Raw genomic sequence first — 56002 nt, forward strand, 5'->3', positions numbered from 1 at the left:
CCCCTGAGTGCGGCGCAGAATCCCGATCAGCCAGGGTCCGAAAATGAACCCCACCAGCAGCGCCGTGAAGAACGCCGCCCCCGCACGGAAGGTGATGTAGCGGAACAGGTTGAAGACGCCCCCGCCATCGGAGAAGTCGGTCAGCCAATACAACATTAGTCTTTTCCCTTATGGGCCTCGGCCGCTCCGGGCTGGCCGAGTTTTCTCAATACGCTCACGACGAGGCTCACCTTGGAGCCCTTCGAGCCTTTGACCAGCACCACGTCGCCGGGGTCGATCAGGTGGCGGGCACGCTCTGCCAGCTTGTCCGCCGTTTCATACCATTCTCCCCGCTTGGTGCGCGGCAGGGCTTCGCGAAGCGCCGCCATGCGCGGTCCCGCGAGATGCACGAGGTCGACCTTCGCCATGGCCGGGTGATCGGCGATGGCCGCGTGCAGCGCCGTTTCGTCCTCGCCCAGCTCCAGCATGTCGCCAAGGATCGCGATGCGCCGCCCTTTCGCGGTGCGCCCAACACCGTCGCGTGGCTTGGCGCCTGCCAGAACTTCGAGCGCTGCGGCCATCGAGGCGGGGTTCGCGTTGAACGCGTCGTCGAAGAGGTCGAAGCTCTCGGCCTCGTCCACCACATCCATATAGACCCGCTCGCGCTGACCGCGCCCGGCGGGGGGCTGCCAGTTGCCCAAATCCATCGCGGCAATGGTCGGATCGCAACCCGCGGCTTCGGCCAAGGCCAGCACGCCGAGCGCGTTGGCCGCGAAATGCCGCCCCGGGGTCATCACCTTGAACAGGATCGACGTGCCATGGTGGTCCGCCTGAACAACGGTTGCGTCGCCCGAGATGCGGGCCTCGACAAGACGGTAGTCCGAGCCCGGCTCGGGGCCGAAGGTGACCATTGTTCCTGCCTGCTGGGCGGCCTCGCGCAGGATGTCGGAGGTCTCCAGCCCGGTCGGCACGATCGCAGTGCCGCCCTCGACGAGGCCTTGGAAGATCGACGCCTTCTCATGCGCGATGCCTTCGATACTCTCGAAGGCCGCGAGATGCGCGGGCGCGACGGTCGTTATCATCGCGGCATGGGGCTGCGCCAGTTTCGCCAGCGGCGCGATCTCGCCCGGATTGCTCATCCCGATCTCGATCACGGCGAAATCGGCGTCCTGCGGCAGGCGCGCCAGCGTGATCGGGACGCCCCAGTGATTGTTGAAGCTCGCCTCGGCCGCGTGAACCTTGCCTTGAGCGGAGAGGACAGCGCGCAGCATCTCTTTGCTCGACGTCTTGCCGACCGAGCCGGTGACGGCGAGCACACGGGCCCGCGCCCTTGCGCGCCCCGCCCGCCCCAAAGCTTCTAGGCCCGCGAGGACGTCATCGACGATCAGCAGCGGGTCGTCTTTCGAGCAGCCCTCGGGAATGCGACTGACCATCGCCGCCGCCGCGCCTTTGTCGAGCGCCTGTCGCACGAAGTCATGGCCGTCTCGCACATCTTTGAGCGCGACGAAAAGATCGCCCGGATGAATGGTCCGGGTGTCGATGGAAATTCCGGTCGCGGCGAAAGCCTGCGTGGCCTCACCATCGGTGGCGGCAGCCGCGTCGCTCGAGGTCCAGAGAACGGCCATCAGATTTTCCCGTCCAGCGCGGCAACAGCGACCGAGGCCTGCTCGGCGTCGTCGAACGGGTAGGTGTCCGAGCCGATGATCTGTCCGCTCTCATGGCCCTTGCCCATTACCAGCAGCGCATCGCCGGGCTGCAGCAGATCGACGCCGCGCAGGATCGCCTCGGCCCGGTCGCCCACTTCGAGCGCCTTTGGCGCGCCTTCCAGCACGGCAGCGCGGATCGTTGCGGGATCTTCCGAGCGCGGATTGTCGTCGGTCACGATGACAATGTCGGCATTCTCGGCGGCGGCCTTGCCCATCAGCGGGCGCTTCGTCGCGTCCCGATCCCCGCCTGCGCCGACGATGGCGATCAGGCGGCCCATCACATGCGGGCGCAGCGCCTTCAGCGCGGTCTGCACCGCATCCGGCGTGTGGGCGTAATCGACGAAGACCGTCGCGCCGTTGTCGCGGGTGGCAGCCAGTTGCATCCGCCCGCGCACGGTGGAGAGCTTCGGCAGTGTCGCGAAGACCTCCTCGGGGTCGGCGCCGCACGCGATGGCGAGCGCCGCACCGGTAAGCACATTCATCGCCTGGAACCCGCCGATCAGCGGCAGGCGAGTCATCTGGGTCCAGCCTTCCCAGGCGAAGCGCACATCCTGACCGGTTGCATCGAACCGCTGCCCGAGAATCTGCATCTCGCAGCGTTCGGTATGGCCGATCCCGATCAGCTCCTGACCGCGCGCAGTGATATAGCGCGCGAGTTCCTCCCCCTTGGGATCGTCGAGATTGATCACCGCCGCTCCGTCTTCGGGCAGGACCCGGGTGAAGAGCCCAGCTTTGGCCGCGAAATACTCGTCGAAGCTCGCGTGGTAATCGAGGTGATCTTGCGAGAAGTTGGTGAAAGCGGCCGCCGAGAGCGTCACACCATCCAACCGACGCTGCGCGAGCCCGTGCGACGAGGCCTCCATCGCGGCATGGGTCACGCCGACGGCAGCAATATCCGAGAGCAAGCGATGCAGGGTGATCGGCTCGGGCGTCGTATGCGGCGAAGGTGCGGCATAGCTGCCCTCGACGCCTGTCGTGCCGATATTCGCGGCCTCGAATCCCAGCAACTGCCAAATCTGGCGGGTAAAGGTCGCGACCGAAGTCTTGCCGTTGGTGCCGGTCACCGCGATCATCGTCTCGGGCTGGCGCTCGAACCACAGCGCTGCCGCGAAAGCGAGCGCCTGACGCGGATCTTGCGTGACGACTATGGCCGTATCGGTGCCCGCGAGCGCCTCGCGCGCGGTTTGCTCGCCCGCGCGATCGGTCAGCACTGCGGCTGCGCCCATGCGCAACGCGTAAGGAATGAACTCGGCCCCGTGGATCTGCGTGCCCGGCAACGCCGCAAAAAGATGGCCCGGTTTGACCTGCCGACTGTCGACCGACAGTCCCGAGATCGCGCAGTCTGCGCCCTGCAGCGGCGTCAGCCCCAATTCGCTCAGCATTTTGGTGCCCGCAGCCATCGTATCCGTCCTTTATTCAGCTCGCCGCACTTATCCGGCGACACGTCTGCGAGGTCAAGGCGACAGGCCCTGCCCCCTGTCTCTATGCGCGGGTTCATGCACGTGGCGTGACACCCGCGTACCGACCCCGAAAACGTCAGTCTTTCTTGACCAGACTGATGCCGTCGAGCGTGTCGGGTGTCGTCGGTTCGGGGCGCAGACCCAGAAGCGGCGCGACACGGCGGATCGTCTCGGCCGCAACCGGCACGGCGGTCCAGCCTGCGGTGCGGCGCGGAGTGTCGCCGGAGGTATCCGTCGGCTCGTCCAGCGTCAGAACCAGCACATATTCGGGATTGGTCACCGGGAAGACGCCCGCGAAGGTCGAGATCACCTTCTTGTCGTAATAGCCGCCCTGCGGATCGGGCTTGTCGGCGGTGCCGGTCTTCCCCGCGACCTGATAGCCCTCGACATTGCCGTAGCTTGCGGTGCCGCGCGTCACAACGGCGCGCATCATCGCGAGCGCCTTATGGGCAACCTCCGGGGACACGACCTGCGCGCCTTCCGGGGCGCCGAATTCCTGCTTGTGCGGCTTGCGCGGGCCGCCATTGGCGATCAGCGTCGGCAGCACGCGCCGCCCGTCATTGGCGATCGTCGCATAGGCCGTCGCAAGCTGCAGCGGGCTGTCGGAGAGACCGTGCCCGTAGCCGATTGTCATCGCGGACAGCTCCGACCAGTTCTTCGGCAGGATCGGACGGCCCGTCGGCGCCTCGATCAGTTCCACCGGCGAAGGCTCCAGAAGGCCCAGCTTGCCGAGGAACTCGCGCTGCTTCTCGGGGCCGATCTTCTGGACGATCCGCGCGGTGCCGATATTCGAGCTGTGCACGATCACGTCGGTGACCGACAACTGCTTGCCGTAATTGTGAAAATCGTGGATGCGGAACTTGCCCCAGCGCAGCGGACCCTTGGTGTCGATCATCGTCTCGGGCGTGACCAGACCATCCTGCATCGCCTGCGACACCGCGAAAATCTTGAAGGTGGAGCCGAGCTCGTACATCCCCTGAACCGCGCGGTTGAACAGCGGGCTGTCGGAGGGGTCGCCCTTCAGAAGCGGCGCGGGGCGGTCGTTCGGGTCGAAATCGGGCAGGCTCGCCATCGCGACGATCTCGCCGGTGTGGACCTTCATCAGTACCGCGGTCGCGCCCTTGGCGTTCATCAGCTTCATGCCGCCCGACAGCACATCCTCTAGCGCCGATTGCACGGTCAGATCGAGCGAGAGCTTGAGCGGCTGCCCGCCATTGGCCGGATCGCGCAGCCAGCTGTCATATTCCTTCTCGATCCCTGCCACGCCGAGAATCTCGGCGGAGTTCACGCCTTCTGTGCCGTAGCGCGCGCCGCCAAGAATATGCGAGGCGAGATGGCCGTTGGGATAAAGCCGCATCTCCCGCGGGCCGAACAGAAGGCCGGGATCGCCGATATCGTGAACAGCCTGCATCTGCTCCGGGCTGATGCGGCGCTTGATCCAGACGAACTTGCGATGGCCGGTGAAGTCCTTCTTCAGCCGGTCGCGGTCGAGATCGGGGAAAATCTTCACCAGCTTGTCCACCGTGCCCAGCGGGTCGATCATCATCGGCGGCTGCGCGTAGAGCGAGTGGGTCAGCAGGTTCGTCGCGAGCACCCTGCCCTTGCGGTCGACGATATCGGCGCGTTGGGCGTGAATCTGCTCGGTCGTGGAATCGGTCTGCGGCTCTTCGGGGCGCGCGGCGGCGAAAGAGCCCATGCGCAGTCCCACCGTCAGGAAGGCCGCAAGGAAGATCACCGACATCACCAGCAGACGGCCTTCGGCGCTTTGACGCGCCTTGTCACGGGTGGCCTCGCCGCGCAGACGGCGGTTCTCGCGTTCGATCGCGTCGGGGTTCTCGCCTTTTTCGCGGGCGTCGAGGATACGGGCGAGCGGGCGAAGGGGCGTACGCATCAGTTCCCTCCCTCGGGATCAGCCTTGACCTCGACAGGATCGGAAAGGCCGGCCAAATCGGTGCCGGACGCACCAGTATCATCGGCCTGCGGTGTCGGGTAGGCAATCTGGGCGACGGTTCCGAATTGCTCTGGCGTCATCGGCAGAAGATGCAACGAGGTGAAGTTGAGATTGACCAGTTCGCGCAGGCGCTGCGGGCGGTTGAGATAAGCCCATTCGGCGTTGAGCACGGTCAGACCCTCGTTCAGCGAGGCGATTTCCCGATTGAGGTCGCGCAGCTCGTCGATCCGGTCCTGGGTGTCGTAATTGACGTGATAGGCCCAGAAGGCGAGCGCGAGCACACAGGCAGAGGCGGCAAGATAGGCAAGCAATCTCAACGGCGTTTCCCCTTCTTTTCCCCGGTGACAAGCTTCGGAAGCCCCAGTTGCGTGCGATCGGCCTTGCCGGCGGGCGCATCCGTGCGCCGCCCCACCCGCAACCGAGCCGAGCGTGCACGCGGGTTTTCCGCCAGTTCCTCTTCGTCGGGCCCGTCGCCTTTCACGGTAATTTCAAACGCGGGATCAAGGGCTTGCTGAACCGGCGCGTGGCGCGAACCGCCCCCGCCCGTCGACGAGCGCGCAGCGAAGAAGCGCTTCACCACCCGGTCTTCGAGCGAGTGGAAGCTGACCACCGCCAGCAGCCCGCCGGGTTTCAGCGCACGTTCCGCGGCCTCGAGCCCCTCGATCAACTGGCCGAATTCGTCGTTCACCGCGATGCGCAGGCCCTGAAAGCTGCGCGTTGCGGGATGGCTTTGCCCCGGTTTCGGGCGCGGCAGGCAGCGCTCGATCACCTTGACGAGCTGTTGCGTGGTCTCGAATGGCTGAACCTTGCGCGCCTCGACGATGGCCTTGGCGATCCGGCGCGAGGCGCGCTCCTCGCCATATTGATAAAGGATATCAGCGAGTTCGCCCTCATCCGTCTCGTTGACCAGATCGGCAGCCGACGGCCCTTCCTGCGACATCCGCATGTCGAGCGGCCCGTCGCGCATGAAGGAAAAGCCACGATCGGCCTGATCGAGTTGCATCGAGGAGACGCCGAGATCCAGCACCACCCCGTCGAGCAATTCGTCGGAATAGGTATCGAGTTCGGAGAACGTGCCTTCGACCAACTCCAGCCGGTCGCCGTATTCGCCGCGCCACGCCTCGGCCATCTCGAAAACCGCCGGATCGCGATCCACGCCGATCACCTTGTCGGCACCCGCCTCAAGCAAACCGCGCGCATAGCCGCCCGCACCGAAGGTTCCGTCAAGCCAGGTCCCAGAGACAGGCGCGACCGCCCGAAGGAGCGGCCGCAGCAAAACCGGGACGTGGGGGGCGTCTGGCAGGGCGTCCCGATCCGTCATGGCTCACCCCTGCGACAAAAGGCTGAGAGGGTCGAAATCTTCGCCCTGCTCTTCGATCCACTGATCGATATTGGCTTCATCGGCAGCGGCGAAGGTCTCGGGGTTCCAGATTTCGAAGGTCTCGCCCACGCCGGAGAAATAGGCCTCCTTGTCGAGACCGATCTTCGTACGCAAGGCCGCCGGGAGAACGAGGCGGCCGTCGGGATCGACTTCGGTCGGATGCGATTTGGACAGAACCATCCGCTGGAGGATCGTGCGCTGCTTCGAGCCGCGCGGCAGCGCCGCGATATCGGCAGCCAGCGCCTCGAAAGCGGCCTGCGTGTAGATCTGAAGCATTTTCTGAGTATCGGCACCGTAGACGATGACCATCCGGGGGCGATCTTTGTTCGGGCGCTCGGGGTCACCCTCTTCGAGCTCACGACGAAACAGCGCGGGGATCGACACGCGACCCTTACTGTCCACCTTGAAGGTGTATTCGCCTATGAACATGCCCGCCAAAGCGCGCTCCTATCACCTGTCCCGCCGGGCCGGGCCCGGAATGAAAACGGCGGATTGGGCTGCTGCCACTGCCCAATCCGCCGCCCTCGTTCCCATCACTGGGTATGTCCGACTGCACGCGCCACCTGGGGGGATGGGATGTCTGCTCGCTCGCGCGCCGGATCTCTTTGTTTTCGTGAAGCGATGGCCTGTATGAAACCTGCTTTTCGCCGTGAGGTCTTGGTGCCTCTATTTGCATTCGCTTCCGATGAATTAGGGATGCCACGGGAATTCATGGCACGCAAGAAAAAATTTGCCGAAGATTGGGTAGATCTTGTCCGCAGCAGCACCCCGCCCCAAGGCCCTGCGCGCCTTATCGCATATCCCTAGGCATCATGAAGAAAAAATTTACCATATCTGGTAGCTGCGAACGCAGACCAAGCTCTCCCACGAAATCCCAAAAAATTTCAATCGAGATGGAACCTGTGATTTTTAAGCCGCAATTGGAGCCACCTGAGGCACCATTTTCCGCGCTCACCGCGGCGTGATTTTGCGCGAGCCGATGTGAATACGCCGTGATTCCACCAAGAATCTCTGCGAATCCCGGCTCACGCGCTCTCTACGCCCTCGTGAAGTTCCATGGAAGGTGCCATGATTTCCCATGACCTTCCCGCGAACATGAAAAAGGCGTCCGTTGAGGACGCCTTTCCCAGAGCAACCTTCGCCGCCAGATCAGATCAGATCGCGGTCGATCAGCCCACGCGCAAGAGTGGCGTAGCCTTCGGCTGCCGGCCCCTCGCTCGCGGCGACCGGGGTGCCCGCGTCACCCGCGAGCCGCACGTCCAGGTCAACGGGCAGCGCACCGAGGAACGGCAACCCCAGCGATTTCGCCTCCGCTGCGACGCCGCCATGACCAAAGAGATGCGCCTCGTGGCCACAATTCGGACAGACGTAAGAGGACATATTCTCGACCAGCCCATGGATCGGCGTCTTCAGCCGCTGGAACATGTCGATCGCCTTCTTCGCATCGAGAAGTGCCACGTCCTGCGGGGTCGAGACGATGATCGCCCCGTCCAGCTCGGTTTTCTGACACAGCGTGAGCTGCACATCCCCCGTCCCCGGCGGCAGATCGATCAAAAGCACGTCGAGCGGGCCGTATTCGTCCCACTTCACCTGGAACAGCATCTGCTGCATCGCACCCATCAGCATCGGGCCGCGCCAGATCACCGCTTCGCTCTCTTTCAGCATGAGGCCGACCGACATCAGCGTGACGCCATGCGCCTGCAACGGCAGGATCGTCTGGCCATCCGGCGAGGCCGGCCGCTTGCTCGCCCCCATCATGCGCGGCAGCGAGGGACCATAGATATCGGCATCCAGCAGCCCAACCCGCTTGCCCGCGCGCGTCAGCGCCACGGCGAGGTTAGAGGCGACGGTAGATTTGCCCACGCCACCCTTGCCCGACCCCACGGCGATGATCTTCTTCACGCCCGGCACCTTTTGCGGCCCCTGCTGGGGCTTGGGATGCCCCCCGATCGCGGGACCACGCTGTTGCGACTGTTGCGCCGTACCGCCGAGGCCGCGCGGAGGGCCCGAAGGCACGACGACCGTCACGCTCGTCACCTCTGGGAGCGCCTTGATCGCCGCCTCCAGCGTGGGGCGCATCGCCTCCAGTTCGGGTTGCGGCGCGCCTTCGAGCACGAAGCGCACCACGCCGTCTTGCACCGCGAGCGCGCGCACGAGATCGCGGCTCACAGCGGTCCCGCCGCCCGGCACTTCCACCGTTTGCAACGTCGCAAGAACCGTTTCCTTGCTCAGAGCCATGCAGATTCCTCCATTCCCGGGTCCATTATCCGCCCGCATACTCGTGATTTGGCCGGAACTGTGGCGTTTTTGCCGCGCAGTTCAAGTCGAGAACTGCCCATACGGTCAGGAATCCCCCATGCCCCGCGAGGGGAGCGCAAATATCTTGCGCCTCTCTCCCGAAAATAGGTCAGAATCATTCATGCATTTTCTGCATGGCGGCATTGAGGCTTCCCGGCATTGTGCAACCGCAGCATTAGCGCCATCTTTGCTCCAACGACGACGGAACAAGAAGTAACGAAATGGGTCGACAAGCTGGAACCAGCAGCGACCCTCGCAAGTAGATAGATGAGGCTGATACGATGGCACTCGCACAAGACATCCAACTGAACGACAGCGGCTTCGCCGCACTGAAATCGAAACTGTTCGAAGCCCTGGCCCGCCGCAAGGTGTATCGCCAGACGCTCAACGAGCTGCGCTCGCTCAGCAGCCGCGAACTGAACGACCTCGGGCTGCACAGCTCGATGATCACCCGCGTGGCCTATGAGGCCGCATACGGCAAGTAATTCTCTTCCTGAGCCCCTCTCCTCCTCCCTGGGGCTCGGAACTTGGGCGGCGCTCTCTCTCCTCCTCCCTGAGAGCGCCGCCACACCAAGACATACCGGCCCCAAGCGGCGAGACGCCGCGATGCCGGACCAAAGCTGCCCGGATCTCTCCTCCTCCTCCCTGAGGGATCCGCGCCGAGCAGGCGGCGACCTCTCTCCTCCTCCCTGAGGTCGCCGCCTATCATCGGCGGAAATATGCGACAGGCTGTCGCATGCTGCAGTGCAGCACTTGATATCCGGACCGGCAGGTCCAATTTGATACGAAAGGCCCTCTCCTCCTCCCTGGGCCAATCGTTTCGGCGGCGCCCTCCTCCTCCTCCCTGAGGGTGCCGCCAACCAGATACCGAGGGTCCTCTCCTCCTCCCTGGACCCGAGGGTGTGACGCCGCTTCCTCCTCCTCCCTGAAGCGGTGTCGACAGTGCCGAAGGGTCTCTCTCCTCCTCCCTGAGACCTGACGGCAGAAAAGAGACGGCGGCGCCCCTCCTCCTCCCTGGGCGCCGTCGTTTTCTTTTATCCCCCTGCCAGATGAACCTTCGGAGAGGCTCCGCCCCGCACGCCTCGCGCACCCCCGGGATACGTCTCCCGAGAAGAAGAGCATTGCCCTCGCGCGCGCTGACCGGCAGGAAGGGCCCAAGGAGACCGAACCGATGCTGTCTTACCAACACGCCTATCACGCCGGAAATCTGGCCGATGTGCACAAGCATGCGCTGCTTGCGTCTGCGCTCGATTACCTCACGCGCAAGGACAAGCCGCTGAGCTACCTCGAAACCCATGCCGGGCGCGGGCTTTACGCGCTTGACGGGGCGGAAGCGGCGAAGACGGGCGAGGCGGCAGCCGGGATCGCCCGGGTGGAAGACTTGGGCTGGTTCGCCCCCGATCATCCCTACATGCGCGCGCTGGCAGCGGTGCGGGCGCAACACGGGGCGCAGGCCTATCCGGGCTCACCCCTAGTGGCACAGGCGCTGTTGCGCCCGATGGACACGATTCAGCTATGTGAACTGCACCCGCAGGAGTTTTCCGCCCTGCGAAGCGCAACACGACGCAGCGGAGCGGTCCTGCACAAGGCAGACGGGCGCGAGATGGCGCTCGCGCTGACGCCCCCCACCCCGCGCCGCGGGATGATGCTGATCGATCCGAGCTTCGAGGAGAAAGCCGATTACACGGCGATGCCGAAGCTGATCGGTCATATCGCGAAGAAATGGAACGTCGGCATCATCGCGCTTTGGTATCCGATGCTGGCCTCGGGCGCGCAGGAGGCGATGGTCCGCACCCTGCGCCGCGATTTCCCCGAAGCGCTGAGCCACGAGGTACGTTTCCCGCCTGCCCGCGAAGGCCACGGCATGATCGGCTCTGGGATGTTCATCGTGAACCCGCCCTGGGGGCTCGTCGGCGAGGCCGAGCGGCTCTCGGCGCTATTTGCCAGCCTTTGAAGCGAGGAAAGCCTCGAACGCCTCCAGCGTACGGGACGAGACATGATGCTCGATCCCTTCGGCATCGAGCTCCGCGACCTCTTCCGGCACGCCCACCGCGCGCAACAGGGCCACAACGGTGCGATGGCGTTCGCGCACCTGGGCGGCCAGCGCCTCCCCCGTCTCCGTCAGGAACACCCCGCGATAGGGCCGCGACACTGCGAGCCCTTCGCGCTTGAGTCGCGCGACCGCCTTGGTCGCGGTCGGATGGGCCACCCCGAGTCGTGCGGCGATCTCGGTGATACGGGCCTCGCCGAATTCCGCCGTCAGATCGGCGATCATCTCGACATAGTCTTCCAGCAGCGCGCGCGCCGCACGCTCTCGGGCCCGGTTGAACCCCTTGATCTGGGAGGGATCGGTGTCAGTCATTCGCCTGCCTTGACGGTCTCGGTCTCAGTGCCTGTCGGGGCCAGTCGGGCGCCATTTCCAGAGCGGACCGGATAACCTGTCGCGCCCGATATGCCAAGCAAAGCTTCGCGCGAGGCGCGTCGAGCTGTCAACGAAAATTAGCCACTTGCGAATCTTGTAGCCAAGGCTACATTTCGCCGAAGACGTATCCACGAGGAGCCCCATGACCGAACTTATCCGCAAGGAAAACATGACCAGCCGCACCCGCACGGCCATGGAAGCGGTGCTGTCGGGCAACCGGCGCGGCGGGTTTCTGTTGTTCTTCGGGCCGGCGGTGATCGCCTCGGTCGCCTATATGGACCCGGGCAACTACGCGACGAACATCCAAGCGGGCGCGGGCTACGGCTATGCGCTTTTGTGGGTCGTTCTCGGCGCGAACCTGATCGCGATGCTGTTTCAGGCGATCTCGGCGCGCGTCGGCATCGTGACCGGCAAGAACCTCGCGGAACTGTCGCGCGAGAATTTCTCGAAACCCGTGACGATCGCGATGTGGATCGTCTCGGAGATTGCGGCGATGGCCACCGATCTGGCGGAGTTTCTGGGCGGCGCCTTGGGGCTTTCGCTCCTGTTCGGCTGGCCGCTGATCTGGGGAATGGGCGTCACCGCCGTCGTCACCTATGCGATCTTGCTGTTCGAGCGCGGCGGCTTCCGACCGATGGAGATCGTGATCGGCGCGCTCGTGGCGCTGATCGGGGCGTGCTACCTCGCGGAGATGTTCGTAGCGCCGGTCGACTGGTCCGGGGCCGTGCAAGGGTTGATCACACCCGCGATGCCCGACGCCAAAGCGCTCACGATCGCGGTGGGCATCATCGGCGCGACCGTTATGCCGCATGCGATCTTCCTGCATTCCGGTCTGACGCAGAACCGCGCGCTGACCCCCGACCCGGTGCAGAAGGCACGGCTAGTGAAATTCTCCAACCTTGAGGTGATCATCGCGCTCGCGATTGCGGGGATGGTCAACATGGCGATGGTGATCATGGCGGCCTCGGCCTTCCATAGCGGCCATTCCGAAGTGGCCGAAATCGAGAGCGCCTATCATACGCTGACGCCGCTCTTGGGCGGTTTCGCCGCCGCCGCCTTCCTGACCTCGTTGATCGCCTCGGGAGTATCCTCGTCGGTCGTCGGTACGATGGCGGGGCAGATGATCATGCAAGGCTTCATCCGCCGGCGCATCCCGGTCTGGCTGCGCCGGGTCATCACGATGGCACCTGCCTTCGTCGTGGTATGGCTCGGGGTAAACACCACCGACGCCCTGGTGATGAGCCAGGTCGTCCTGTCGATCGCCCTGCCCGTCCCCATGGTGGCACTCCTGATCTTCGCGCGGCGGAGCGACCTCATGGGCAAGTTCGCCCTGCGCGGGCCGCTTCTCTGGCTCGCCGTGCTGGGCGCGCTCATGGTGCTGGGGCTGAACTTCATGCTGCTCTGGCAATCGGCGGGGCTGCCGGTGCCGGGGCTGGTGAGCTAAACCAGACGGAGCGAGGGGGCGCTGCCCCCTCGGGATATTTGCGCCACGGCGAAGAGTTAAAACGGCACGTCGTCGGCATCCGCGGCGGGCACGACAAAGCTCGACAGCAGACGTTTCTCGCCCGCCTTGTCGAATTCGACGACGAGCTTGTCGCCTTCCGAGCCCATTACCTCGCCATAGCCGAATTTCTTGTGGAAGACCCGGTCGCCGATCTCGTAATCGCTCTCGCCCTTGGCGTCGATCACCATGTGGCGGGCCTCGCGCGGCTGGCTGACCCCGCGCGATTGCGCATTTTGCAGCCGCCGCCAGCCGGGCGAGTTGTAGACATCGGCGCGCGAGACGCGGTCTTCCATCGCGCTGGAGCCACCAAAGCCGCCCCCGTTCATGCCGCCGCCATAGAGACCCGGAGGGGTCAGCACGTCGATATGGGCGGGCGGTAGTTCGTCGATGAAGCGCGAGGGCATCTGGCTTTGCCATTGGCCGTAGACCCGCCGGTTTCCAGCGAAGGAAATCGTGCACAGCTCCTCGGCGCGGGTGATGCCGACATAGGCCAGACGGCGCTCTTCCTCGAGGCCCTTCAACCCGCTCTCGTCCATCGAGCGCTGCGACGGGAACAGCCCGTCCTCCCAGCCCGGCAGAAAGACCACGGGGAATTCCAGACCTTTGGCCGCATGCAGTGTCATGATCGAGACTTTCTCCTCGGTCTCGGCCTTGTCATTGTCCATGATCAGCGCGACGTGTTCGAGGAAGCCCTGCAGATTGTCGAACTGCTCCAACGCCTTGACGAGTTCCTTGAGGTTCTCGAGCCGCCCCGGTGCTTCCGGCGTCTTGTCGTTCTGCCACATCTCGACATAGCCGGATTCCTCGAGGATCCGTTCGGCCAGACGCACATGGCTGAGGTCATTTGCGGGCGCCACACCATCCTCGGCGGGCTCGATCAGCAGCTCGTCATCCTCGGCCCGCGTCACGGCGGTCGCAGGCGAGGCCTGCACGACCTCCTCGTGCCAGCGCGCGACATTCTCGACGAAGAGCCGCAGCTGTCCGGCCGCCTTGCCCGAAAGCGCACCCTCGGCCACCAGCATCCGCGCGCCGTCAAGCAGGCTCAGCCCGTTCTCGCGCGCAGCCACCTGAATGCGCTGCTGCGCCTTGTCGCCAAGGCCGCGCTTGGGCGTGTTGATGATCCGCTCGAAAGCCAGATCATCATCGGGCGAGGTCACGAGGCGGAAATAGGCCATCGCGTCGCGAATTTCGAGCCGCTCGTAGAAGCGCGGGCCGCCGATGACGCGATAGGGCAAACCAATGGTCAGGAAGCGGTCCTCGAAGGCCCGCATCTGATGCGAGGCGCGCACGAGAATCGCCTGCGAATTCAGACTGATCGGCGGATTGCCACGGGTGCCGCGTTGAATCGCCTCGACCTCCTCGCCGATCCAGCGCGCCTCTTCCTCGCCGTCCCAATGGCCGATCAGGCGCACCTTTTCGCCGCCCTCGGCTTCGGTCCAGAGCTCCTTGCCCAGACGGCCCTCATTGGCCGTGATCAGCCCGGACGCGGCGGAGAGGATATGTTCGGTCGAGCGGTAATTTTGCTCCAGCCGGATCACCGCCGCGCCCGGGAAATCCTTCTCGAACTTCAGGATGTTGCCGACCTCGGCGCCGCGCCAGCCATAGATCGACTGGTCGTCATCGCCCACGCAGCAGATGTTCTTATGCCCCTGCGCCAGAAGCCGCAGCCACAGGTATTGCGCGACGTTCGTGTCCTGATACTCATCGACGAGGATGTAACGGAACCAGCGTTGATATTGCGCCAATACGTCCGGCTGGGTCTGGAAGATCGTGACCATGTGCAGCAGCAGATCGCCGAAATCGACCGCGTTGAGCGTCTTCAGCCGCGCCTGATAGGCGGCGTAAAGCTCGGATCCGCGATTGTCGAAGGCCGCGGTCTCGCGGCCCGAGACCTTCTCGGGCGTCAGCGCCTTGTTCTTCCAGCCGTCGATCAGCCCCGCCAGTTGCCGTGCCGGCCAGCGTTTCTCGTCCATATTCGCGGCGACGATCAGCTGCTTAAGCAGCCGGATCTGGTCGTCGGTGTCGAGAATGGTGAAATTCGACTTCAGCCCCACCAGCTCGGCATGGCGGCGCAACAGCTTCACGCAGACCGAGTGAAAGGTGCCGAGCCACGGCATCCCCTCGATCGCACCGCCCAGGTGGCGCCCCACACGCTCTTTCATCTCGCGCGCGGCCTTGTTGGTGAAGGTCACCGCCAAGACCTCGTTCGGGCGTGCCCGGCCGGTATGGATCAGATGCGCGATCCGTGCGGTCAGCGCCGAGGTCTTGCCCGTGCCCGCGCCTGCCAGCATCAGCACCGGCCCGTCGAGCGTCTCGACGGCCTGCCGCTGTTGGGGGTTCAGTTTATCGAGATACGGCGCCGCGCGCGCTTGCATGGCGCCCGCCATGGCACGTTGCGACAGGCTCGCAGCCCCTTCATATGGATCGTCGTCATCAGCCCAATTCATGGGAGGCAATCTAGCGGTTCGGCCCCCTGAGGGAAAGGGGCATGTTCAGCATCTGTTCGCCTGACGTGCGCCCCTGCGCCCGGCGTCGCTCTTGCGAAAATATTCACCGGGAGCCCGAAGGGCGGGGGCAGAGCCCCCCCACTTGCACCAATAGCGATGCGCCCTGCCCCCTGGGGCAGCGTCCCTACCCGTCTTCAGCCCTGATGGATCAGTGTGGCGAAGAGCTTCGGATCGACGCTGGCCGATGCGAAGGTCTCGCCCTCGGTCAGCATGGCCACGGCGTCATGGCTGTGCAGGCTTTCCTGATGACTGGCCACGATGCGGAAGTCCCCGACGCGCGGTTCGGCCAGAAGGCGCTCGGCGAAGGCGCGCACGGCATCCTCGACGAAGATCGGATTGGCTGCGTTCAATTCGGCGAAAGCCTGTTCGTCCTCACGCTTGACCATCACCTGCGTCTCGGTCGGCACAGCGGCACGGGCGAGATCGATCATGTCCTCGAACCAGAGAACGTTGCCGGGCTCGACCACCGCCGAAATCCGCGCGACAGAGCGCTGCGAATGCGGCGTGGCCAGCTGGCCGCGGCTGGCACGAGCATGCTCTGACAGCTCCAGCGAGCACGGACACGTGGAGGAATAAACGTAATCGAGGTGAATAACTTTGGTGCGCACACCAGCCGTCTCGATCAGCTCCAGCGCGATGTCGTAATACTGCCAGCCCTCCAGCCCCGAACGCAGCGACGGCCGCTTTACCGGGAACGAGACGCGCATCATCAGGCGCGCGTCGAAGCTTTCGAGATCGTCCATGTAGTCGTCGAGCGCGGATTCCATCACTTCGAAGGAGAAGGTCTTCTCCGCATGGGCGTAGAAGCTGCGCATCACGCGGGACATGTTGATGCCCTTCTTCTCCGCCTCGAGGCTCACCGTGCCCGTGACCGACGCCTCCAACGTCAGATCGCCGTTGTCGCGGGTATGAAACCGCACCGGCAGCCGGAAGTTCGAGATACCGACATGTTCGATCCGGGTATGGGCACCCACGATCAGCGAGGACGGACCGTTCTGCAGGTCGGGCAGCGTCGCCTTGTAAGCCGCGTCGGCTTCGAAGCTGTCGTCATATTCGCGGCTCAGATCGGGGTAGTTCGAGAGCTCGCGGTCCGGCAGGAGCCGCGCGATCGCCGGGTCAAGCTGCGCCACCTCGACCGGATCGGCCTTCGCGGCCCATGCGCGCAGCACCTCGAGCGCGGCGCGGGCGTCGTTATCGTCGGGGGTCTCGATCCTGCCTTGCACGTTCATATCCTGTCCTCCGGTATGCCCGGTCCCGCCAGATATGGGGGTTTTGGGGCTGATGTCCAAGACAATACGCCGGTTCGCGGAAATCGGTTCACCCCGATCAGGCGGCGTCGAGCGCCTCCTTGATATCGGCGATCAGGTCACCCCCGTCCTCGATCCCCATCGAAACGCGGATCAGACCGGGGGTAATCGCGATCGCCGCCCGCTCCTCTTCAGACAGATTCTTGTGAGTCGTCGTCGCCGGATGGGTCGCGATGGATTTCGCGTCGCCGAGGTTGTTCGAGATAGACACGATCTGCAGCGCGTTGAGGAAGCGGAACGCCGCCTCCTTGCCGCCCTTCAGGTCGAGCGCGAGCATGGTTCCGCCCGAGCCCATCTGTTCCATCGCCAATGCATGCTGTGGATGGTCCATCAGACCGGGATAGACTGTGCGGGCGAGTTTCTCATGGCCGGCCACGGCGCTCGCCACCGCAGCGGCGTTCGCGGCCTGCGCGCGCACCCGCAGATCGAGCGTCTGCAACCCGCTCAGCAGAACCCATGCGTGGAACGGGCTCATGGCGCCGCCGGTGTGTTTGACGTAAGTTTCCAGCGGGCCACGGATATACTCTTTCGACCCCAGCACGACCCCGCCAAGTACGCGCCCGCCGCCATCGATGTGCTTGGTCGCGGAATAGACGATTACATCTGCGCCAAGCTCCACCGCGCGCGAGAAGATCGGCGAGGCGAAGACATTGTCGACCACCACCGTCGCGCCGCCCTCATGAGCGATCTTCACGATACCGGCGACATCCATCACTTCGAGGCCGGGGTTCGAGACGCTCTCGAAGAAACAGATCTTCGTCTCGGGACGCATCGCGGCGCGCCAGGCGTCGAGATCGGTCCCGTCGACCAGCGTCACATCCACGCCGAAGCCCTGCAGCACTTTCAGCACATGCAGGCAGGATCCGAACATCTGGCGCGCGGCCACGATGTGATCGCCCGCCTTCACGAGGCAGGTCAGCGCGCCGTTGATCGCAGCCATGCCGGAGGCGCAGGCGAAGGCGTCCTCGGTGCCTTCGATCGACGCCATCCGGTCCTCGAACATCCGCGTCGTGGGGTTGCCGTAACGGGCATAGATGAACTCGTCGTCGGAGGCATTGAGGAACCGTGCCTCTGCGGCTTCGGCCGAGGGGTAGGCAAAGCCCTGCGTCAGAAACATCGCCTCGGCCATCTCGCCATACTGGCTACGGCGAATGCCGTCATGGACGAGTTTGGTGCGGGTCTTGCGCTCGGTCATCGGTGCCTCCTGCGGCGGTCTGTCGCGACTTGGGGCTGCGATACCGCGCAGGGGGCGTAGCGTCAACGCATAGCGGCGATGTCCCGTTCGCACCAAAGGAGGCCCGGCGCGCGTCGCGTTCCATGCCCCGCCTCGGCGCGCTCACGCGAAGGCAAGGGAACTTTCGGGCGAAAAACCGCGTTCGATTTAAAACATCAACCCGCGCCTGCGCCCCTCCCCCGAGGCCCCAATGCCGCTTCTCAAGGTCCATGCCAGCTCCGAGCTGCCCGCCGATGTCCTCGCTCAGGCGCGCGCCCTGCCGGAGGGCGCCCCGATCGTGGTGATGATCCACGGCTACGGCTACGCGGCAGGGGTCGAGGGCCGCGATCCCTACGAGCACATCTTCGCGATGGAGCCGACCTTCAATCTGCATACCGCGATCAGCTGGCCGCGTGCGCTTGGCTTCGACGGGACCAATCCCGGCGAGGGCCTCGGCATCGCGTTCAGTTGGCAGTCGACGGGACGGTTGACCCGGATTTACGACATGGCCGAGATCGCCGCCCAGCGCCTTGCCCGCCTGATCGGCGCACTGAATGCCGCGACCGGGCGTCCCGTGGGGATCATCGGCCATTCGATGGGCGCGCGGGTCGCCCTGCGGGCGCTCCGCCACGCCCATGCCGGGCAAGTAGCTCGGATGGTTCTGCTGGCCGCCGCCGAATTTCAAAATCGCGCCGAGGAAGCGATGGCGAGCCCTGCGGGCCGGACCTGCGAAGTGCTCAACGTCACGAGCCGCGACAACGACCTTTTCGACTTCCTCTTCGAGTGGGGTGTAGCCTGCGGGCGCGAGCGGTCTTTGGGAAATGGCCTGTCGCAGCCCATGCGCAACTGGCTCGATCTGCAGATCGACGCGCCCGAGGTGATCGAGGTGCTCGACGATCTGGGCTATCCCGTCGCCCCGCCCGAAAAACGCGTCTGCCATTTCGCCTGCTACATGCGCGAGGGGCTGTTCGACCTCTACCGTCAAGTGCTGCGTCAGCCCGACCGGCTGCCGCTTCCGTTCCTCGCCGAAGTGCTGCCCAAGGCGCAAGACCCCCGCTGGTCGCGGCTGTTTGCGCGTCCGCGCACATCGGGTTTCGCATTGCCCTCGTTCCAGCGCACGGCAAAGTAGAGCGGACCCTGCCGCCTAACCCGACGGAGACCCCATGATCGACCTCTATTTTTGGCCCACGCCGAACGGCTGGAAGATTTCCATCGCCCTCGAAGAGATGGGCCTGCCCTACGAGACCCACTTGGTCGATATCGGCAAGGGGGAGCAATTCCAGCCGGAGTTCCTGAAGATCTCGCCCAACAACCGGATGCCCGCGATCATCGACCGCGACGGCCCGGATGGCGAACCCGTCTCGATCTTCGAGAGCGGCGCGATCCTGCAATATCTCGCCCGCAAGACCGGCCAATTCTATGGCGAGACCGAGCGCGACCGGATCGCGGTCGACGAATGGCTGTTTTGGCAAGTCGGCGGGCTGGGCCCGATGGCCGGTCAGGCGCACCACTTCCTGAAATATGCACCCAAGCTCGAACCCTCGCAGGACCTACCCTATGCCAAGGACCGTTACCGCGCCGAGACGGGACGGCTCTATGGCGTGATGGATCGTCGTCTGGCGGAGAGCCGCTACCTCGCGGGCGATTTCTACTCGATCGCGGATATGGCGTCCTGGGGTTGGGCCTCGCTTTGGGAAGGGCAGGAGCAAACGCTCGACGACAAGCCGAACCTCAAACGCTGGCTCGATGAGTTAGGCGAGCGCCCCGCCGTCAAGGCGGGCCGCGCTCTGGCCGCCGAAAAGCGCAACGACAATTCGAGCCGTGACGCGCAGAAGCACCTCTTCAAGCGCTGAGCACGTCCGCCGAACCATGAAAAGGGCGCCTCACCGGGCGCCCTTTTGCTTTGTTCGCTCAGGACCGGATCAGTTGATCGTCAGGTCGAGCGTGATCTCGCAATTCAACAGCTTCGAGATTGGGCAGCCTTCTTTCGCGCCCTCGGCGGCCTTGCGGATCGCCTCCTCGTCGCCGGTTCCCTTCACGGTCGAGGTCAGCGCGGATTTCTTAACCGCGAAACCGTCGCCTTCCTTGTCGAGCGAGATTTCCGCCTTGGTGTCGATCACCACGTCCGAGACGCCCGCCTCTTCGAGCTGAAGCGACAGCGCCATCGAGAAACAGGACGCATGAGCCGCGCCGATCAGCTCTTCCGGGTTCGATCCGGGCTCACCCTCGAACCGGGTATTGAAGCCGTAGGGCTGCGCCTTCAGCGCGCCACTCTCGGTCGAAATCGTGCCTTTGCCGCCCTTGATGGTGCCTTCCCAATGGGCCGATGCGTGCTTGCGGATCATGAATCCCTCCTATGCGTTGCATTCGCGAGCACAACGAGACGGAGGGCCAGTGGTTCCGCCTCAGCGCCCGCGCCCGACCAGCCTATCATATTCCTGGATGGCGAAACGATCCGTCATACCCGCCACGTAATCGAGCACGACCCGCGCGAGAGCCTGCTTCGATTCCGGCCGCGTGCAGTCGCCGCCGAGGATACGGGCCCGCGAGACTTCTTCCTGCCATTCCTCGGGCAAAAGCTCCGGGCGTTCCATGAACAGGGGGAAGAGCGCGTTGATCATCTCGGTCACGCGCTTGCGCTCCACCACGACGGAGGGCGCGCGATACATGCGCTCGAACAGGAACTGCTTTAGCACCTTGAGGCTTTGATAGAGCGGCTTCGAGAAGCGGATGATCGGCCCGTCCATCTGCCGGATATCATCGACCGATTGCGGCCCGAGCGAGGTCAACCGGTTCTCGGCCACCGCGATCACGTCCTCCACCATCACGCCGAAGACCCGGCGCAGCGCCTCGTGCTGGCGCCGCGTGCGGTCGAGACCGGGATGCAGTTTGTCGACCTCGGCGAAACAGGCCCCGATCACCGGCAATTCGCACAGATCATCCTCGTCGAAGAGCCCCGCGCGCAGCCCGTCGTGCAGATCGTGGTGATTATAAGCCACGTCATCGGCCACGGCCGCCACCTGCGCCTCAGCGCTGGCGTTGGTCTCCAGCTCCAGGTCCCAGGCCGCATCGACCTCGGCCAGCGCATAGGGCAGTTCCTCGCGGCTCGGGAAACTGTGCGAACCGCCCTTGTCGGAAATCGCGGGCCCGTTGTGCTTGGCGATGCCTTCCAGCGTCTCCCATGTCAGGTTCAGCCCATCGAAGCCCGCGTAATGCTTCTCCAGCTTGGTCACGATCCGGAGCGCCTGCGCATTGTGATCGAAGCCCCCATAGGGCTTCATCAGCTCGGCCAGCGCGTCCTCGCCGGTATGCCCGAAGGGCGGATGGCCCAGATCATGGGCCAGCGCCACCGCCTCGGCCAGATCGGTGTTCAGCCCCAATGTCCCTGCAATCGTGCGCGCGACCTGCGCCACCTCGATGGTGTGGGTCAGGCGCGTGCGGTAGTAATCGCCCTCGTGTTCGACGAAAACCTGCGTCTTGTGCTTGAGCCGTCGGAAGGCCGAAGAATGGATGATCCGGTCCCGATCGCGCTGGAACGGCGAGCGGAAAGTGGACATGCTTTCGGGGTGAAGCCGCCCGCGGCTCTCGCCGGGCTGGCAGGCATAGGGCTTGAGCACTGGTAAAACCTCGTCTTGTCGGCACGCTTCGGCCCTCCTATATCTCGGATGTGACGGAAATACAGGCCCCGAGGGGTCAGGAAGGCCAATCCGATGCAACTCCCTCCGAAAGTGACCGAACGCGCCTTTGCGCGACTCGCGGAAATCAATGAAGGTCGCGAGGCGCCACAGGCGCTGCGCGTGGCCGTCGAGGGCGGCGGCTGTTCTGGTTTCCAGTATGATATCAAGCTCGAAGAGGCGCCTGCGGGCGACGACATCGTGCTCGAAGGCGCGGGCCAGAAGGTGCTGATTGACCCGGTTTCTCTGCCCTTCCTCGAGAACGCCACGATCGACTTCACCGAAGAACTGATCGGCGCGCGTTTCGTGATCGAGAACCCGAACGCGTCGAGCTCCTGCGGCTGCGGCGTCTCCTTCGCGATGTAACGACGCAGGCGATGCGCCTTATCTGAAAGGCGCATTCTCGCTTCCTCTTGATATAAATATCCCCGCCGGAGGCGCGCTTCCTCCGGCGTCACTCCAGTGGCAATTGGCGAAAATCGAACCCGCCTTCTAGCGTCGGCTTGATCACGGCGAAATAGGGCGAGAGATCGAAATCGCGCGGCGTGAACAGCGACGAGTGCCGGATATGCAGGATTTCCCCCTGGCTGTCGGCGCTGCCCATCACGACATCCGGCAGGATCGGGTAGTGGACCGCGTGAAACGCCTCGGCGATCACGGTCGAACAGATCGCCCGCGTCGGGTCGCCCGATCCGAGCGCCAGCATCCGCCGCCGGAACCGATGCGGCACGGGAGGGCGCGGCAGCAGGTACCGCGCGAGATCGACCACGTTTCTCAGGTCATACTGCCGCCCGACCGCGCCTTGCATGTAGTTAATCACGACCTCAAGCTGATCGTGGCCAAGCCCGACGGGCCGACAGATGCGTGTGTTGAGATGCGAATAGGCCGAAAGCCCGGTGATCCTGACGCCTTCCTCCAGGTCCGCCTCGATCAGCTCGCCCCCGGGCGGGCCGCCGGAATAGAAGGCTGCATGGGACCAAGTGGAATGGGTAAGATACTTGATCGCCGCCGAAATCCGCCGGTCGCCCTCCACCAACAGCACATCGCCCGGCCGAAGCGTCGCGCGCAAGGCAGGGGTCGGGATGACCCCGAAAGGCTGGTAGAAGCGGGTCTGCTTTTGCAAAAACCGCGCGATTGCCTTGCCGGGCAGACGAGAGACACGCGCCATGATCTCCTCCTTGTTCAGAGGTAGGTGTGGCGCGCACAGATGCACAGCCCAGACGCAAAGATGTGATTTTCGTTACCCGATGCGCGATGCGCCTGCGCTCATTTCGGCGGTAGCGGTCCACCCATGTCGAGCCCGGTATCCATCGCCGGGGCGCGTGCCTTCTCGATACGCGACCAGAGCGCGGTATTGCCCTCTCCCTGCTGCGGCCAGACGCCCGTCAGCGCAAAGCGGAACCGCGCGGAATGGCGCGCCTCGCGCTCGATCCGGTCGATGAACTCGTCGCCATGCTCCGCGACCAGATCTTCCAGCGGCCCGGCGGCGAGCATCACCACCTGCCAGATCGTCGTCGCCCCGGTCAGCGCCTTGCGGATGAAGGTCCAGAGCACCTCGGGATATTCGCGCAGCTCGAAGACACACAGCACCGACCAAGGGAAGTCCTCGCCCTCGGGCTCCTCGGCATTGTCGGCAAGCCACAGATCGACCAGCGCCTCGACCGTGCGCACGTCTTCCGGGGCACTCGCTTCGTTGCACAGGATCGAGACGAGTTCGGGGGGCAGTGGGGTTGTCATTGCATCATTTCCTTGGTCGCCGAGAGCGTCACGCCCTCGTAGTCGCGCTCGACCCGGTCGATGTCCCATTGCAGGCGCGTGAGGAACACCACGTCGCCGTCATGATCATAAGAGATGTGCTGCTTGTTGGCGTTGACCAGCTTCTCGACCGCCGCCTTGTCGCCCAACACCCAGCGGGCGGAGGTGAACTGCGAGGCCTCGAAGCGTACGGGGATGCCGTATTCCAGCTCGATCCGGCTCGCCAGCACGTCGAATTGCAGCGCGCCGACGACGCCCACGATGAAGCCCGAGCCGATCGCGGGCTTGAACACCTTGGCCGCGCCCTCTTCGGCGAATTGCATCAACGCCTTCTCGAGGTGCTTGCCCTTCATCGGGTCGGTCGCACGCACGGATTGCAGCAGTTCCGGCGCGAAGCTCGGGATGCCGGTGAAGCGAAGCGCCTCGCCCTCGGTCAGCGCGTCGCCGATGCGCAATTGCCCGTGGTTCGGAATACCGATGATATCGCCGCCCCAGGCCTCTTCCGCCAGTTCGCGGTCGGCTGCGAGGAACAGAACCGGGTTCGACACCGCCATCTGTTTCTTCGAGCGCACATGCAGCAGCTTCTGCCCGCGCGTGAAATGCCCCGAGACGAGACGCACGAAAGCCACGCGGTCGCGGTGCTTGGGGTCCATGTTCGCCTGCACCTTGAAGACGAAACCCGCGACCTTCTTCTCCTCGGGCGCCACGTCACGCTCGGCGGATTTGAAGACCTCCGGCTCGGGTCCGAATTCCCCGATCCCGTCCATCAACTCCTTCACGCCGAAGCTGTTGATCGCCGAGCCGAACCAGATCGGTGTCAGGTGACCTTCGAGGAAACTCTGGCGGTCGAAGGTGGGCAACAGTTCGCGCGCCATCTCGATCTCTTCCTTCAGTTTCTCAAGCAGATCGGCCGGAACATGTTCGGCCAGCTTGGGATCATCCAAACCACTGATCTTGATCGACTCGGCCACCTTGTTGCGGTCGGCGCGATCCATCAGTTCCAGCCGGTCGTGCAGCATGTCGTAGCAACCGAGGAAATCGCGGCCCATCCCGATCGGCCAAGAAGCCGGGGCCACGTCGATCGCGAGATTTTCCTGAATCTCGTCGATGATCTCGAACGTGTCGCGGCTCTCGCGGTCCATCTTGTTACAGAAGGTCAGGATCGGCAGATCGCGCAGGCGGCAGACCTCGAAGAGCTTGCGGGTCTGGCTCTCCACGCCCTTCGCGCCGTCGATCACCATGATCGCCGCATCCACCGCCGTCAGCGTTCGGTAAGTATCTTCCGAGAAATCCGAGTGGCCGGGCGTGTCGACGAGGTTGTAGCGGAACTCGCGATACTCGAAGGACATCGCAGAGGCCGAGACCGAAATCCCGCGATCCTGTTCGAGCTTCATGAAGTCCGAGCGAGTCCGCCGCGCCTCGCCCTTGGCACGCACCTGCCCCGCCATCTGGATGGCGCCGCCGAAAAGCAGGAACTTCTCGGTCAAGGTGGTCTTGCCCGCATCCGGGTGCGAGATGATCGCGAAGGTGCGGCGACGGGCGATTTCGGGCGGGAGCGCGGGACGGTTCATCATGCGCGCTCGTTTAGCCTGCCCGCGCGCGCCTTGCAATCGCGGCGATGGGGGCTCCGCCCCCGCGCTGACGCGCTCCCCCGGGATATTTGGACCAAGGCGAAGTTCAATCCCACGCGCCCCTTCCTCTTGGCGGAAATATCCCGGGGGGTGAATTGGCGCAGCCAAGAGGGGGCAGCGCCCTGTGCCCGACCGTTAATTGTCGGCCTTGCCGGTCCAATCGCTCCTGTCACCACGAGGTGGCATCTCGCGCCTGTATTGCCCTTTGTGCTGATGATTTCAGTCATCGTGCTCAAGCAACCGTGCCGAATTCTGCGCGTCCTGCCCGGTAAAGAAGAATGCCGCCGGACGCCCCGGCCCAGCCAGCGGACCGCAATGGAGACGAATCCACGCCACCGCGCCTCACACTGGTCCCCACCCCCCTTAACGCAAATTGCCGAGATCCATCTGGATCTCGGCTGCGAGGCCATCTGGGGACGCTGGGTCCGGTATGAGGGTGATAGATCGGATCAGGCTGCCAAGCTCTTCGTTTGCGCGCGCGACGAGATCAGGATCGCCGAGCAAGGCTTCAAGGTCCCGAATTGCGGCTTCGAAAAGGGCCGCGATGTCGGGCGGAGCGGTGTTCTTCTTCGTCTGTTGTATCTTGAGTTGCGTGATCCGCGCTTCAAGATCCGCCACTTCCGCTTTCAACTCCTTGTCGCGGGCCGAGTAGGCGGTGTAATCCGCGCCCTGCTCGATAGCCTTCATAATCCCTTTGCGCGCCATGGTCGCATTCGTCAGATCGGCGTTCGCGCGCTTGATTGCAGTTTCCAGATCAGTGCTGTCGAGTGCGCGCAGCTCCGCTTGAAATGCAGCCTCGAACTCCGCAACCAGCTCGGCGCTATGCAGTTCAGTGCGCAGGGTGTCGAAGACACGGGGCTCGATCCTGTCCTGTCGGATCGAGATCTTATTGTTGCAAGCCGATCTGCGTGCCTCGCGGCATTGGAAGCGGTTCTTGCCAGATTTGACATAAGGCGCCCCGCAGCAGCCACAGATCAGAAGTCCGCTGAGCAGGTGCTTCGAACGACGCGCAGCATGGGCGTTCCCCGATTTGTCGGCTTTGAGAGTGCGCTGCGCAAGCTCTGCTTGAACGGAGTCCCAAAGGTCCTGGGGCACGATCCTCAGTTCTTCGTGGGTCCCGCGCACCACATCCTCCTCGGTCGCGAAGACGGCTTTCTCGCCAGTCTCCGGGTGATAACGACGACCGAACTTACAGACCGAGGCCTCGCCGATATAGAGGCGGTTGTTGAGAATGCCTTCCTCGCGATCTTTGCGGCCTCGGATTGTCGAGCCATCCCAGCTGCCACCCTTAGGTGCCGGAATCCGATCAGAGTTTAGCCCCTTGGCGATTGCGTGTGCAGATTTACCGTCAGCGGTCTCCCGAAAAATCCGTTGGACGACTTCGGCCTGCTCCTGGTCAATCTCCCGGTTCAATCCAGTCGGATTGTCGCGCTTTCGATAGCCGTAGGCGCTCGTGTGGAGGCGCCCGCGCGCGACCGCGCCTTGCATACCCCGACGCGTGTGAGCACCAATCATCTCCGAGAACTGCTGCGCCCCGAACCCTCCCAGCAGAACCTTGAAGAAATCCTGCGGGCCTTCTTTCACCGAATGCAGATCGACGCCCTGAAACTTGAACAGATCGAACTGGGAAAGCGCATCCGCCACCTTGCGGGTCAGGCGATCAAGCGCCTCGACCACAACGACATCGACTTCGCTTCGACCGATTGCGTCTTTCATCGCCTGGAAGCCGGGACGGCGCATGTTGCGGCCCGTCATCTCACGGTCATCGAAGACAGCGACGACGGTCCAGCCGTTGCGGTCGCATTCGCGGCGTGCCATGGCGATCTGGTCCTCGATCGAGGTGGCCTTTTGGAGGCTCGACGAGTAGCGGGCATAGATGGCGGCGCGGATCATTTGATGCTCCGCTCGGTCGGAGCTGCATGGATATTCGCGGGCTGGGCAGCCTCGACGAAGCGCCGTGCGGCCGCGCGACCGAGAAGGGAGACGAGCCCAGTGGGCGCGCGCACGATCCGGGTCGTGCCACCGGGGTTGTCGTTGGCTGCGGTCAGCGTTTGGGTGGATGCCTGCATGTTGTGAGCCTCTTGGTCTGATTTTCGGTTTTCTGAAGCTGTAAAGACCCCCGAAAACTAAAAACGAAAACTTGGCGATCCGCGTCCATTTCGACGCCAAGTCTTTGTTTTAGAATACTAAGAAAATTCTAAATCGGACGATCAGATCGACTTAATCTGCCCCGAAAAGGGGGCGCAGATCCCGTTCGGAAGCCACGCCCCAAGTTGGGTGGCTGGCTTACTTGCCGAGCCACCGAAGACGGCGGACTTCTTGATCCGCCGCTATCAAATCGGCGACGCGCTCCGAGTGGTTCAGCGCCACCCTCAGTTCGTCGCGAAACACCTCGACCGTGTCGTCGGGGAGGAAGGCCCCGAGCCGCTCGATGCAGAGCGCGATTTCGGCGCGAGCCCCGTCGCCGATCGTGTCGCGCCGCTCCAGCCTACGCTCGAGCGCGGTGAGCTCCGTGCGGATATCCTCGGCGATGCCTTGAGAGAGATCAGAGGCCGATTGCAGGGCAAGGCGCAGCGCGCCGGTCGCATCGGCGGCGATGTCCTGGATCCGGTCGATGTCCGGCGTTTTCTGTTCGGGCGAGGACAGAATGATCCGATGGGTGTTGCCGCTCGGGATCATGTTGGGAACGAGCATTGTTGAAACTCCTGTTGAGAGAGGGAAAGGCGGCAGCGCCGGCGAACTGACGCTGCCGAAAGGCTTCAGCGTCAGGTGCCGGTGATGACCGCCCGCGCCGCGGCCCGGGCCCGGGCTTCGATCAGCGACTTGCGGTCATCGATGCGCGCACGGCGGCGCTCCGCGCGCGCCTCGGCAGCGATGTCGGCCTCGGCCTGAAGTCGCGCCCGTATCGCATGCATCCGCGCCAGCGGACGCCCGGTCAGACGGCCAAGCACAGGCGTGCGCAGGGTCGGACTGACAGCGAAGGCGCGATTGTTGGGGCGCACGATCACGATGCGATCGCCGCGAAACGCCGTGGCGCGCTCGAGCCCGGCCACGCGCGCATCGTGCGAGCCGAGCGGGATCGCATAACCCTTGCGGACCTTCTCGGTGACGGAGGTGCCGTAGGCGATGGTGAGCCAGCGCTGCCCAGAAATCAGGGCGGACGCGAGAACGAGACAAGGACGGGCCTTGGGTTCAGGGCCGGTCTTGCCTTCGTTCGTGGGGAAGCGGAACGAGACGATGTCGCCAGAGCGCAAGGTCTCGGACCACGCCTGCGTCGTCGTCTCGACGGTCGAGGGAACGTTGTCGAACATGGGGTTCTCCATTTTGGGAAAAGATCGACCCGCTCCCGCTCGGCCCCTGCGGGGTGTCCGGGTTTCGGTCGCGCGTCACATCGACCGCGCGACCGAAACCCGGACGCCTCGGCGGCCATTCACGCGAAACCGCTCGGGCCCTGGCCCGCGGTTAGCCGAGAGGAGGCACAATGCTGGAGGGGGTTCGGGGGAGGCGCGCCCAAGCGGCCTCCCCCGGGCGCAGGGGGTGTCCAGAGGGGGAGTGCAGAACGACGACCCTTTGGTCCCGCGGAAGGCGGCCGGGGTAGTCCAGAGGGGGTGGCGAACGCCCCTATGGTCCGTCGGAGGACGCCAGGGGGAGGCCGGAGGGGGCGCGGCGAGCGACCGCCCTTCGGTCCCGCGGAAGGCGCGGGGTCCGGGGCAGCGCCCCGGCGAACGGCTTCTGACAGGGAGGGCCAAAGGCCCGGACTGTCAGATGCTTAGTGAGTAATGGTGTTGTAGGGCTCGTGCGTCAACGGCCGGGACACGTAAGAAAGAGAGAGCTCGGCGCATTCAGCTTAGAATCCAAGACATCGGGCGTCGCCAAGCCACGCAAGTTTCCAAGAGAAGATTTTGCACCAGTGATGTGTAAATTTGAAGAACCCCCAGAAATCCGAGAGTGGATACCGAGCCTCCTCCAACTGATGAGATTCGCATATAGCCGGAAAATGCTAGCATGTTTGACTATCAGCTCAGCCATGCGAAAGAGTCTCTTTGTTCATTGTTTTCTCGAGATCTTTCGGAAGGCGACACGCCTCAATAATATATGAGGTCGCTGCGGTAATGAATTGCGCTAGTCTACTGTTATCCTTAAACTGCTTTTTAATCAGCGCATCAAAATCAGGATCATTCTTGGATATCTGCCTGATAGAGAGTTCTCGGCACATATATGCGCACTTAAATATATCGTCGGGAGAAGCTATTACTAGCCCAACAAAGCTAACAAAGCGCTTCCAAGCCGGGAATTCTTGAAGATCCGACGCCGTATCACCGTTCATACCTGCGCGTATTGAGTTTTCAAGGATTGCTTGGCGGATCGTAAATGACTCATGGCCTCCCCAAACATAGAGACGTAGCGCGTCCTCAAAGTTTTCTCGTTTCATCGCCGGGCTATATATGCGCCGAAAATCACGCCCCATTTCTGCCCACAAAATAAACATGTAGGAGATCATATCAAACACCATAGAAATATGTTCTGATTTTCCAGGGTCGAAATTTCCTCGATTTTTCCTGATTTCACCAAGGATTTTACGAAATGTTTGCTCGGGTTTTTGGGATAGTGGCGCTACGTTGTGACACAAGACGAGCATCTGCTCCGACCAAGCAGACTTTGTGTATGCATCATAAACTTCATTCCAACGTTCTATCGAAGATTGATAACAAAAATCCTTGTTGAAATCTTGAGCTACCGCTCGACCAAGCTCCTCGAAGGATTTTTCATCATGCAAATCTACATTTACTTTTAGCGCCGAAATCCGGTGGTTAAAAACTGCTGGCTTCCCAGTTATAACAAATGCGCCGTTAGCTCCCGTGTAGGTCATCAGTCCAGACGCCCAAAATGCGCGTGAAATCGCTCCTACTTTGCTGCTGCTTTTGCAATCAAAAATTATCCGACGAAGGTCTCCGTCAGAAACGTTCTCTATACCTAAAACATCAATATCCGTCAGAACTTCGGGCTTGCTGGTCAGATCAGACGCTGTGTTCACAACGACCTCAAGGCACGGCAAATAATTCTGCGCGAGGCAATATCTCAGCGCAAGTTGTTTCTGGTGGCGATCTTTATCGAACTTACCCATCAGTCAAACTTCAGCATCAGTTGAGTATATTCCTCTACGGCTTGCGGATCAGTGATATCTTTCTGTTTCCTTTTGAGCTCTGCTGCTGCGACGATAGACTGAATGTAAACCTCATCCTTCGTGAGCGCTATTCGCGCGTCCTGATTTACTTCCATGTTTGCCACCTCACCAGTCTTCAAGACGTCTATCGCAAGATTGAGTGCGGATTCGTTTTCTTGGGTGCGATTTAGGTGAAGCTGCCACCTTCCGTTTGAAACCTCTTTAAGGTGAGCAACTCTCATTACCACGAGATTTTGGTATTGCGCCGACGCCTCAGAGTTAGACTTGATATAGCCTCGGTCTCTCAGCGCCCGCAATATTGCTATTGGGGAATGAATTCTGTATCGATCTGCTAAGAGTTGGCCCTTCCGGACTGCAGAGACGAGAGCCATGGCGCGTTCATATATCTCTCTATTTGCGGCGTTCAAACGAGCCGAGCCTGGTTTAGGCGTGAATACAAAGGATTCTTGCTTTCCACCAAAAGAAATTGTGGGAGGCTTGATGATACCTTCGCTAGTTAACTTGGTAAGAAGTTGGATCTCTGTTTGCGAGAGATTGCTAGACCCGAGCTGCCCAGAATTCGTAGCAAGCGACAAAGGCCAACCCTGATTGGCTTTAACTTTTTCAAGAACCGACGATAAGGCGGGTGCACCAACTGCAGCAACAGTGTCCGCTAAGCCATCCAGATTATCAGCATAATAAAATGGGCTTATCAGGATATTTTTTCCTCTAGCCTTCTGCTCAGACAGCATTCCGGAAATTGACCCGAATTCCAAGCAGCGGCGGAAAATGTCGCGATCAATCCCGCTCTTAGCTTGGAAGGACTGCGTGTTCTGAGGGGCCTCTCTTAGCGCTTGCAGAATAGACAATGTGGCTTGCTCGTGCTCGTTCATTTTCAATTCACTATCTGAAAATTCACCGAGACCGACATAGACATCATCAAAAAGAGGAATGTTGGGAATAATTTTCTCTATAGTCCGGCCCGACGTGACCAGGCGCACGAACTCGACCTCTTCTAGTATCTTGAGCGTTTCTTTGAGGGAATGCGACGGGATCCCCATGAAGTGGTCAGAGACTTTCCGCAGCACTTCGTAATCGATAGAACCTAAGCCTTTGATATGAACGGCAAGAGTTGCGGCCATGCCGAGGAGCGGAAGTTGGTCGTATTCGGTGATGTTCACCGTTCCGAGACCTGAATGAAGATCGTAGGCAAATTCTGCAATTTCTTTAGTCATATCCGCACCTTCAAAAAATTCTACCAAGAGGTAAGCGGACTCTGCATTAGGTGTCAAACGCCTTCCACACACCGACGGCCGAAGCTGCGACATGACTTAGGAGAACGCTGATCTTTGAGGTTTTTTGACTCCTAGAGGGGTATGTCCTCCCCGGCTCCAGAAAAGTTTTGGCGAATTTCCTCTCGGCACATTTCCCGACGGCAACCCCAACAGGAGGCCGTCATGTCCATGCATCAACCTATCAACGCATCCTCAGATACGTCGGCGTCTTCGCCCCATCCAGTCGTGCTTCGCTTTGCGGAGCTCTACCCTCAGCAGCTCTACCGCTATCGGATGCACGGTGACCGCAAGCAACAGGAAGATCGCCTGGATCATGTCGATCTGAGCCGCACACCGCTGAACGAACAGATCCTCGGCTCCTCGAATTGGCACAAAGAGCTTAGGCAGGCGGTGCGCCTCGCGAGCCTTCAAAATATCAATCAACAGGTCGAAGGGCTGCGCGCAGCCAAGCGTCATAAGGAAGCTGACCGTTGCTTGATTGAGGGGCCGCGCGACCCGTGGCGCAAGTCGAAATTCGGTCCTTTGCGCGAGTTCATCATCACCGCAAACCGCGAGTGGTTCGTGCCCTCTGAAGCTGAAAGTCGTTTTGTCGGGACCGACGCAGAGAAAGCAACGGCACGGCAGCTGTTGATCCAAGAGCGCGAAGCTCAGTTTCAGGCAAGGGCAATAGAATGGCTGAGATCGCGCTTCGGCGATCAGGTTCTGCATGCCCGTGCAGATCGCGACGAGACGACATTCCACATCCACGGGGTGATCGCACCTTGGACCGAGAAACACACGACGCGCAGCGGCACACAGCGCCTCCTCCAGCCATCCTCTCACCCGCTCCTGAAGGATTACGAGAAGGCGCAGGATGACATCGGGGAGTTCTTTACCTCCCTGGGACTGGCACGCGGAGAACGACAGGCAGCAGCTCGCCGGAAAGCGAAGGAAGAGAAAAAGACCGATCCGAGCGTAATCATTCCGGGTCGCAAGAAACATGTCCCGGCCCATGTCTGGCGCGCGAATGAGGAGGTCCGCTTGGCCCGCGAAAAAGCCAAGATCGAGGCCGAGACGAAGAAGCTCGAAGCAGAGCAGAAGCGCGCCGAGCGACTGCAGCGTGATACCAAAGACCAACGAAAGGCTCTGAACGCCGCAAACAGGCGCGCCGAAGCGCGCGAGGCCGAGGCGAATGAAGTGATCGAAATCGCCACACACGCGGCGACGGGGAGCCTCATCCCGGCGCATGGCGACCGACTGGCGGTGGCGCCGCGCCTTCCGAAGGAGTCGCGGGAGCGTGAGCGGCTGGAACGCCTCTTGACCGCGCCTGGCGCCTCGGCGCGCAAGCTACTGATCCATCTGGGCGGCGCCTATCGAGCCTTTCGGCTGGGTGCAGCCCGAAAAGCCGAGAACGATGTCGCCGCACGGCTGGCTGCGGTCGCGCAGAAAGAAACAGCTCTCGAAAAGCTGCGGGCCAAGATGATCGCCGCTCTCCCGTCGAACCTGCGCAGCCATTTTATCGCAGATACGCAAATCGAAAAACGAGAGGTCGAAGAGGCAACCAAGGCGCTGAAAGGAAAGAGCAAAAATGGCGATCAAAGAAGTCGATAAATCCGCTTCTTGTCGAACCCCGGAGGTCCACATTCATACCTCACCCCGTTGCTAGCAAAGGAGCACGACATGACCGTTCAAATCCCCCAAACCCAGCAAGACCGCATCTTCCAGCAGTATCTGAACCTCCAGAGCAAAGTCGCTCAGGTAGCTGAAAAAGAGCACAAGGCGCAACTGCGCCGGCGGCGCTATGTGCTCGATGCCTTTGGCAAGTGGCTGGACAAGGCGCCGCGCAGTGAGGTCGAGACTTTCCTCGAGGCGCTCTCGGAGGCATCAGGCACCGCTGACAGCAAGCGGATCGCAGACTACCTCTCGAAACTGCCTCCTGAACCGGAAGCAACCGCTCCGGTCTCGTCTCCAGCACCGCAAGCCTCGGCCACCGAAAAGCCTCAGGAGAGGCCCGCGGATCGCAAGAGCGACTGATCAGCGGTCACTTCGCGTCGGCATTGCTGATCGCGAGCATCAATCACAAAAGCCCGCCAGTGCTCTGGCGGGCTTTTCATTCCGTTGGCTGCATCTGATCAAAGGGACGACAGCCCGGCAACTAACGGTCGGGCAGCGCCCCCTCCCCCTCGTGGCTCGCGTGGCGCTGTGGCAGATTTACCCGGTATTCCGATGCATGCCGTCAAACGCTTGATCGGCGGGAAATTTCGCCGCAGCTAGAAGGTCACACCCGCGTGAGCGAGACCTATGAGATGACCGCCGATCCCAAACCCCATCTGCCCGACCATCCGCAGCGCTATGCGCTTGTGAACGAATTGCACGCCCGCCCCTACCCGAAGCTCGGCGTCCCGGGCCACGCGGTCTATGTCGCCTTCAAGGAGCCGCGCGACGCCGCCAATCGCGACCGCAGCAAGGATCACGACCATCTCGTCGATCTTCTGACGCGCAATGGCGCGGCGCAGCCTCAGGCGGGGATCACCCATTACGCCGGCAAGATCGGGCGGCACGAGGTGAAGTGGGAGAGCCATACCGAATTCACCACTTATCTCGCTTTCGGCAAAGGCGTGTCGTCGCGCGCCTTCGACCCGGCGGAGACCGAGATCTACCCCGATAGCTGGATCGATGCGGGCCCCGGCGGGCGGATCGCCGCGGTGCAGATCCGCATCGAGGAGTTGCCCGAGAACCCCGACGACATCGCGCCGCTTCTGGAGCAATGGTTCGTCACCGAGAGCCTCGTCTGCACCTGGGTGCTCGACGGGGCTGCGGTGGTCGCGGGCGATTTCCGGATCGATCCGAACGGGCAGATGCGCTTCGCTATCTTCGCGCGGCCCGGGACCGGGCCGGGACGGATCGGGCGCACGGTGCAGCGGCTCTGCGAGCTGGAGACCTACCGGGCGATGTCGATGCTCGGATTGGCGCGGGCGCGCGACCTGTCGCAGCGGCTCAATGCGCTCGACCCGAGGCTGACCGAGATCGTGGACGGGATGGGCGACGACGCGCACTCCGCAGAAGAAACGCTGCACGACCTGCTGGAAATCTCGGCTGAGCTGGAGAGCCTCGCGGTCGCGCATTCCTTCCGGTTCTCGGCGACCGGGGCCTATGAGGCGATCGTCCGAGAGCGGGTGGAGTCCTTGCGCGAAAGCCGCTTCGAGGGGCGCCAGAAACTCAGCGAGTTCATCGCCCGGCGCTACGACCCGGCGGTGCGCACGGTGAAATCGGCGGAGACGCGGCTGCAGCAGATGGTGACGCGGGCGGCGCGGGCGGGCGAGTTGCTGCGCACGCGGGTCGATGTGGAGCGCTCGGCGCAGAACCAGAAAGTGCTGGAAAGCATGGATCGCCGCTCGGACCTGCAGCTGCGCCTGCAGCACACGGTCGAAGGGCTGTCGGTGGTCGCGATCAGCTACTACGCGATCTCGGTCGCGGGCTACCTGGCTTATCCGCTCTCGAAGAAGATCGGACTGACGAAAGAGATCATGATGGCAGGGCTGACGCCGATCGTGATCCTCGCGGTCTGGCTGATGATCCGGCGTATCCGCAAGGGTGTAGGGGGGCATTGAGGGGAGGCGTCATGCCTCCCCTCGTGTCGTACCGCCTCAGAGACAGAGAAACAGGTGCGCGTTGGTGTATTCCGCGACTTGGCGCGACGAGGCGTATTCTGCTCTCTTGTCTTTCTTGGCACAGATACGGTCCGCCTCGGCCTGGGCGTTCACCTTCACCTCAGCCTGATCGGCAAGCATTGATGTCTGGATGGTGACGCTATCTCCGTTGTAGTCGCTCACGATCGGCGTCGCAGGCACGCATCCAGCAAGAAATGGCAGCAACAATAAAGCTTTACGCATTTAGTTCTCCTCCACAAAACAAACTCACTAAACCGTGAGTGTCGTGTGAAGATCAACTCTCGCGGCCCGTCCCGAGCGGCGCGGTCAGCGCAAGGGTGACATTTAAGTCACCCTCAGAAATCCGCCGTCGCCGGGTTCGGCCCGATCCGGCCCGCAGCAGTGTCGATCTGCTTGATCTGCGCCATCTCATGCTCGCTCAGCTCGAAATCGAACACGTCGATATTCTCGCGCATCCGCTCGTGATTGGCGGATTTGGGGATCGTCACGAGGCCCAGCTGGATCTGCCAACGCAAGGTGACTTGTGCGGCGGAGACGCCGTGGCGGGCGGCGATCTCGGTGAGGATCGGGTTCGCGAGCGCCTCGCCCTGACCCAGCGGCGACCAGCATTCGGTGGTAATGCCGAGCTTTTCATGCGCCGCGCGCTGGTCGGCCTGCTGGAAGCGTGGATGCAGCTCGATCTGGTTGATCGCGGGTGCCTCGCCGGTCTCCTCGATCAGCCGCTCGAGATGGTCGGGCAAGAAGTTCGACACGCCGATCGCGCGGATTCGGCCGGCGTCGCGCAACTCGATCATGGCCCGCCACGTCTCGACATATTTGTCCTTGGCGGGCATCGGCCAGTGGATCAGGTAGAGATCGAGATAGTCGAAGCCCAGCTTGTCCAACGTCTCGTCGAAGGCGCGCTTGGTTTCGTCATAACCCTGCCGGTCATTCCAGAGCTTCGAGGTCACGAAGATGTCTTCTCGTGCGACGTCGCTGTCCGCGACACCACGGCCCACGCCCGCCTCGTTGCCATAGGCCGCGGCGGTGTCGATGTGGCGATAGCCCGCATCCAGCGCATTACGGATGATGCGCGGTGTCTCGGCTTCCTCCATCTTCCAGACGCCGAGGCCAAGTTGCGGGATCTTGATGCCGTCGTTGAGGGTAAGGGTCGGAACGCTCATGGTCGATCTCCTGATTGCCTATTCGGTTGGGCAACAGGTTAGGGCGGCGCCGCGTTCCGGAAAGGCTGTCACGGCGCGGTGAGGTGCAGCGCCGCGCCCCGGGACCGAGCCGCCCCGGGGGTCACTCGATACCTTATTCGCCGCGCGGGAAGCGCTTGTTTTCTTCCAGAACGTTGAGGTTCATGTGATTGCGCATATAGGCCTCGGAGGCTTTTTTCAGCGGTTGATAGTCCCACGGGTACTGGCCGCCCTGACTGAGCGCCTCGTAGACGACCCAGCGGCGGGCCTGACTTGCCCGGACCTCTGCGTCGAATCGATCCAGATCCCAGCGCTGAGCCGCCTCGGCTTTCAGCGCGGCATAGGCCTCGGCATGGGCAGGGTCGCCCGCGAGGTTCGTCAACTCATGCGGATCGGCCTCGACATCGAAAAGCTGATCGGGATCGAGATTGCACAGATTCAGCTTGTAGCGTCCCTTGCGCAGGCTCACGAGCGGCGCGTAGGACGCTTCGGCCGCGTATTCCATCGCCACCGCCTCTTTCCGGGGTTCGCGGCGGGCTTGCGGCAGCAAGGTCTGCCCGTCGATCCAGGGCGCGATCTCGTCCATCGAGATGCCAGCCAGATCGCAGAGCGTCGGCGTGACGTCGATCGTCGAGACCGGATCGGAGACCAGCCCGGGCTCCAGGCCCGGCGCGGAGATCATCAGCGGCACGCGGGCCGAGCCCTCGTAGAAGCTCATCTTGAACCACAGCCCCCGCGCGCCCAGCATATCGCCGTGATCGGAGACGAAGAGGATCGTGGCCTCCTGGCGCGTGTCTTCGAGCACCTGCAGCAGCTCGCCGATCTTGTCGTCGAGATAGGACAGGTTCGCGAAATAGGCGCGGCGCGACCGGCGGATATCCTCGGTCGTGATGTCGAACTCGCGCCAGTCATTCGCGTCGAAGATCCGCTTCGAATGGTTGTCCTGCTCCTCGTAGGGGATCGTGCCGACCTCGGGTTCGAGATGCGCGCAATCCTCGTAGAGGTCCCAGTATTTCCTCCGCGCGACGTAGGGGTCGTGCGGATGGGTGAAGCTGACGGTCAGCATCCACGGCCGCGCGTCGTTACCCCGCGCCAGATCGTAGAGCTTCATCTTCGCCTCATGGGCGACGTTGTCGTCATATTCCATCTGGTTGGAAATCTCGGCCACCCCTGCCCCGGTGACCGAGCCCATGTTGTGATACCACCAGTCGATCCGCTCGCCGGGCTTGCGGTAATCCGGCGTCCAGCCGAAATCGGCAGGGTAGATATCCGTGGTCAGTCGCTCCTCGAAGCCGTGCAGCTGATCGGGGCCCACGAAATGCATCTTGCCCGAGAGGCAGGTCTGGTAGCCCGCGCGGCGCAGGTGGTGGGCATAGGTGGGAATGTCCGAGCGGAACTCGGCCGCGTTGTCATAGACGCCGTTGCGCGAGGGAAGCTGGCCCGACATGAAGGCCGCGCGTCCAGGCGCGCAGAGCGGCGAGCCGGTATAGGCGTTCTCGAACCGCACCGAACGTTCCGCCAGCTTGCGCAGGTGGGGCGTATGCAGCCATTCCGCCGGACCATCGGGAAATAGCGTCCCGTTGAGCTGATCGACCATCAGGATCAGGATGTTCGGGCGCGGCCTGCTGTCGTCCTTGGGGGAGGTTTCGAGGTCAGACATTGCGGCGCGCTCCTTTTATTGATCCACGGGTCAACAACCCCTGTAGCGATCCAGAGCGGGCAAACGCAAGGGCGCGCCAAGTCAGGCGGCCGCGATGATCCGGGCTTCGTGGCGCTTCAAGCTGGGGCGCGCGGCGAGGTAGCTTTCGGTTCCACAGCTCAATTCCGGGAACAGCGCGAGCAGTTCGTCCCGCTGTGCGCGGTCCATATCCTGCATCGTCGCCCGCCCCGGTTGAAAACTTTCGGTCCAGAGTCCGTCGGAGAAGACGATCTCGTGATTGTCGAACATCACGTGGATATAGGTAACCGCCTCGGCCTCTTCGTCGATCTCGATCCCCGGCAGCCCGACGAGATGGCGCGCCGCGGCCAGCACCTCCGGCTCGCCTGCGATCAGCTGCGCGCGCGGCCCGGTCAGCAGGATGCGGTGCTGCGGCGAGACGCGCATCTCGCGCTCGGGCTGGTTCGCGCCCAGCGCGCCCGGTGCGATCTTGATGGAGCGGAATTCCGGCTTGGCCAGCAGTTCCGCAGTGCTGATTGCGCGGATGCCGATCCAGCGGATGGGCTGGAAGCCGCTGTCGCGAGTCAGGATGCGATCACCGACCTGCAGGCTTTCGACTGAACGGGGGCCGCTATGTGTCGCGATCAGCGTGCCCGGGGTGAAGCAGGGGATGACCTTTTCGATATTCGAGAAACTGACCGTGCCGACGACCGCGCCATTGCCGTCGAAGAAATCGATCGTGCCGTTCTCCGGGTTCGTCGCATCGCGATGCACGGCGACATTGTTCCAACCCCAGTCGCTGAGGTCGATGATGTCGAAATCATCGCCCGTCTCCGAGCCGTCGATCGTGTCGCCGGGAATGAGATCGATGAACCTGTCGGCATCCGCGCCGCCGACGAGGGTGTCGCCGCCACCGCCCGAGAGCGTATCGTTGCCCGCTCCGCCGTGGAGTTGGTCGCTGCCGACGCCGCCTTGCAAGACGTCGTTCCCGTCGCCACCGGACAGCGTGTCATTGCCGGTGCCGCCGGTGAGGCTGTCATTGCCTGCGTCGCCATCGAGCGAGTCATTGCCCGACCCGCCCAGCATGGTGTCGTTACCGGTGCCACCGTAGAGGATGTCATCCGCGCCCGCGCCGTCGATATAGTCGTCCCCGCCGTTGCCATAGAAGACGTTGGTGTAGCCATCCGTCGGGTCCGAGGAGGCGCCGTCGAAGCCGATCAGCGTATCGTTTCCCGCCGAGCCGTAGATCCCGTCGATGCCGCTGAGCGTGTCGCCCGTCGCATCGCCCCCCGTAGCGGTCCCGGCGCCGAGGTTGATGTTCACAGCGCTCGCGGAGTCGGAATAGTCGACATAGTCCATGCCGGTTCCGCCAGACAGGACGTCGCCGCCCGCGCCGCCATGCAGCGTGTCATTCCCGGTACCGCCCTCGAGCGTATCGGCCCCCGCCCCGCCCTCGAGCGAGTCGCTGCCAGCGCCGCCGATCAGTCGGTCGTTACCCGTCCCGCCAATCAGCGTATCGTGCCCGATACCACCCTCGAGCCAGTCGTTATTCGCGCCGCCATCGAGGGAATCGTTGCCGTCGTTCCCGGTGAGCGTGTCGTTTCCGCTACCGCCGAGGAGCGTGTCATTGCCGGCACCCCCGATCAGCGAGTCGTTGCCCGACCCGCCGTCGATCAAATCGTCGCCCGTGCCGCCATCGACCGTGTCGTTGCCGAGGCCGGCCAGCACGGTATCGTTGCCGCCATAGGCGCGAATGTAGTCGTCATTGCCGCTGCTGCCCGCGAGGCCCGCATCGTTATTGTCCACGCGGTCTGAGCCATTCGCGATCGGCTCGACATAGTTCACGTCGATCCGATCCGCCCCAGAGGTGCCGTCGACATAGCCGTCGTCGAAGCCGGTGACGTAGCGATCCTGCGCGAGGTTCGCGCCGTCGTCGCTGATCACGCGCCCTATGGCCATGGACCGGATCGGCTTGGCCTCGTAGGCCGCCGTGGTCGCATCGTTGGACATCTCGGGTGCGAGGAACAGGTGGCCCGAGTTGGTCTGAACGAGGACCGACTGGACTCTCGCGGTCGTGCCGTCCGTATAGGTGAGAGTCGTTTCGTAGATGACTAGACTGTCGAAGGTGAAATTCGAAACGCCGTTACCGATATCCGTGCGGATCGTATCGTTCGAGGTTGCGTTTCGGGTATCGAGAGCGCCGGACGCCCCGCCGTTATCTATTAGCGTCGCTTCGGTGATATTGCTGAAAAGAGGATCGGTCGAATCCCCAATCGTCATCCCTTCAAGGACACGCGAGTTTTCGACCTTCCAGTTCGACTCGTCGGGATCAAGATCAAAGGGCGTCCCATTTTGATCGACAACCTGCCCGAGATATATCCAGCTGAACGTCGTGGCCATGTCGCCGCTGCTTTACCTTGTTTTCCGTCAACCGGGCCCAAGCGGGACCGGTCTCCAACCCTCGAAGACTGTGCACAAACTATCGGGGCCTATGACGTGGCTGCTCGATTTTTATAGTTACTGGTACGCTGACACGGCCCTCATTTGGCGCGGGTTCGTGAACGCCTCGGGGCGCAAATTGGGCGAAACAAGGGCTTTCCGGGCAGGCCGACACGTATAGGGAGAGTCACGGCCACTGGCCGTGAAGGCGCGGAAACTTCGGGAGAAAACTGGTAGGCCCGGCAGGACTTGAACCCGCAACCAAGGCGTTATGAGCGCCCTGCTCTAACCAATTGAGCTACAGGCCCACCATTGCATCTTCCTCTAGTGAGACGACGCGCGGGCGTCAAGAAAGCGCGAACACCCCGCCCCTTCGACGTTGCGGGGGGCGTGCGGTTACGCTAGGGCTTCGGCCAAGAGTTTACTTGCCGGAGTGCGCCGCGATGACCGAGAAAACACAGGGCCTGACCTATGCCGATGCGGGCGTCGATATCGACGCGGGCAATGCGTTGGTGGACCGGATCAAACCCGCGGCCAAGCGCACGCAGCGCTCGGGCACGATGTCGGGTCTGGGCGGCTTCGGGGCACTCTTCGACCTGAAGGCGGCGGGCTACAACGATCCGATCCTCGTCGGCGCGACCGATGGCGTGGGCACCAAGCTGCGCATCGCGATCGACACCGGAAATGTCGACACGATCGGCATCGACCTCGTGGCGATGTGCGTGAACGATCTGGTCTGCCAAGGCGCCGAGCCTTTGTTCTTCCTGGATTATTTCGCGACCGGCAAGCTCGAGATCGATCAGGCTGCGCGCATCATCGAAGGCATCGCGGAAGGCTGCGCACAATCCGGTTGCGCGCTGATCGGCGGTGAGACGGCGGAAATGCCGGGCATGTATTCCAAGGGCGATTTCGACCTCGCGGGCTTCGCGGTCGGCGCGATGGAACGCGGCTCGGACCTGCCCGCAGGCGTGGCCGAGGGTGACGTGCTTCTGGGCCTCGGCTCGAACGGCGTGCATTCCAACGGCTATTCCTTCGTACGCAAGGTGGTCGAGATGTCCGGCCTTGGCTGGGACGCTGACTGCCCCTTCGGTGAGGGCTCGCTTGGCGAGGCACTGCTGGCGCCAACCCGCCTCTACGTCAAACAATGCCTGGCTGCGGTGCGCGCAGGTGGCGTTCATGCGCTCGCCCATATCACCGGCGGCGGTCTGACCGAGAACCTGCCCCGCGTTCTGCCCGAGGGCATGGGCGCCACGATCGACCTCAATGCCTGGAAGCTGCCCGGCGTGTTCCGCTGGCTCGCCGAGACCGCTTCGATGGAAGAGCGTGAGCTGCTCAAGACCTTCAATTGCGGCATCGGCATGATCGTCGTCGTCGCAGCTGACAAGGCCGACGAGATCGCCACCCTGCTGGCAAGTGAAGGCGAAACCGTCACCCGCATCGGCACCGTCACCTCCGAACAGGGCATCGCCTACGAGGGCGCGCTGCTGTGATCCGTGTCGCGATCCTGATCTCGGGCGGCGGCTCGAACATGGTCCGTCTGGTCGAGAGCATGGCAGAGGACCACCCTGCCCGCCCGGTGCTGGTCGCGTCGAACGACGCGAAAGCCGGGGGGCTGGAGAAGGCCGCGCGGATGGGCGTGCCGACCGCCGCCATCGACCACCGCCCCTATGGCAAGGACCGCGCCGGTTTCGAGGCCGAGCTGCTGAAGCCGATCCTCGCCGCGAAACCCGATGTGCTTTGCCTTGCGGGCTTCATGCGGGTGCTGACGCCGGAATTCGTGGCGCGGTTCGAGGGCCGGATGCTGAACATCCACCCCTCGCTTTTGCCGAAATATCCCGGCCTGCATACCCACAAGCGCGCGATCGAGGCAGGCGATGCGGTGGCGGGCTGCACGGTGCACGAGGTGACGCCGGTGCTCGACGAGGGGCCGATCCTCGGCCAGGCGCGCGTTCCGATCGAGGCAGGCGACACCCCCGACGACCTCGCGGCCCGCGTGCTGGTGCAGGAACATCGCCTCTACCCGGCCGTGCTGCGTCGCTTCGCCGAGGGCGACCGCACCCCAGTCTATCTCTGAACGCGCCCCAAGCGTTTCCCGGTAAGCACGCTCACGCCGAAATGCGCCGCACCCGCTTGCGAGCAGCCGCCGCTTCGCGCATGACAAGCACATGGAAACGAACCCGGATACGGCCCCGCGCGGGCGCATGATCGCCCCAGACCTGATCCGGGCCATAGCACTGATCGGGATGGCGATCTTCCACCTGACATACGATCTCGAGAATTTCGGCTTCGTGCCGCGCGGCACGGTCTTCCATCCGGCCTTTCTCGATTTCGCGCGTGTCGTTGCCAGTACGTTCATCTTCATGGCCGGCGTCAGCCTCGTCCTCGCCCATCGCCACGGTTTCCGTGCGGCCCCGTTCTGGCGGCGGCTGGGAAAGGTGGTGGTTGCGGCGGCGCTGGTGAGCGCGGCGACCTACGTGATGATGCCGGAATATTTCATCTATTACGGCATCCTGCATTCCATCGCGGTCAGCTCGCTCATCGGCGCGGCGCTGCTGTTCCTACCGTGGATCCTGCTCGCGGCGCTTGGCGTGATCGCGGTCTGGGTGCATCTGAACTACGCCTTCGAGTTGTTCAACCAGCCGTGGCTCTGGTGGCTGGGTCTCTCGACCCACTGGCGCCCGTCGATGGATTTCGAGCCGGTCTTCCCGTGGATCGGGCCGTTCCTTGTCGGGATGGGGGTTGCGAAACTGCTCGACCGTCTGGGCTATTGGAAACGGGCCGCGCGCTACCGGCCCGAGGAGACCCGCGCGGTGATGAAAGTCGCGCTGTTCGCGGGGCGCCACACCCTGCCGATCTATCTGATCCACCAGCCCATCCTCTACGGGCTGACCTGGGCCGCGTTCCTTCTGCAGCACTGAAACTTGCGCTTCTGCCACGCTATCAGGGCCGCGACGCGCCCGACCCTTCCCTTTTGTCCTATGAAGGTCTAGGGAATTTGCACCTGCGCGGGATGAGCCCGCACCGAATTGAAAGCGCGATATGCAGACCATCACCACGACCGAGGCCCTCGCGGCCTTCTGCGAAAAGGCCAAGCAAGAGCCCTACGTCACCGTCGACACCGAATTTTTGCGCGAGCGGACCTACTGGTCCAAGCTTTGCCTCGTGCAGATGGCGCTCCCCGATCATGGCGAGACCGAAGGCGAGGCCGTTCTGGTCGATCCGCTGTCCGACGACCTCTCGCTCGAGCCGCTCTACGATCTTTTCCGCCACAAGGAGACCGTGAAGGTCTTCCACGCAGCCCGGCAGGATCTGGAGATTTTCTACACCGACGCGCAGGTCTTTCCCGATCCGCTGTTCGACACGCAAATCGCCGCGATGGTCTGCGGCTTTGGCGAGCAGGTGGGTTACGAGACGCTGGTGCGCAAGATCGCCAAGCAGTCGCTCGACAAATCCTCGCGCTTCACCGACTGGTCGCGCCGTCCGCTGACCGAGGCACAGAAGAAATACGCGATCGCCGATGTGACCCATCTGCGCGTGATCTATGAATTCCTCGACGAACAGCTGAAGAAAACGGGACGCGATGCCTGGGTCGAAGAGGAAGAGGCGGTTCTGCTGAACCCCGAGACCTATATCAACCGCCCCGCAGAGGCGTGGAAGCGCGTGAAGACTCGGACCAATTCGGGCCGTTTCCTCGCCATCGTGCGCGAGCTGGCACAGTTCCGTGAAGGTTACGCCCAGAACCGCAACATCCCGCGGAGCCGTATCTTCAAGGATGACGCGCTGCTGGAGCTGGCCTCGACCAAGCCGACCTCGATCGACGAGTTGGGCAAGTCGCGGTTGTTGCTGCGCGAGGCCCGCAAGGGCGAGATCGCCGAGGGCATCCTTACGGCGGTGCGCGAAGGGCTGGAGATGCCCAACGAGAAGCTGCCCCGCCCCGACAATCAGGCCCAACAACTGCAAGTCGATACCGCGCTTGGCGATCTGCTGCGCGTGCTGCTGAAGGCGAAATCGCAGCAGGCGGGCGTCGCCGCGAAGCTGATCGCGACCTCGTCCGATCTCGACCGCATCGCCGCTGGCAAGCGCGACGTGGCCGCCCTGCAGGGCTGGCGCGCCGAGGTCTTCGGGCATGACGCGCTGCGTCTGGCCAAAGGCGAAGTGGCCCTGACCGCCGATAGCGGCGCGGTAAAGCTGGTCGACGTTTAAGGGGCACCGGAGGCGCTGCACCTGAACGCCGGGTGGGCGCCCACTTCTTTGGTAGTCTTCGAAAGTTTCGGAAGCATTCAATGCGCGCGTTGAAGCCACCAAAGCGCCCGCCCGAGGGGGCGGTCCGGCGCTGCCCGGGCCGCTGAAGCGGCTGATCCGGACAAGGCGACAAGAGAAAGGCCCGGGTTCTCCCGAGCCTCATCTAAATCAACTGAAGTGACGATCAGCGTGCCACGGACCGCGCGTTGGACACACCCTGCACCACGATTTTGCGCACGCCCTGCAGCTTGTAATTGTTGAGAAACGCTGCCGCCGAGACCTCGCGCGATTGCGGGTTCATCACGCGGCGCGCATCGGGGCTGTCGGCGGGCGGCGGCGAGACCATGAAGACATAGGTCACCGTGCCGTTCTCATCCGGTGCGCCGCTGTTCAGCGGAACCAGATCGGTGTCCCAGTAGCCTTGCGTCGGCGGCAGCCCCATCGCGGTGATGATCGCACCCGAAGGGATCTTCTCGACCGAGAGCGAGGAGACCTGCGCGACCTGCTGCTGGTTCGGCTTGCCCACCTTCACGGGGTAGCCGCCCCGCGGGGCGAGTGTCTGCACCGGCGCGGCCGTGTCGCGCCCGAACCAGTTGAACGGGTTGAGCTTGCTGTCACGGATGGTGCCGCAGCCTGCGGTGGTGAGCGTCAGGGCAAGTGCCGCGATCAGGGCTTTGTTCATGATGGCTCCGATACTGTCCCGGGTCTGGACCCGATTTCGTGGTAGCCCATTGCGGCGCTTTTGAAAAGCCGCGTCTGGACCCTCGGGCGCGAACCCGTTACCCAAGAGACAATTCCCTGTCCCAAGGAGCGAGTGACCATGGCGCGCGAAGCCTTTGAAGAGATTGCCGAGACCTTCGAATTTCTCGACGACTGGGAGGACCGCTACCGTCACGTGATCGAGCTGGGCCGCGAATTGCCGCCCCTCGACGATGCGGTGAAGGTGCCTGCGACCAAGGTGGAGGGCTGTGCGAGCCAGGTCTGGCTGCTGCCCCGGATCGAGGGGACCGGCCCGAATGCGGTGTTCGACTTTCAGGGCGAGAGCGATGCGATGATCGTGCAGGGCCTCATCGCGATCCTGCATGCGCTCTATTCGGGGCTGACCGCCGAAGAGGTGCTGAAGGTCGACGCACCCGCCGAGCTGGGCCGTCTGGGCCTGAACGACCACCTATCGGCACAGCGCTCGAACGGGTTGCGCGCGATGGTGGAGCGTATCCGCAAGCTGGCCGGTGAGGCTGCGGGGGCGTAAGGCCTTCGGTTTTCTATTTAGCGACAGAGGGACGCGCCCGAGCCTCGGGTGGGCGCGCTGATGCGCATGCGGCTGGACGGTTTATCTCGCAAGCCCAAGCGACCTCCATGCCGGCGCCGACATCGAAAATGAGCCCTCCCTGTTGGAGGGTCGGGCGCGGCCCGGGGCTGCCAGCCCCGGGCCAATCACCCCAAACGAAAACGGCCGGTCCTGCGACCGGCCGTTTCCCATTTCCCTGCCCCGCAGATCAGTCGATCAGCGGCAGCAGCTGGTTCACCGAGTCCTTGGCGTCGCCATAGAACATCCGGGTGTTCTCCTTGTAGAACAGCGGGTTCTCGATGCCCGAATAACCGGTACCCTGACCGCGCTTCGAGACGAAGACCTGCTTGGCCCTCCAGACTTCCAGAACCGGCATGCCAGCGATCGGCGAGTTCGGATCTTCCTGTGCGGCGGGGTTCACGATGTCGTTCGAGCCGATGACGATCACCACGTCGGTATCGGGGAAGTCCTCGTTGATCTCGTCCATTTCCAGAACGATGTCGTAAGGCACTTTCGCCTCGGCCAGCAGCACGTTCATGTGCCCCGGCAGACGACCCGCGACCGGGTGGATCGCGAAGCGGACTTCCTTTCCCTGGCTGCGCAGCTTGCGGGTCAGTTCCGACACCGCCTGCTGAGCCTGCGCAACCGCCATGCCGTAGCCCGGCACGATGATCACGCTGTCCGCGTCGCGCAGAGCGGAGGCCACGCCGTCCGCGTCGATCGCGATCTGCTCACCCTCGACTTCCATCGCGGGACCGGAGGTACCGCCGAAGCCGCCGAGGATAACGCTGATGAACGAGCGGTTCATCGCCTTGCACATGATGTAGGACAGGATCGCACCCGAGGAGCCGACCAGCGCGCCGACCACGATCAGAAGATCGTTGCCCAGCGAGAAGCCGATCGCCGCCGCGGCCCAGCCCGAATAGGAGTTCAGCATCGACACCACGACCGGCATATCGGCGCCGCCGATGCCCATGATCAGGTGGTAGCCGATGAAGAACGCCAGAAGGGTCATCAGGATCAGCGCCCAGGCCCCTGCCCCGTTGATGAACGCGATCAGCAGGATCACCGAGAGGATCGCGGCGGTCGCATTGAGGATATGCCCGCCCGGCAGCTTGGTGGCCTTCGAGGTCACCTTGCCCGCGAGCTTGCCAAACGCGACCACAGACCCGGTGAAGGTCACGGCCCCGATGAACACGCCGAGGAACAGTTCGACGCGCAGGATCGATAGTTCGACCGGCGTCTTGTGCGCGATCAGAGCGGCGAAGCCCTTCAGCGCGTGCTGCTCTTCCACGCCCATCGCGCCGACGCGCGCCATCTCGATATAGGCGTTATAGCCCACGAAGACGGCGGCAAGACCGACCAGCGAGTGCATCGCGGCCACCAGCTGCGGCATTTCCGTCATCTGCACCCGGTTCGCGACGAACCAGCCGATGATGCCACCAGCCGCGATCAGGATGACCGAGAGAAGCCAGAGCCCCGAGCCGGGGCCGATCAGCGTCGCCAGAACCGCAAGGCCCATGCCGACGATGCCATACCACACCGCCCGTTTCGCGCTTTCCTGCCCCGAAAGGCCGCCCAGCGAGAGGATGAAGAGAACTGCCGCGACGACATAGGCGGCGGTCGAGAATCCGTTTTCCATTACGCTCTCCCCCTCTTACGACTTCTGGAACATGGCGAGCATGCGCCGGGTGACCATGAAGCCACCGAAGATGTTGATCCCGGCCATGAACACCGACAGCGCTGCGAGCACGATCACGAGCCACGAGCCCGAACCGATCTGCAACAGTGCGCCGAGGATGATGATCGACGAGATCGCGTTGGTCACAGCCATCAGCGGCGTGTGCAGCGAGTGCGAGACGTTCCAAATCACCTGGAAGCCCACGAAACAGCTGAGCACGAAGACGATGAAGTGCTGCATGAAGCTGGCCGGTGCGACGAGGCCCACGCCCAGAAGCACGATCGCGCCCACGGCGAGCAGCGTCACCTGATTGCGGGTCTGCTTCTTGAAAGCAGCGACCTCATTGGCGCGCTTTTCCTCCGGCGTCAGCTCCTTGGCCTTTTCCTTCGGCTTCTGCGCCGCAATCGCGGCCACCTTGGGTTTCGGCGGCGGGAAGGTGATCTCGCCCTGATAGGCCACGGTCGCGCCGCGGATCACGTCGTCTTCCATGTCATGGACGACGACACCGTCCTTCTCGGGCGTCAGATCCGTCATCATGTGACGGATATTGGTCGCGTAGAGCGTCGAGCTCTGCGTCGCCATGCGGCTCGGGAAATCGGTGTAGCCGACGATGGTCACGCCATTGTCGCTCACGATCTTCTGGTCCGGCACGGTCAGTTCGCAGTTGCCGCCACGCTCGGCGGCGAGGTCGACGATCACCGAGCCCGGCTTCATCGCCTCGACCATGTCCTTGGTCCAAAGCACGGGCGCATCGCGGCCCGGGATCAGCGCGGTGGTGATGACGATGTCGATATCGGGCGCCAGTTCGCGGAATTTCGCGAGCTGCGCTTCGCGGAATTCCGGACTGGAAGGCTTGGCGTAGCCGCCCGTCTCCGCGCCGTCGGTCTGGCTTTCCTCGAAATCGAGATAGACGAATTCCGCGCCCATCGACTCGATCTGCTCGGCCACTTCGGGACGCACGTCGAACGCATAGGTGATCGCACCCAGCGAGGTCGAAGCCCCGATCGCGGCAAGACCGGCCACACCGGCACCAACAACGAGCACTTTCGCCGGCGGAACCTTACCTGCCGCCGTCACCTGACCGGTGAAGAAGCGGCCGAAGTTGTTGCCTGCCTCGAGCACCGCACGGTAGCCTGCGATATTGGCCATGGAGGACAGCGCATCCATCTTCTGCGCGCGCGAAATCCGCGGGACCATGTCCATCGCGATCACGTTCGCACCGGTCTTCTCGGCGGCTTTCAGAAGCTCTTCGTTCTGGGCCGGGTAGAAGAACGAGATCAGGGTCTGGCCGGGCTTGAGGCGCTTGACCTCCGTATCGCTCGGCGGCCGAACCTTGATGACGAAATCCACGTCCTTGAACAGCGCGGCGGCGGTTTTGACGACGGTCACATTCGCGGCCTCGTAAGCCTCGTCTGTGAAGCCGGCACGGACGCCTGCTCCGGTCTCGATGAAGCACTCATGGCCCAGCTTTTGCAGCTGCAAAGCCGAGTCGGGCGTCATGGCGACCCGCGCCTCGCCCTCGAAAATCTCCTTTGGAGCTCCGATTTTCACTCTAACTCCCCCTTGGATAGCGGTGCGTTTAGCCGCTGGCCTGCGCACCCGGAATCTTGCGACGTACTCCTTAGCATCGCGCAATAATGTTTCACAAGCAGCTATGGCTCGTAAAACCTTCTTAATCGCTCACAGCGCCACTCACCGGTTCGTGTATACCATTGAATACCGAAATTCGGGGTAATTTATTTATTTAGATCAGGGTGTTATGGCGCGCCTTTTCAGCTGCTGCGCGATTGCGGCAACATCAGATTTTTTTGCGCCCGCAGCACTTTGCCGCGGCCCGATCAGAGCCAGCGGCGGGTCCGGGCACGATAGGCGGTGTAGGTTTCGCCGAAATGCGCCGCGATCCTTGCTTCTTCGCCAAGAATGTAGCGCCGTGTGATGAACCACATGAAAACTGGCACCAGCAGAAGCCCCAAAGGCGCGTGCCAGATCAGCGCAAGCCCGGCCAGCACCAGCGCATCGCCCAGATAGATCGGGTTGCGCGATAGCGCGAAGACGCCGGAGGTCACAAGTTCGGACGGGTCACGGCGCGGAATGAAGGTGGTGCGGCGGAGCAGCATCTGCCCCACCGCGACCAGCATCAACGCGAGCCCTAGCGCGATCGCGATCAGCCCGAGCGCGCGGTCATATCGAAAAGGCATCGGCACGACCTGCCCCAGCGCCCAGACCAGCGCCGCGAACAGTACGAGCCAGAGCGGCGGGATATCGATCTCGCGCAGAGGGTTCATCGCGAACAGCTCAGAGCTTGTACACGGTGAGTTCGGGCAGATCGGTCAGCGGCACCTCGAGCAGACGCAGCGCAGGCAGCGACACTTCCGAACCAGAGCCTGCCGCCTTGCCCGACGGGATCAGGGTGACCTTCGCCGACTTCCCGGTCTTCGGGTCCTCGATCCGGCCGGGGGTCTCGCTTTTCACCAGCCCGGTCTTTACCCAGAAGCCCGGATCGGCGGGATCGCCAAGGCTCGCGATGGTTGTGCCGAGCTTGGTTTCGCCGCCCACGGGTTTCTTCGCAGCCTCGGCACGCTGTTCCGCCGTGGTGGTGTCGAGGGAATCGGCAGATTTCGCACTGGGCTTCGGGATCGGGGCCGCGTCCCGCGCGGTCGCGGAGCCGCGCGCTGTCGCAGTATTCGGGGCGGCTGCGTTGGGACCGTTGAGCCCCAGCGTGGCGCAGCCCGCAATCGGCATCATCAATACGAGCGCGAGGATCGGGCGAGCGAGGGGTTTGCGCATTCGAAATCTCCTTGAAATCTAACCGAGCCTATGCCCAGTCCGCGCCCGGTGTCACCCCCTCGCACAATCGCCTGCCCGGCGACCGATCCGCTTCGATCCGCGCAACGGCCCTTGCCGCCCCCCGTCACGCGCCTTACCTTCCGCAGCATGGAAAACACGCCCCTCATCGACCCCTTCGCCCGCCCGATCGACTATTTGCGGGTCTCGGTCACCGATCGCTGCGATTTTCGCTGCACCTATTGCATGGCCGAACACATGCAGTTCCTGCCGAAAAAGGAACTGCTGACCCTCGAGGAACTGGACCGGCTCTGCTCTACCTTCATCCGCCTCGGCGTGAAGAAGCTGCGCATCACCGGGGGCGAGCCGCTGGTGCGGCGTGACATCATGACTTTCTTCCGCTCGATCGCGCGCCATCTCGACACCGGCGACCTGCGCGAGCTTACGCTGACCACCAATGGCTCGCAGCTTGCGAAATTCGCCGATGATCTCGCAGCTTTGGGGATGAAGCGGATCAACGTCTCGCTCGACACGCTGGATGCCGACAAATTCGCGAAGATCACCCGCTGGGGGCGGCTCGAACAGGTTCTGAAGGGGCTGGAGGCCGCGAAACGCGCCGGCCTCAAGGTCAAGATCAACACCGTCGCGCTGAAGGGCTTCAACGAGGACGAACTGTTCACCCTGATCGACTGGTGCGCGGCGGAAGGCTTCGACCTGACCTTCATCGAAGTGATGCCGATGGGCGAGATGGGTGACGACCTGCGGCTCGATCAATACTGGCCGCTGTCAGATGTGCGCAGGGCGATGGCCGAACGCTTCACCCTGACCGATCTGGCGGAATCGACCGGCGGGCCTGCGCGCTACGTCCGGCTGGAAGAAAGCGGCCAGAAGATCGGCTTCATCACGCCGCTGACGCATAACTTCTGTGAGAACTGCAACCGTGTGCGGGTGACCTGCACGGGCGAGCTGTTCATGTGCCTCGGCCAGGAGGACAACGCCGATCTGCGCGCACCCCTGCGGGCCAGCGAGGACGACGCGGCACTGGAAGCGGCGATCCGCGAGGCAATCTCGCGCAAACCCAAGGGCCATGATTTCGACTATTCGCGCCAGACCGTCTCGGGCCAGATGTCGCGCCACATGAGCCATACCGGCGGTTGACAGTTACCGGCCTGCGTTCGCCGTAAACGCAGCGCAGGTCTCGGGCAACTCACGGGAATTTGGTGTCGGGGGCCAACTCCGGCGTGACTCAAATCAATGCGCGACGGCACTCCTTCTGGCAGGCTCCCTACAAAGAAAGGGAGCCAAACCAATGTATTCCAACATTCTCGTGCCCGTCGCCTTCGACGAAGATCATAACCCCGACGCCGCGCTCAATGTCGCGCGAGCGCTGGCTGGCGACGGGGCGCGCGTCACCCTGCTGCACGTGATGGAAGACGTCCCCGCCTATGCGATCAATTACATGCCGGAGGGCTATGCCGAGGAACTGCGCAAGACGCTGGAACGCGACCTCGCCACGCGCGCAGCGGAGTTCGACAATGGTGACTGGGCGATCGTCGAGGGCCAACCTGGCCATGAAATCCTGAGCTACGCCGAGCATATCGGGGCGGATTGCATCGTGATCGCGTCGCACCGTCCGGGCTTTGGCGACTACCTGATCGGCTCGACCGCCTCGCGCGTCGTGCGCCATGCAAAATGCGCGGTTATGGTCATGCGCTGACGCTCACTCGGCAGACAGCCGCGCCTCGATCATGCCGACGAACCAGCTTGCGCCAGCCGGAAGGATCGCGTCGTTGAAGTCGTATTCCGCGTGATGAAGGGGCGCGCTGGGGCCGTTGCCGATGAAGCCGTAGGCCCCGGGGCGCACCTCGAGCATATAGGCGAAATCCTCCGCCCCCATCATCGGATCGACGTTGCGGTCGCAGGCGCCTGCCACGGCCTCAGCCACCTGTGCTGCGACCTCGGCCGCCGCCGGGTCGTTGCGCGTGACCGGATAGCCGCGCCGGTAGTCGACCTCTGCCGTCGCCTCATGGGTCGCAGCCACGCCCTGCGCGATCTCGCGCAGGCGACGCTCGGCCAGATCGCGGGTCTCGGCGCTCATCGTGCGCACCGTCCCGCCGAGGCTCACCGAATTGCCGATCACGTTGAGCGCCTTCGAGTCGGTCTCCAGCGTCGTGACCGAGAGTACGATCTCCTCCAGCGGATCGGTCGCGCGCGACACGATGCTTTGCAACGCGAGGATCAGATGCGCGGAGATCGGCACCGGATCTATCACCTCCTGCGGTTTCGCCGCATGGCCGCCCTTGCCGGTCACCACGATGTCGAAGAAATCCGCCGCCGCCATCATCGCATCTGGCCGGATGCCGAAGCTGCCCGGCTCCATCCCCGGCATGTTGTGCAGCGCGTAGACCTCCTCGATGCCGAAGCGCTCCATCAGGCCGTCTTCGATCATCGCCTTGGCCCCGGCCCCGCCCTCCTCGGCGGGCTGGAAGATCACCACCGCACGCCCTGCGAAATTTCGTGTCTCGCAGAGGTATTTCGCCGCAGCGAGCAGAGTCGACGTGTGCCCGTCATGGCCGCAGGCATGCATCTTGCCCTCGACCTCGGAGGCATGTTTGGCGCCGGTTTTCTCGCGGATCGGCAGCGCATCCATATCCGCGCGCAGACCGACGCAACGCAGCCCGCCCTGGCGCGCGCCCTGCCCTTCGATCACGCCGACGACGCCAGAGCGCCCAATCCCCTCGACCACCTCATCGCAGCCAAATTCCCGCAGTAGGTCGGCCACGCGGCCCGATGTCCGCGGCAGATCGTAAAGCAGTTCGGGATTGCGGTGAAAATCGTGCCGCCATGCGGTGGCTTCCGCGTGCATCTCGGCAAAACGGTTCTTGATCGGCATGCTCGCTCCTTGGTTGGCGCTACCCTGCCTCGCGGCGCGCACGGGTGCAAGCCGCGCTCAGCGGAAGGCCATCGGCAAGGAGAAGCTGTAGCTCGGTTTGCCCAAGCCTTGCGGCGCTGCGGGGAAGCGGCCCGCGCGCCGCACTGCCTCGAGCGCCGCCCGGTCGAGCGTCGCATTGCCCGAGCTTTGCGCAACCGAGGCGCCGATGAGCCGCCCGTCGCGCGCTATATTCAACGCCACGATAACGCGGCCTGCACCTGCCCCGCTGGGCGTTTGCTTGGCACGCTCGATCCGGGCGCGAATGTCTCCGCCCCACGATCCCATCAGCGAGCGGATCTGCCCAGCCGACAGCGTCGCCGCGGGGGCCGTGCGGCGGTCGCCTGCGGCCCCTCTGTCGCCCTGCCCCTTCGCCTGCTGCTTGGGCTGTGCCGGGGCGGGTTGCGAGGCCTGTTGCTTCGCGGGCGCTTTCGGCTGCGCTGGCTTCGGCGCAGGCGGCGTCGGTTTAGCCTTCGGTCGCGGAGTGTCTAGCGGCGCGGGATCGGCCTGTTCGGGCAACGCCGCATCGGGCGCAGGCGGCGCGGTCATCGTAGGCGCGGCGACGTGTGGGGCGAGTTCGATTGGCTCGGTCGGAGCCTTCGGCGCATTGGGCGCAGTCGGAGCCTCAGGCTGCGTCGCCGCGACCTCAGTTTCGACCTCTGGCGGGCGCTCCCACTCCGCGACGCGCGCGGCCATGGACGGGGAAGACGGCGCGAGCGAGACGAGCGCGTCGCCCCCGTCGCCCGCCGATTGCGCCCCGCCCGCAGGCGCAGGCTCCCAGACCAACAGCACGCCCGCATGGACCGCGAGCGCCGCGCCGAGCGCACCTGCGAAAGCGAGCCCCCGCGCGGTCATTTGCCCCGCACCACGAGTTTGAGATCGGTGAAGCCAAGCTCCGCCAGCTGTGGCATCAGCCGCGCCAGCGCGTCGCCGGGAAGCTGCCCGTCCGCACGCAGGGTCAGGCCGTCGGCGCAGGCGCCGCACTCCGCTCGCGCGTTCTGCGCTGCCGCCCCCAGCGCGGCCAGCGCCGCATCGCCCCGCGCCTCTCCATAGGCGATCTCGCCTTCGGAGTTCGCAAACAGGACCAGCGCGCCGGGATCGGTATTTCCCTCACCCGCAGCCTCGGGCGGGGTCACTTCGAAGGGCGTCGGCTGCGCCAGCGTCGCCGCCAGCAGAAAGAAGATCAGCAGCAGGAAGACCACGTTGATCATCGGCAAAAGCGGCTCGGGCAGACTGCGCCGGGGCGGATCGGTGAAGAGCCTCATGGCACCAGCACCAGATTGCCGAGCCCCGCGCCGCGCAACGCCTCGATCACCTGCGTCAGCGCGCTCAGATCGCCTTCTTTCGGACGCAGCACGACCGGATCGGAGGGCTGATCCATCAGCGGCTGCAGCGCGCCCGCCAGATCGGAGAGCGCGACCCTCTGCCCGTTCAGACTGACCGTGCCGCCTTCGCCCACATCCACCAGGCGCGGCGGCCCGGACCACTCAGCGCCCGCCGCGCCGCCGCCCAAGGTCAGGTCCAATATGCGCTCCACCCCGAAACGCGAGGCGAGCATGAAGAACACCAGAAGCAGGAAAACCACGTCGATCATCGGCGTCAGGGCCGGACGGCGGCGCGGGCGCGGCTGACCGAAAGCGAACATCGCGCGCCTCACTCGGCGGCGGCGCGTGGCCGCTCGGAGAGCGTGGCGGGCGCGCGGGCGAAAATGCGGGTCGCGGCGTCCTCCATGTCGTGGCGCAGGCGGTCCACCACGGCGTCGAAGCCCGACAGAGCGATCTGCGCCGGGATCGCCACAGCCATGCCCGCCGCCGTCGTCAGAAGCGCCTCCCAGATGCCCCCCGCCAGCGTCGCCGGATCGGCCTGGACCCCCGCCTCCTGCAGCGCGCGGAAAGCCGCGATCATGCCCGCGACCGTGCCCAGAAGCCCCAGAAGCGGGCCGATCACCACGGCCAGTTCCAGTGCCCGAAGCCCCGAGCGCGCCCGTGCCAGCAGATCGCGCGCGACGCGGCCCGTCTCGGCCTCGGCCCCGGCCCGATCGAGCTGCGGATCGCGCAGGCTCGCCATCGCCGCTCGGACCAGCTGCGCGCGCAACGATCGCCGCCCGGCCACAGCCGCCTGGGCCCAGTCGGGATCGCCTGCTGCCCAGGCCGCGATCGCCGCCTGGCTATGTGCCCCGCCCGACCACGCACCGGCGGCCAGCAAATCCCAGATTTTCCAGATAATCACCGCGAGCGAGATCACGGACAGAGCCGCAATCGCCCACATCGCCGGACCTCCCAGCACGAGCGCATCGAACATGCGCCCCGGAAGCCCCCCGGAAATCTGAGCGGTGCCGTCCATCGCGCCCTCCAATTCGCGCCCGCGGGCGCGGTGAGGTGGTGCCGGCGGAGGGACTCGAACCCCCGACCCCCTGATTACAAATCAGACGCTCTACCAACTGAGCTACGCCGGCGTGACCGGCCCGCAATAGCGCGGCTGAGAAATTCGTGCAAGACGCCGCTCAGCGGGAACGCGCAAGATCTGCGCGCGCCGCATCCGCGCGGGCGAGGATCGCGACGGCGACAAGGCCCACCGCGCAGACCAGAAGCGCGGCGGGGGAGGCATCGCCCAGATTCTCGAGGCTCGCCTTTTCCTGCGTGCGCGTGGCCAGCGTCTCGAAATTGAACGGGCGCAGCAGCAGCGTCGCGGGCAGCTCCTTCACGCAATCCACGAAGACCAGAAGCAGCGCCGAGCCGACCGACCCGCGCATCAGGGGCAGGTAGAGGCTACGCAGAACGCCCCCTGGCGTGCGCCCCAGAGACCGCGCGGCCATCGGCAACGAGGGCGGCACGCGCCCGAAGGCGGCGTCGCTCGCGCCTTGGGCGATGGCGAAGAATCGCACGACATAGGCGAGGATGATCG

General features: G+C 63.6%; 54 protein-coding genes and 2 tRNA genes (2 of these 56 only partly in view). 16 read left to right on the plus strand and 40 right to left on the minus strand.

Annotation, left to right across the window (positions count from 1 at the left end; translation table 11 throughout):
• The 8 genes from mraY to B6V74_RS01885 all read right to left on the minus strand — a co-directional run.
• Positions 1-156, minus strand: the beginning of a protein-coding gene (mraY, locus tag B6V74_RS01850) for a phospho-N-acetylmuramoyl-pentapeptide-transferase (protein WP_075774434.1). 927 nt of this gene lie to the left of the window's left edge; only the first 156 of its 1083 coding nucleotides appear in the window; it begins with the start codon at positions 154-156; the stop codon falls past the left edge of the window.
• Positions 156-1604, minus strand: a complete 1449-nt coding sequence (gene murF / locus B6V74_RS01855; protein WP_088721807.1) for a UDP-N-acetylmuramoyl-tripeptide--D-alanyl-D-alanine ligase — start codon at positions 1602-1604, stop codon at positions 156-158. The genes mraY and murF overlap by 1 nt, the downstream gene beginning before the upstream one ends.
• The gene (locus B6V74_RS01860; protein WP_088721808.1) at positions 1604-3085 is read right to left on the minus strand and encodes a UDP-N-acetylmuramoyl-L-alanyl-D-glutamate--2,6-diaminopimelate ligase; all 1482 of its coding nucleotides are present in this window, start codon (positions 3083-3085) and stop codon (positions 1604-1606) included. Before B6V74_RS01860 ends, murF begins: the two co-directional genes overlap by 1 nt.
• Before the next feature lie 136 nt (positions 3086-3221).
• Entirely contained in the window at positions 3222-5036 is a 1815-nt protein-coding gene (locus tag B6V74_RS01865) for a penicillin-binding protein 2 (protein ID WP_240496904.1), read from the minus strand.
• Positions 5036-5413 (minus strand): cell division protein FtsL, encoded by a 378-nt coding sequence (locus B6V74_RS01870; RefSeq protein ID WP_075774430.1) that lies wholly within the window; start codon positions 5411-5413, stop codon positions 5036-5038. Before B6V74_RS01870 ends, B6V74_RS01865 begins: the two co-directional genes overlap by 1 nt.
• Positions 5410-6417, minus strand: a complete 1008-nt coding sequence (gene rsmH, locus B6V74_RS01875; protein WP_088721809.1) for a 16S rRNA (cytosine(1402)-N(4))-methyltransferase RsmH — start codon at positions 6415-6417, stop codon at positions 5410-5412. The genes B6V74_RS01870 and rsmH overlap by 4 nt, the downstream gene beginning before the upstream one ends.
• A gap of 3 nt (positions 6418-6420) precedes the next feature.
• Positions 6421-6906 (minus strand): division/cell wall cluster transcriptional repressor MraZ, encoded by a 486-nt coding sequence (gene mraZ / locus B6V74_RS01880; RefSeq protein ID WP_078520010.1) that lies wholly within the window; start codon positions 6904-6906, stop codon positions 6421-6423.
• Between the two features lie 720 nt (positions 6907-7626).
• Positions 7627-8715, minus strand: coding sequence for an Mrp/NBP35 family ATP-binding protein (locus tag B6V74_RS01885; protein ID WP_088718933.1), 1089 nt, complete (start codon positions 8713-8715; stop codon positions 7627-7629).
• 341 nt (positions 8716-9056) lie between these two features.
• Here B6V74_RS01885 and B6V74_RS01890 point away from each other — a divergent pair, with 341 nt between their 5' ends.
• Positions 9057-9260 carry a DUF1127 domain-containing protein gene (locus B6V74_RS01890; protein ID WP_088718934.1) on the plus strand — a complete coding sequence of 68 codons (204 nt, stop codon included), beginning with the start codon at positions 9057-9059 and terminating at the stop codon, positions 9258-9260.
• A 686-nt stretch (positions 9261-9946) separates the two neighbouring features.
• A complete protein-coding gene (gene rlmJ / locus B6V74_RS01895; protein ID WP_088721810.1) occupies positions 9947-10729 on the plus strand; it encodes a 23S rRNA (adenine(2030)-N(6))-methyltransferase RlmJ in 783 nt (260 codons plus the stop codon).
• Here the strand turns inward: rlmJ and mntR are convergent.
• Positions 10712-11137, minus strand: a complete 426-nt coding sequence (gene mntR, locus B6V74_RS01900; RefSeq protein ID WP_075774425.1) for a manganese-binding transcriptional regulator MntR — start codon at positions 11135-11137, stop codon at positions 10712-10714. The two genes, rlmJ and mntR, sit on opposite strands and share 18 nt — an antisense overlap.
• 202 nt (positions 11138-11339) lie before the next feature.
• Between mntR and B6V74_RS01905 the strand changes: the two genes are divergently transcribed.
• Entirely contained in the window at positions 11340-12641 is a 1302-nt protein-coding gene (locus B6V74_RS01905) for an Nramp family divalent metal transporter (protein WP_088721811.1), read from the plus strand.
• A 56-nt stretch (positions 12642-12697) separates the two neighbouring features.
• Here B6V74_RS01905 and B6V74_RS01910 read toward each other — a convergent pair whose 3' ends face one another.
• From B6V74_RS01910 to metZ, 3 genes are all read right to left on the minus strand, one after another.
• A complete protein-coding gene (locus B6V74_RS01910) occupies positions 12698-15148 on the minus strand; it encodes a UvrD-helicase domain-containing protein (RefSeq protein ID WP_088721812.1) in 2451 nt (816 codons plus the stop codon).
• A gap of 194 nt (positions 15149-15342) precedes the next feature.
• On the minus strand, positions 15343-16437 hold the full coding sequence (gene folE2 / locus B6V74_RS01915) for a GTP cyclohydrolase FolE2 (protein ID WP_075774422.1): 1095 nt from the start codon (positions 16435-16437) through the stop codon (positions 15343-15345).
• Positions 16438-16534: 97 nt separating this feature from the next.
• Complete coding sequence (metZ, locus tag B6V74_RS01920) at positions 16535-17710, minus strand: O-succinylhomoserine sulfhydrylase (RefSeq protein WP_088718939.1); 1176 nt, start codon at positions 17708-17710, stop codon at positions 16535-16537.
• A 229-nt stretch (positions 17711-17939) separates the two neighbouring features.
• On the opposite strand from metZ, the gene B6V74_RS01925 reads away from it, so the two are divergent.
• Together B6V74_RS01925 and B6V74_RS01930 are read left to right on the plus strand one after the other, a co-directional pair.
• Positions 17940-18857 (plus strand): alpha/beta fold hydrolase, encoded by a 918-nt coding sequence (locus tag B6V74_RS01925; protein ID WP_088721813.1) that lies wholly within the window; start codon positions 17940-17942, stop codon positions 18855-18857.
• 34 nt (positions 18858-18891) lie between these two features.
• A complete protein-coding gene (locus B6V74_RS01930; RefSeq protein WP_088721814.1) occupies positions 18892-19581 on the plus strand; it encodes a glutathione S-transferase N-terminal domain-containing protein in 690 nt (229 codons plus the stop codon).
• Positions 19582-19650: 69 nt separating this feature from the next.
• On the opposite strand, the gene B6V74_RS01935 is transcribed toward B6V74_RS01930, so the two are convergent.
• Both B6V74_RS01935 and B6V74_RS01940 read right to left on the minus strand, forming a co-directional pair.
• A complete protein-coding gene (locus B6V74_RS01935) occupies positions 19651-20073 on the minus strand; it encodes an OsmC family protein (RefSeq protein WP_075774418.1) in 423 nt (140 codons plus the stop codon).
• Positions 20074-20133: 60 nt separating this feature from the next.
• Positions 20134-21345, minus strand: coding sequence for a deoxyguanosinetriphosphate triphosphohydrolase (locus B6V74_RS01940; protein WP_075774417.1), 1212 nt, complete (start codon positions 21343-21345; stop codon positions 20134-20136).
• A gap of 93 nt (positions 21346-21438) precedes the next feature.
• On the opposite strand from B6V74_RS01940, the gene B6V74_RS01945 reads away from it, so the two are divergent.
• Positions 21439-21768: an iron-sulfur cluster assembly accessory protein gene (locus tag B6V74_RS01945; protein WP_075774416.1), complete on the plus strand. Its 330-nt coding sequence runs from the start codon at positions 21439-21441 to the stop codon at positions 21766-21768.
• 88 nt (positions 21769-21856) lie between these two features.
• Here B6V74_RS01945 and B6V74_RS01950 read toward each other — a convergent pair whose 3' ends face one another.
• The 9 genes from B6V74_RS01950 to B6V74_RS01990 form a co-directional block, all read right to left on the minus strand.
• On the minus strand, positions 21857-22570 hold the full coding sequence (locus tag B6V74_RS01950) for a lipo-like protein (protein ID WP_088721815.1): 714 nt from the start codon (positions 22568-22570) through the stop codon (positions 21857-21859).
• Between the two features lie 98 nt (positions 22571-22668).
• The gene (locus B6V74_RS01955) at positions 22669-23139 is read right to left on the minus strand and encodes a DUF6869 domain-containing protein (protein WP_075774414.1); all 471 of its coding nucleotides are present in this window, start codon (positions 23137-23139) and stop codon (positions 22669-22671) included.
• A complete protein-coding gene (locus tag B6V74_RS01960; protein ID WP_088721816.1) occupies positions 23136-24731 on the minus strand; it encodes a peptide chain release factor 3 in 1596 nt (531 codons plus the stop codon). Before B6V74_RS01960 ends, B6V74_RS01955 begins: the two co-directional genes overlap by 4 nt.
• Before the next feature lie 420 nt (positions 24732-25151).
• Positions 25152-26681 (minus strand): recombinase family protein, encoded by a 1530-nt coding sequence (locus B6V74_RS01965; RefSeq protein WP_088721817.1) that lies wholly within the window; start codon positions 26679-26681, stop codon positions 25152-25154.
• Positions 26678-26857 (minus strand): hypothetical protein, encoded by a 180-nt coding sequence (locus B6V74_RS01970; protein WP_088721818.1) that lies wholly within the window; start codon positions 26855-26857, stop codon positions 26678-26680. The genes B6V74_RS01965 and B6V74_RS01970 overlap by 4 nt, the downstream gene beginning before the upstream one ends.
• 217 nt (positions 26858-27074) lie before the next feature.
• The gene (locus B6V74_RS01975) at positions 27075-27482 is read right to left on the minus strand and encodes a hypothetical protein (RefSeq protein WP_088721819.1); all 408 of its coding nucleotides are present in this window, start codon (positions 27480-27482) and stop codon (positions 27075-27077) included.
• Between the two features lie 71 nt (positions 27483-27553).
• On the minus strand, positions 27554-28099 hold the full coding sequence (locus tag B6V74_RS01980) for a type II toxin-antitoxin system PemK/MazF family toxin (protein ID WP_088721820.1): 546 nt from the start codon (positions 28097-28099) through the stop codon (positions 27554-27556).
• A gap of 710 nt (positions 28100-28809) precedes the next feature.
• Positions 28810-29913 (minus strand): hypothetical protein, encoded by a 1104-nt coding sequence (locus tag B6V74_RS18705; RefSeq protein ID WP_146694506.1) that lies wholly within the window; start codon positions 29911-29913, stop codon positions 28810-28812.
• A complete protein-coding gene (locus B6V74_RS01990) occupies positions 29913-31187 on the minus strand; it encodes a hypothetical protein (protein WP_088721822.1) in 1275 nt (424 codons plus the stop codon). Before B6V74_RS01990 ends, B6V74_RS18705 begins: the two co-directional genes overlap by 1 nt.
• Before the next feature lie 222 nt (positions 31188-31409).
• Here B6V74_RS01990 and B6V74_RS01995 point away from each other — a divergent pair, with 222 nt between their 5' ends.
• The 3 genes from B6V74_RS01995 (at position 31410) to B6V74_RS02005 (ending at position 34837) form a co-directional block, all read left to right on the plus strand.
• Positions 31410-32837, plus strand: a complete 1428-nt coding sequence (locus tag B6V74_RS01995) for a plasmid recombination protein (RefSeq protein WP_088721823.1) — start codon at positions 31410-31412, stop codon at positions 32835-32837.
• A 69-nt stretch (positions 32838-32906) separates the two neighbouring features.
• Positions 32907-33260 carry a hypothetical protein gene (locus B6V74_RS02000; RefSeq protein ID WP_088721824.1) on the plus strand — a complete coding sequence of 118 codons (354 nt, stop codon included), beginning with the start codon at positions 32907-32909 and terminating at the stop codon, positions 33258-33260.
• Positions 33261-33532: 272 nt separating this feature from the next.
• Complete coding sequence (locus B6V74_RS02005) at positions 33533-34837, plus strand: DUF3422 domain-containing protein (RefSeq protein ID WP_088719392.1); 1305 nt, start codon at positions 33533-33535, stop codon at positions 34835-34837.
• 36 nt (positions 34838-34873) lie between these two features.
• Here B6V74_RS02005 and B6V74_RS02010 read toward each other — a convergent pair whose 3' ends face one another.
• The 5 genes from B6V74_RS02010 to B6V74_RS02030 form a co-directional block, all read right to left on the minus strand.
• Entirely contained in the window at positions 34874-35119 is a 246-nt protein-coding gene (locus tag B6V74_RS02010; protein WP_088721825.1) for a hypothetical protein, read from the minus strand.
• A gap of 113 nt (positions 35120-35232) precedes the next feature.
• Positions 35233-36060, minus strand: a complete 828-nt coding sequence (locus B6V74_RS02015; protein ID WP_088721826.1) for an aldo/keto reductase — start codon at positions 36058-36060, stop codon at positions 35233-35235.
• Positions 36061-36193: 133 nt separating this feature from the next.
• Positions 36194-37738: a choline-sulfatase gene (betC, locus tag B6V74_RS02020; RefSeq protein ID WP_088721827.1), complete on the minus strand. Its 1545-nt coding sequence runs from the start codon at positions 37736-37738 to the stop codon at positions 36194-36196.
• A gap of 81 nt (positions 37739-37819) precedes the next feature.
• The gene (locus B6V74_RS02025) at positions 37820-40135 is read right to left on the minus strand and encodes a Hint domain-containing protein (protein WP_240497027.1); all 2316 of its coding nucleotides are present in this window, start codon (positions 40133-40135) and stop codon (positions 37820-37822) included.
• Between the two features lie 270 nt (positions 40136-40405).
• Positions 40406-40482 (minus strand) — tRNA-Ile (locus tag B6V74_RS02030).
• A gap of 135 nt (positions 40483-40617) precedes the next feature.
• Here B6V74_RS02030 and purM point away from each other — a divergent pair.
• The 4 genes from purM (at position 40618) to rnd (ending at position 44377) form a co-directional block, all read left to right on the plus strand.
• Entirely contained in the window at positions 40618-41664 is a 1047-nt protein-coding gene (purM, locus tag B6V74_RS02035) for a phosphoribosylformylglycinamidine cyclo-ligase (RefSeq protein WP_088721828.1), read from the plus strand.
• Positions 41661-42248 carry a phosphoribosylglycinamide formyltransferase gene (purN, locus tag B6V74_RS02040; RefSeq protein WP_088718945.1) on the plus strand — a complete coding sequence of 196 codons (588 nt, stop codon included), beginning with the start codon at positions 41661-41663 and terminating at the stop codon, positions 42246-42248. The genes purM and purN overlap by 4 nt, the downstream gene beginning before the upstream one ends.
• 91 nt (positions 42249-42339) lie before the next feature.
• Entirely contained in the window at positions 42340-43092 is a 753-nt protein-coding gene (locus B6V74_RS02045) for a heparan-alpha-glucosaminide N-acetyltransferase (RefSeq protein WP_088721829.1), read from the plus strand.
• Between the two features lie 121 nt (positions 43093-43213).
• On the plus strand, positions 43214-44377 hold the full coding sequence (gene rnd, locus B6V74_RS02050; protein WP_075774405.1) for a ribonuclease D: 1164 nt from the start codon (positions 43214-43216) through the stop codon (positions 44375-44377).
• 223 nt (positions 44378-44600) lie between these two features.
• Here the strand turns inward: rnd and B6V74_RS02055 are convergent, their stop codons facing one another.
• On the minus strand, positions 44601-45098 hold the full coding sequence (locus B6V74_RS02055; protein ID WP_088718948.1) for a hypothetical protein: 498 nt from the start codon (positions 45096-45098) through the stop codon (positions 44601-44603).
• Between the two features lie 138 nt (positions 45099-45236).
• Between B6V74_RS02055 and B6V74_RS02060 the strand changes: the two genes are divergently transcribed.
• On the plus strand, positions 45237-45665 hold the full coding sequence (locus B6V74_RS02060; protein ID WP_088721830.1) for a SufE family protein: 429 nt from the start codon (positions 45237-45239) through the stop codon (positions 45663-45665).
• A gap of 247 nt (positions 45666-45912) precedes the next feature.
• On the opposite strand, the gene B6V74_RS02065 is transcribed toward B6V74_RS02060, so the two are convergent.
• The 4 genes from B6V74_RS02065 to B6V74_RS02080 form a co-directional block, all read right to left on the minus strand.
• Positions 45913-47346, minus strand: a complete 1434-nt coding sequence (locus B6V74_RS02065; RefSeq protein ID WP_088721831.1) for an NAD(P)(+) transhydrogenase (Re/Si-specific) subunit beta — start codon at positions 47344-47346, stop codon at positions 45913-45915.
• A 15-nt stretch (positions 47347-47361) separates the two neighbouring features.
• Positions 47362-48936 carry a Re/Si-specific NAD(P)(+) transhydrogenase subunit alpha gene (locus B6V74_RS02070; RefSeq protein WP_075774401.1) on the minus strand — a complete coding sequence of 525 codons (1575 nt, stop codon included), beginning with the start codon at positions 48934-48936 and terminating at the stop codon, positions 47362-47364.
• Between the two features lie 287 nt (positions 48937-49223).
• The gene (locus tag B6V74_RS02075) at positions 49224-49670 is read right to left on the minus strand and encodes an isoprenylcysteine carboxylmethyltransferase family protein (protein WP_240497028.1); all 447 of its coding nucleotides are present in this window, start codon (positions 49668-49670) and stop codon (positions 49224-49226) included.
• Positions 49671-49680: 10 nt separating this feature from the next.
• A complete protein-coding gene (locus tag B6V74_RS02080) occupies positions 49681-50172 on the minus strand; it encodes a D-galactarate dehydratase (protein WP_240497029.1) in 492 nt (163 codons plus the stop codon).
• Between the two features lie 147 nt (positions 50173-50319).
• Between B6V74_RS02080 and moaA the strand changes: the two genes are divergently transcribed.
• Both moaA and B6V74_RS02090 read left to right on the plus strand, forming a co-directional pair.
• Positions 50320-51327 carry a GTP 3',8-cyclase MoaA gene (gene moaA / locus B6V74_RS02085; protein WP_088721832.1) on the plus strand — a complete coding sequence of 336 codons (1008 nt, stop codon included), beginning with the start codon at positions 50320-50322 and terminating at the stop codon, positions 51325-51327.
• Positions 51328-51478: 151 nt separating this feature from the next.
• On the plus strand, positions 51479-51886 hold the full coding sequence (locus B6V74_RS02090) for a universal stress protein (RefSeq protein ID WP_075774398.1): 408 nt from the start codon (positions 51479-51481) through the stop codon (positions 51884-51886).
• A gap of 3 nt (positions 51887-51889) precedes the next feature.
• Here B6V74_RS02090 and B6V74_RS02095 read toward each other — a convergent pair whose 3' ends face one another.
• The 7 genes from B6V74_RS02095 to B6V74_RS02125 form a co-directional block, all read right to left on the minus strand.
• Positions 51890-53062, minus strand: a complete 1173-nt coding sequence (locus B6V74_RS02095) for a M20 aminoacylase family protein (protein ID WP_088721833.1) — start codon at positions 53060-53062, stop codon at positions 51890-51892.
• Between the two features lie 57 nt (positions 53063-53119).
• Positions 53120-53953 carry an energy transducer TonB gene (locus B6V74_RS02100; protein ID WP_088721834.1) on the minus strand — a complete coding sequence of 278 codons (834 nt, stop codon included), beginning with the start codon at positions 53951-53953 and terminating at the stop codon, positions 53120-53122.
• Complete coding sequence (locus B6V74_RS02105; protein WP_088721835.1) at positions 53950-54363, minus strand: biopolymer transporter ExbD; 414 nt, start codon at positions 54361-54363, stop codon at positions 53950-53952. Before B6V74_RS02105 ends, B6V74_RS02100 begins: the two co-directional genes overlap by 4 nt.
• Positions 54360-54743 (minus strand): biopolymer transporter ExbD, encoded by a 384-nt coding sequence (locus B6V74_RS02110; RefSeq protein WP_088721836.1) that lies wholly within the window; start codon positions 54741-54743, stop codon positions 54360-54362. The genes B6V74_RS02105 and B6V74_RS02110 overlap by 4 nt, the downstream gene beginning before the upstream one ends.
• An 8-nt stretch (positions 54744-54751) precedes the next feature.
• Positions 54752-55441, minus strand: coding sequence for a MotA/TolQ/ExbB proton channel family protein (locus B6V74_RS02115; protein WP_088721837.1), 690 nt, complete (start codon positions 55439-55441; stop codon positions 54752-54754).
• 36 nt (positions 55442-55477) lie between these two features.
• A tRNA-Thr gene (locus B6V74_RS02120) sits at positions 55478-55553 on the minus strand.
• A gap of 48 nt (positions 55554-55601) precedes the next feature.
• Positions 55602-56002, minus strand: partial view of an iron ABC transporter permease gene (locus B6V74_RS02125; RefSeq protein WP_088721838.1) — the end only. 1162 nt of this gene lie beyond the right edge of the window; the window shows 401 of its 1563 coding nt (coding positions 1163-1563); the start codon falls outside the window, past its right edge; it ends in the stop codon at positions 55602-55604.

Origin of the sequence: Thioclava sp. F42-5, from assembly GCF_002213195.1 — a bacterium.
GTDB classification, from domain to species: Bacteria; Pseudomonadota; Alphaproteobacteria; order Rhodobacterales; family Rhodobacteraceae; genus Thioclava; species Thioclava nitratireducens.

Coding starts and splice junctions, on each gene's coding strand:
- murF (WP_088721807.1), bottom strand. CDS start 1,604: ATGGCCGTTCTCTGGACCTCGAGCGACGCGGCTGCCGCCACCGATGGT.
- B6V74_RS01860 (WP_088721808.1), bottom strand. CDS start 3,085: ATGGCTGCGGGCACCAAAATGCTGAGCGAATTGGGGCTGACGCCGCTG.
- B6V74_RS01865 (WP_240496904.1), bottom strand. CDS start 5,036: ATGCGTACGCCCCTTCGCCCGCTCGCCCGTATCCTCGACGCCCGCGAA.
- rsmH (WP_088721809.1), bottom strand. CDS start 6,417: ATGACGGATCGGGACGCCCTGCCAGACGCCCCCCACGTCCCGGTTTTG.
- mraZ (WP_078520010.1), bottom strand. CDS start 6,906: ATGTTCATAGGCGAATACACCTTCAAGGTGGACAGTAAGGGTCGCGTG.
- B6V74_RS01885 (WP_088718933.1), bottom strand. CDS start 8,715: ATGGCTCTGAGCAAGGAAACGGTTCTTGCGACGTTGCAAACGGTGGAA.
- B6V74_RS01890 (WP_088718934.1), top strand. CDS start 9,057: ATGGCACTCGCACAAGACATCCAACTGAACGACAGCGGCTTCGCCGCA.
- rlmJ (WP_088721810.1), top strand. CDS start 9,947: ATGCTGTCTTACCAACACGCCTATCACGCCGGAAATCTGGCCGATGTG.
- mntR (WP_075774425.1), bottom strand. CDS start 11,137: ATGACTGACACCGATCCCTCCCAGATCAAGGGGTTCAACCGGGCCCGA.
- B6V74_RS01905 (WP_088721811.1), top strand. CDS start 11,340: ATGACCGAACTTATCCGCAAGGAAAACATGACCAGCCGCACCCGCACG.
- B6V74_RS01910 (WP_088721812.1), bottom strand. CDS start 15,148: ATGAATTGGGCTGATGACGACGATCCATATGAAGGGGCTGCGAGCCTG.
- folE2 (WP_075774422.1), bottom strand. CDS start 16,437: ATGAACGTGCAAGGCAGGATCGAGACCCCCGACGATAACGACGCCCGC.
- metZ (WP_088718939.1), bottom strand. CDS start 17,710: ATGACCGAGCGCAAGACCCGCACCAAACTCGTCCATGACGGCATTCGC.
- B6V74_RS01925 (WP_088721813.1), top strand. CDS start 17,940: ATGCCGCTTCTCAAGGTCCATGCCAGCTCCGAGCTGCCCGCCGATGTC.
- B6V74_RS01930 (WP_088721814.1), top strand. CDS start 18,892: ATGATCGACCTCTATTTTTGGCCCACGCCGAACGGCTGGAAGATTTCC.
- B6V74_RS01935 (WP_075774418.1), bottom strand. CDS start 20,073: ATGATCCGCAAGCACGCATCGGCCCATTGGGAAGGCACCATCAAGGGC.
- B6V74_RS01945 (WP_075774416.1), top strand. CDS start 21,439: ATGCAACTCCCTCCGAAAGTGACCGAACGCGCCTTTGCGCGACTCGCG.
- B6V74_RS01950 (WP_088721815.1), bottom strand. CDS start 22,570: ATGGCGCGTGTCTCTCGTCTGCCCGGCAAGGCAATCGCGCGGTTTTTG.
- B6V74_RS01955 (WP_075774414.1), bottom strand. CDS start 23,139: ATGACAACCCCACTGCCCCCCGAACTCGTCTCGATCCTGTGCAACGAA.
- B6V74_RS01960 (WP_088721816.1), bottom strand. CDS start 24,731: ATGATGAACCGTCCCGCGCTCCCGCCCGAAATCGCCCGTCGCCGCACC.
- B6V74_RS01965 (WP_088721817.1), bottom strand. CDS start 26,681: ATGATCCGCGCCGCCATCTATGCCCGCTACTCGTCGAGCCTCCAAAAG.
- B6V74_RS01970 (WP_088721818.1), bottom strand. CDS start 26,857: ATGCAGGCATCCACCCAAACGCTGACCGCAGCCAACGACAACCCCGGT.
- B6V74_RS01975 (WP_088721819.1), bottom strand. CDS start 27,482: ATGCTCGTTCCCAACATGATCCCGAGCGGCAACACCCATCGGATCATT.
- B6V74_RS01980 (WP_088721820.1), bottom strand. CDS start 28,099: ATGTTCGACAACGTTCCCTCGACCGTCGAGACGACGACGCAGGCGTGG.
- B6V74_RS18705 (WP_146694506.1), bottom strand. CDS start 29,913: ATGGGTAAGTTCGATAAAGATCGCCACCAGAAACAACTTGCGCTGAGA.
- B6V74_RS01990 (WP_088721822.1), bottom strand. CDS start 31,187: ATGACTAAAGAAATTGCAGAATTTGCCTACGATCTTCATTCAGGTCTC.
- B6V74_RS01995 (WP_088721823.1), top strand. CDS start 31,410: ATGTCCATGCATCAACCTATCAACGCATCCTCAGATACGTCGGCGTCT.
- B6V74_RS02000 (WP_088721824.1), top strand. CDS start 32,907: ATGACCGTTCAAATCCCCCAAACCCAGCAAGACCGCATCTTCCAGCAG.
- B6V74_RS02005 (WP_088719392.1), top strand. CDS start 33,533: ATGACCGCCGATCCCAAACCCCATCTGCCCGACCATCCGCAGCGCTAT.
- B6V74_RS02010 (WP_088721825.1), bottom strand. CDS start 35,119: ATGCGTAAAGCTTTATTGTTGCTGCCATTTCTTGCTGGATGCGTGCCT.
- B6V74_RS02015 (WP_088721826.1), bottom strand. CDS start 36,060: ATGAGCGTTCCGACCCTTACCCTCAACGACGGCATCAAGATCCCGCAA.
- betC (WP_088721827.1), bottom strand. CDS start 37,738: ATGTCTGACCTCGAAACCTCCCCCAAGGACGACAGCAGGCCGCGCCCG.
- B6V74_RS02025 (WP_240497027.1), bottom strand. CDS start 40,135: ATGGCCACGACGTTCAGCTGGATATATCTCGGGCAGGTTGTCGATCAA.
- purM (WP_088721828.1), top strand. CDS start 40,618: ATGACCGAGAAAACACAGGGCCTGACCTATGCCGATGCGGGCGTCGAT.
- B6V74_RS02045 (WP_088721829.1), top strand. CDS start 42,340: ATGGAAACGAACCCGGATACGGCCCCGCGCGGGCGCATGATCGCCCCA.
- rnd (WP_075774405.1), top strand. CDS start 43,214: ATGCAGACCATCACCACGACCGAGGCCCTCGCGGCCTTCTGCGAAAAG.
- B6V74_RS02055 (WP_088718948.1), bottom strand. CDS start 45,098: ATGAACAAAGCCCTGATCGCGGCACTTGCCCTGACGCTCACCACCGCA.
- B6V74_RS02060 (WP_088721830.1), top strand. CDS start 45,237: ATGGCGCGCGAAGCCTTTGAAGAGATTGCCGAGACCTTCGAATTTCTC.
- B6V74_RS02065 (WP_088721831.1), bottom strand. CDS start 47,346: ATGGAAAACGGATTCTCGACCGCCGCCTATGTCGTCGCGGCAGTTCTC.
- B6V74_RS02075 (WP_240497028.1), bottom strand. CDS start 49,670: ATGAACCCTCTGCGCGAGATCGATATCCCGCCGCTCTGGCTCGTACTG.
- B6V74_RS02080 (WP_240497029.1), bottom strand. CDS start 50,172: ATGCGCAAACCCCTCGCTCGCCCGATCCTCGCGCTCGTATTGATGATG.
- moaA (WP_088721832.1), top strand. CDS start 50,320: ATGGAAAACACGCCCCTCATCGACCCCTTCGCCCGCCCGATCGACTAT.
- B6V74_RS02090 (WP_075774398.1), top strand. CDS start 51,479: ATGTATTCCAACATTCTCGTGCCCGTCGCCTTCGACGAAGATCATAAC.
- B6V74_RS02095 (WP_088721833.1), bottom strand. CDS start 53,062: ATGCCGATCAAGAACCGTTTTGCCGAGATGCACGCGGAAGCCACCGCA.
- B6V74_RS02100 (WP_088721834.1), bottom strand. CDS start 53,953: ATGACCGCGCGGGGGCTCGCTTTCGCAGGTGCGCTCGGCGCGGCGCTC.
- B6V74_RS02105 (WP_088721835.1), bottom strand. CDS start 54,363: ATGAGGCTCTTCACCGATCCGCCCCGGCGCAGTCTGCCCGAGCCGCTT.
- B6V74_RS02110 (WP_088721836.1), bottom strand. CDS start 54,743: ATGTTCGCTTTCGGTCAGCCGCGCCCGCGCCGCCGTCCGGCCCTGACG.
- B6V74_RS02115 (WP_088721837.1), bottom strand. CDS start 55,441: ATGGACGGCACCGCTCAGATTTCCGGGGGGCTTCCGGGGCGCATGTTC.